The sequence below is a fragment of the Thermomonas flagellata genome (assembly GCF_022419185.1).
Lineage (GTDB): Bacteria > Pseudomonadota > Gammaproteobacteria > Xanthomonadales > Xanthomonadaceae > Thermomonas > Thermomonas flagellata.
In genome coordinates this window covers 110,391-165,839 of record NZ_JAJOZK010000006.1, presented here as the reverse complement: position 1 = coordinate 165,839, position 55,449 = coordinate 110,391, and the positions used below count along the sequence as shown (strand labels likewise).

Below are 55,449 nucleotides of genomic sequence, written 5' to 3'. Positions count from 1 at the left end.
CCGCAGGTTCGGCTACCGCCGCCTGCACGACCTGCTGCGCCGGGAGTATCCGACCGTGAACCACAAGAAGGTCTACCGCCTCTATCGCGAGGCGAACCTGGCCGTGCGCCGCCGCAAGAAGATCCGCAGGCCGCCGGTCGAGCGCCAGGCACTGTCTGCTGTCGCCGCGCCCAATGCAGTCTGGAGCATGGACTTCGTCAGCGACGCGCTGGCCAATGGTCGCCGCCTGAAGAGCCTGACGGTGGCCGATGACTTCACCCACGAGTGCATCGACATCACGGTCGACCATGGCATCAGCGGCGCCTACGTCGTGCGCGTACTGGATCAGGCTGCGCGGTTCCGCGGCTACCCGCGGGCGGTGCGCACGGATAACGGTCCGGAGTTCACCAGCCGGGCCTTCATCGCGTGGACGCAGCAGCACGGCATCGCGCACCTACTGATCGAGCCCGGCCGCCCCATGCAGAACGGCTATATCGAGAGCTTCAACGGCAAGTTCCGCGACGAGTGTCTGAACGAGCACTGGTTCACGTCGCTTGCCCAGGCCCGCGAGGTGATCAGCGAGTGGCGCCGCGACTACAACCAAGTGCGACCACACAGCAGTTGCGGCCGCATCCCACCCGCACAGTTCGCCGCCAACCACCGTACCCAAACCCCGCAACACCAAGTACCCTTCAACCCCGGACTCTCCCAGTAATCAGTGGTACGGCGATTGGGGGCAGGTCAACTGACCTGCCGGTTTTTTTCGGGCCACCGATTAGTTGAGGATGGCTCGGGTGGTTGATGCGGGTTGTTGCTGCTGGAACTCGTCCTTGAACTGCTTGGGTGTCCGGTAGCCGAGGCTCGAGTGCGGGCAGTCCTCGTTGTAGTGGCGGCGCCACGTCTCGATGATCGCCCGGGCCTCGATCCGGTTCCGGAACCATTCCATGCTGAGGCACTCGTCCCGGAACTTCCCGTTCAGGCTCTCGGCAGTGCCATTCTGCCAAGGCTTGCCTGGATCGATCAGCGCGGTCTTGATGCCCGCCTGCCGAAGCCATTTCAGGATGGCATGGCTGACGAACTCGGGGCCATTGTCCGACCTCAGGTAACGCGGTGCGCCGTGCAGGCTCACCAGCCGTGAGAGCACCTCGATGACCCGACTGGAACGGATGCTGCCCTGGACGTCGATGGCCAGGGCCTCATGCGTCCACTCGTCGGTGACGACCAGGCACTTCAGCGGCTGGCCGTTGGCGCAGGCGTCGAACACGAAGTCACAGGCCCAGACCTGGTTCGGACCCATCGCCGGCAGCGGACGCGGTCGCGCGGCCGACACCCGTCGGCGGCCACGCTTCTTCGGCACCTGCAACCCGGCCCGCTGCCAGAGCCGCAGCATGCGGTCCCAGCCGAGCTGAATCCCCTCCCGCTCCAGATAGACGTGGATTCGGCGGTAGCCAAAGCGCGGGTACAGCGCGGCATAGTGCCGCAGGCGTTCGATCACGGGGGCATCCTTCTGCGGCATTTTGGCCTCATAGCCCAGCGTCGAGCGCGGCACGCCCAGCAGGGTGCAGGCCCGCCGCAGGCTGATGCCGCGTTCGGCCACGATGGGAACCAGGGCGCGCCGGGCCGGCGCGCTCACCACTTTTTTGTGGTGATCTCCTTCATGACCTCGATCTCGAGGTCGCGCTCGGCCAGCAGCTTCTTCAGGCGGGCGTTCTCCTGCTGCAGGCTGCGCAGCTGCTTCACGTCCGCGGCCTCCAGCTGTCCGTAGCGCTTCCGCCACAGGTACAGGGTCTGCTCGCTGACGCCGTGCTTCCTGGCCACTTCCGCCACGGGGGACCGGTCGGCCTCCCGAAGGATCTTGACCATCTGCTCTTCGGTGAATCGGGACTTGCGCATGGGCTCCTCGTCTTCGTCGGGAGCCATCCTCTCAACTTTCAACTGGACCGAAAATCGCCAGGCAGGTCATGACGGCGCCTTCGCCAAAGCGATTGGCATCCGCTACCATCCACCCGGACTCTAAATCGCCCCGCTACTGAAGGCGGGGCGTCGGACTTTAGACCGAACTGCGACTGGAGGCGAGAGCGGCATGGAAAAAGTGGAAATGGAGTTCAAGCGCATCCAAACCTACCTGTTTGCTTCGCCCAGACTACGCGCCATGTTGGGGGCTAATTCCGCGCTAGGGCAAACCATCCGAACCCATTTGCCAGAAATTGCCAGGGAGTGCGGGGCCAAAGCTGATCCGCAGACGCTCGAAAAAATGCCTGCTGCGAATCGGGATGACCCCTTGCAACAAGCGCAAGCCTTGCTCGGACAGACCGCGCTGGGCGACGCACTGCTGATTGACGATCCGGTCGGCCTTTACCAAGGCTATGGTGTACTGGTGCGCGATGGCGGCCATTTCATCGCCACCTTCCCGGAGTCAGAACAAGCGCGCTGCTTCATCGATCGGGCCACCGCGCACATTACACAGGAACTGCCTGGCCTCCTGCTCGAAGCACGGCTCGATGGCGAAAAACTGGCGCAGCCCCAATGGGGCGAGAGCTTGTTCCAGCACCCGGCGTTTCAGGTCAGCCACCACCTCGGCGACCGGCCTGCACAAGATCGCAATGCCAAAGGCGCTTTCATTAGCGCCGAAGAAAAACAGCAGGAAGAGCGGGGCAAGGCCTTTCGCGAAAACCCGCGCGATCTCATCGCCCTGCTGGAAAAATCGGGCTTGATCCCCTGCCCGGATGAACCCCCGCAAACATTGGAAGACATCGCCAGCGACGACTACTTGGCGCTGATTCATGCCGATGGCAACGGCATTGGCAAACGTTACCAGGCCTGGCGAACACGCAGCCCCGACCCCGAACACAGCCTCAATGCGGAAGCGCACGGCGAGCACTTCTACCACAGCATGCGGGTAGCGGTTAGACGTGCGCTGACGAAAGCGCTCGAGCGGGTGTTTGCAGACGTTCCCCAGCGTTACCAGCTGTTGATGCTCGGCGGCGACGATCTGCTGATGGCCTGCGCCGCGTCGTACGCGCTGCCATTCGTCCGCGCCTATGCAGAAGAGCTGGAACGCATCCCGCTCTGCGATGCAAAGCCGCTGAGCATCGGCGCCGGCGTAGCGATCGCAAGACCAACCTTTCCTTTTTACCGTCTGCACGACACAGCCGGGGCGCTCGCCGACAGTGCCAAGCGGCACGTCCGGACCGACCCGGCTGCCGGCTCGGTAGTGGACTGGCATGTCACGTCCAGCGCCTGGCTGGGCGATCCAATTGCCCAACGTCAGGCTGATAGCCTGGCGGGCAACACTGTTCTCAGTGGCAAGCCTTACCCAGTTCTAGGTGAGCGCAGCCTCGACAAGCTACTCAGGCAAGCCGAAAGCATCAGCAATTCGTCCGAGGTTGCACGCTCGCAACTGCGCGAGATGGTCGAGATCATGCGTCGCAGTCCCAACCTTGCCGAGCTGGGCTGGCGGGAGCTGCCCGATTCGATGCGCAACCATTTGCGGGTCGTTCTGGAGCAATTTGGGCAAACCGGGCTGTACCGGCCGCTTGGCGACGACCTGCAGATCAGCGTCCTGCCCGACCTCGTCGAACTCTACGAAATCAACCGGCGACCGCGACCAGAAACGACGGTGCAAGCGGCATGAGACGATTGACCCTGAGTATCGAGCTTCTGGAAGACCTGCATGTTGGCACCGGCACCGGCTGGGCAGACATTGACGCGCTGCAGGTTCGTGACCGGCGCGGTTGGCCGGTGCTGCCTGCCAGCCACATCAAGGGTCTGTTGCGCGATGCGGCCAGCGAATGGTCGCGGTTGGAGCCATCAGCGCTTTCCCGTGAGGATATCGACCGCCTGTTTGGCCGCCCGGGGGACATGCAGGGACGGCTTCAATTGACCAGCGCCTACCTGCGTGACGATGCCCTATCGCCTCCGCTCGTATGGGGCAGCATCGCCATTGATGACAAAGGCAAGGCGGAAGAACAATCCCTGCGCTATGTCGAATACATTCCGGCAGGCAGCCGCTTTGTGATGCAGGCAGCGCTGCCGGCCGACGACGAACAGCACGAGGATCTGCTCAAGGCCGTCATCGCCCGTTGCCGACGGCTGGGTAGCGGACGCAACCGTGGTTACGGTCTGGTGCGCTGGCACCTGGAGGAAACGGCTGGCTACGATCCGGTTCTGGTGCGAGGCACGCCAGTTTTCCTCGGTCGTCTACGCCTGCTTTTGCGCAACCTGGAGCCGGTCTGCCTGGCGCAGACCGGCCATCCAGGCAATCTGATCGCCAGCGAATCCTTCATCCGCGGCCGCAGCCTGCGGGGTGCCTTTGTGGCGGCCTGTCTGGCGCTTGGGCAAACCGAGGCCGCGCAGGCTTTGCTCGCAGACAGCCTCTCATGGGGCGATGCCCTGCCGCTGCCGGATGCCGATCTGGCCGATGCCGATCTGGCAAGCATCGAGGTGCTACCGATTCCCCTGTCGATGGGCACGCCCAAAGCTGCGGCGCCGAGCGCAGATACGCCTTGGTGGGCGTATCGGCGTGAAGGGGATTGGCTCGGCGCTCAGGGGGAAATCGACCAGATCGCGCTCAAGGCTGGCGAGCGCCCCGCTGAAAAGCTCAAACGCCCGGCCAGCGGCGAGTTTCTGTATCGCCCCCGGCCAGGGTCGCCTTGGCAGCGCTACCGCCCGCAAATGATCGAGCGGCTGCACACAGCCGTACCCAGCGACGAAAACCAGCGCCAACAAGCCCTTTTCAGCACCGAACAGCTGGCCGAGCATACCCTGTTTGTGGCCGACCTGTTCTTGACCGCGTTCGAGCAAGCCGCCCTTCTGGAGCAGGCGCTACGCGACCTCAGCGGTCACTGGCTGCGCATCGGCCGCGGTGGTCGCCCGCTCGTCATCGAGGAAGCGGCCTGGTTGCCTCCGACAGAGCACGGCAATGCCGACGGCGCGGACTTCAGCCTGCTGCTCGAAAGCGACCTGATCGTCCGCGACGCCCTTGGCAACTACCGCGATCGGCTCGACGCCGCGACCCTTGCCGAACTGGCCGGGGTGGCGGCAGACGGCATCGACATCAAAGTCGACCCGGTCTTCAGCGAAGGCTGCGACCTGTTCGGCTTCAATGCCTCCACGGGTCTGCCGCGCCTGGCGCAACGCGCCATCAAGGCAGGCTCGGCGGCGCGTGTCTCGGGCCCCGACGCCCTGCGTCTGCGTGACGCGCTGGCCGAGCGACGGGTTCTCGGCGAGTGCCCGGAAGAAGGATTTGGGCGCTTTCGGCTCGACCGTCTGCCGCAGCCACAGCGCATGAAAGCTCCGGCGCATTCCGTGGTCACCTCCCCCTCCCGTCAGGACGTCTTGTGCGCCGAGGCCAAGCGGTATGTCGAGGTTTTTGGGTGTGCCCTGTCAGCGCCCAGCGGCAGTCAGTGGGGTGATTTCCGCAGCCGAATCCAGTCCGCGCGCAGCCGGCAGGAGCTGGACGACGTCTTTGGTCTCATCGAAGAGGCCAAGGAGAAGCATGGTGGCAAGGCGTGGAAGAACTTTATCGACGCACCTGCCTATGGCCAACTGCGCCAACGCCTTGCCCAATTGCCGCTGGCCGACGCGCAAGCCTTGCTCGAATATTTGCTTCGCTGGCAACGCGCCCTGAGGAATCAACCGGAGGCCCGCCCATGACCCCTTATCGCACGCTCGTCTTTGCCCGCATCGTGCAGGAAAGCGCGCTGGGCATCGGCGGCAACCGACCCCATGATCTGGTCGACATCCCGCTGGCGCGCGACGGGCAAGGCCGGCCCGTCATCCGCGGCAGCACCATCGCGGGCTGCTTTATCGCCACCGCTCGCGCACTGGCCGGCACGCTGCCGCGCGCCATCACCTTCGGCGGTGGCAAAGCCCGACAGGCGGAGCAAGACATGCTCTTACCCTCCGCCTGGCGATTTGCCCATGCGCACCTGCTCGGCGACGCGCCGCAAACCGGCTTTTTCCAGCACGTGAGCATCGATCCGCGCACCCAGGCGGCCAAGGACGATCACCTGTTCAACCTCGAAGCCATGCCGCCGGGCACCTGCTGGAACTTCGAGTTGGAGATCGCACCAGCAGCTGGTGCCGATTTCGCCGACCTCGAGGCCCTGGCCGCCGCGACGCTGGCGCGCTGGCGTCAACGCGGCGGCGCGCGGCTTGGGCGCGGCAGCCGGCACGGTTACGGCTGGTGTCACCTCGAAGACATCACCATCGTCCGGCTCGAAGCGCGTCACGCACGTTTGTGGCCCGACGCCTTCGCCCCGGCGCGCAGCGGCAGCGAATGGATCGAGCATTTCCGTGCCAACGATGCGGAGGTGCTCGAGCTGCAGGATTGGTTGGACGAGCATGCCGAGCGCCTGCCCAAGCCGAACCGTCATGTCGTCGAACTCTCCGGCACCTTGCAGGTGGGCGAGCGGCAAGACGGATTCGGCCAGGGGTATGGCCTGGACACCCTTTCCATCGGCGGGCATGCCCGTCTGCAACTGCAAGCACAGGATTTCTTCGACCGCGTCATTCAGCCGTCCGGATTCCGCCTTCGCGCGAAAGACTTCGACCCAGACTTCACCATCACCGCCCAGCCTGGTCCGGACGGCAGACTTCGCCCGTATGTGCCCGGCGCGAGCATACGCGGCGTCTGGCGCGCGCAGTTGGCCCGCCACGGGCGTGCGCAGCGTGCGGATCTGACCCTGCTCGACACCCTGTTTGGCAACACCGAGCAGGCGGGTTGCCTGAGCGTGGCCGACGCCACGTTGGCCGATGACGACTGGAAGCTGCTGTGGCAACAGCATGTCGCGATCGACGAACTTTCCGGCGGCGCCTACGGCTCGTCCAAATTCGACCGCCTGTGTCTCGCCAAAGCCCGCTTTTGCTGGCGCGCCACGATTGAGGCTGATTCCGGACAAACCGCGCAGGCGCTGGCCGAACCCCTGATTGCCATGCTCAAGGCGCTGGGCGATGGCCAGCTGCCGCTCGGCGGGGGCATCTGGCGCGGTCATGGTCACATCCGCTGGACGCTGGACGCCGCCACCGTTCGCCCGTTGAGCGCACCTATACAAAGATCACAGCCATGAACCCGCAAACCCTCTACGTTCTTCAGCAACCCTTGGCCGACCGGCTTACTCTCGGCCTGCTGCGCCAGCACATCCAAACCACGGATCCGCTGTGGATCTCCCTCGAACCGCGGCCCTGGCTGCCCCAGCGCGACGGCAAACGTCTCACCGGCCGCCTACCCGGCATCGAACCGCTCGCGCGCACCCTGCCCGAAGGGCTCGACGACCTGCCCCTGCTCGCGGCCAGTGTGTATACACCAGGCCACTGGCAGCATTTCCACGATGCCCACCCGTTGAGCGGGCTGCCCGGCCAGTGCATCACCTGGAGCCTTGAGTCGCAGGAAGGAAGCCGTTCGATTGAAGTGCTCTGCCGTCGACAGCCGGTGCTCACATGGCAAGACCGTCACCGCTTTGGTCTCGCCGGGCAAGGAGTTCTGCCGCCTTCACTCGAAACCGAGCACTACTACCAAAACGGCAAGCGCCTGGCCTGGCGGCTGCTTCCCACGGAGCCAAACCCATGATCCCGATTCCCTACGGTTTTTTGCCGATCGACCCGGCGCGCAGCATTCATGATGCTCCGCTGTGGCGCGACGGCAGCAGCGACGAATTGCGCTACAGCGGTGAGTTACTGATTACCCTGACCGCGCTCACCCCGCTGATCGTTGGCAACCACCAGCACGCCCTTGATGAAAAACACAGCCTGCTGTTGCCACAAATGCTCGACGATGGCCGCGTGCTCATCGGCGCGTCCAGTCTGAAGGGGATGCTGCGCGCGTCGCTGTCCAGCCTGCTGCACGCGCCGATGGAGCGGGTGGCCGAGCATCACTACACCTACCGGCCTAACCTTGGGTTTGGAGGAAACAAACCAAAAGCGGAGCCGCGCGCCGCCGTCGTGGAGCCCATCAAAAACAATGGTGAAGGCCCCACAGCCACCATCACCATCCGCCTGTTGCCGTCTGATTGTGCTGTGGTGTTCGTCCGCGAGGAGGCTGTGAAGAAACTTGGGCCGCCAGCGGCGGGGGGTCACATCCAGCGCACGATTCCCGACGTCGAACTGACGGGCAGGGCGCCCCGTATGCGGCTCGATGCCAAACGAGGCCAATCAGCCAGGCTGGATCACCATTTTTTCCTGTATCGCGGCGGGATCGACGGATCGGGGCACCTCGCCGAGGCGTTCAGATCGGATAGCCGCGTCTATCAGGCGGTTCTCGTGCCGGCATCGGATTATCAAAAAGCCCAGACCCTATCCATCCCCGAGAAGATCTTGCGGGCGTACTACCAAACTCAGCAGATCCTCGCCGACACCCTGGTCGGGCATCTGAGCCCCGGTTATCCGAACCTGAACAAACTTGAAAATCTGGACGCCACCCGGCGCGACATCCTCGCCCACGTCCGCTTGCAGGTCGGCCAGCTCATCTATGTCGAAATCGAACAAGCTGGCAAATCGTGCATGCACATCAACAGCATGGGCCATCACTTCTACTACCGCTGGGCCTACAGCAGCAGCGTGCGCTACAAAAACAGGCTGCTCGACGGCAAAGGCCAATTGCGGGCCGAACTGGCGCTCCACCCGGACGAACACGCGGATCCACAAGGCGTGCCCCACCGGCTGACTGGCGCGAGACTGCTTTTTGGCTATGCCGTGGACGGCCGCGATGATATGCAGGCCGGGTTGGCCGGCGGCAATTTCAAACGCCTCGCCGGCCGCATCGCCTTCAACACCGCTATCGAATACCCTGAGAACAAAACGCCCGATAGCCGATTTATCGGCGGCGGTCGGGAAATCCAGCTCCGCGTTCTCGGCATGCCCCGCCCCAGCGCGGTCGAGTTCTATCTGAAGCAGACCGGGCTGCCCGGCAAACTCACTACCTACGGCGACTTGCCGGGCGATCCCGGCGGTGACCTGGCCGGGCGCAAGTTCTACCGGCACCAGCCCGATGCGGCCAAAACCCGCCAGCCCTATTCACCCGGCTCCGCCAAAAGTCAGAACGACACCAATACGCAAGAGCGCGGCACCTGCGTGCGCTACCTCTCCGCCCCTGGCAGCCATTTCCGCTGCACCCTGCGCTTTGACAGCCTGCGCCCCTGGGAGCTGGGCGCGCTGCTGGCCGCGCTCGACCCCGGGTTGATCGAAAGCGCTTTTGGCTTGTCCCGCTACCAGCACGGCTATGCGCACAAACTCGGCTACGGCAAGCCTCTGGGCCTGGGCAGTGTGCGCCTGCGCATCGACAAAGCGCGCTGGCAGGAGAGCGACAGCTGGAAGTGGCGGCAAAGCTGCAGCGACGAGGCGCTCTGGCAAGGCCTTCAAGCCCAGGCGCTGGACGCGCTGAAAAAACGGCTGCAGGCTTCATGGACAGACGACAAAAAGCGACAGGATCATCTCGCTGCCTGGCTCAAAGCCCGGCGCTGGGCTTTGAAGGGATCAGCCGCCTATCCCACCGAGGCGGATAAAGATGGCAATGAAACCATTTACAACTATCACACCGCCCTGCGCCGCGCCCACGCCGCAGCGCGCCGCGGCGATGACCACAAACGCTTCGACGAACTCAAAAAGCTACTGGAGTCCGGCAGATGAACTCTCGCGCGCAACTCGTCCTCACCCACGGCACCTCAGACCTGCAAATCCTGCTTCGGGATGACCAGGGAAAGCTGTGGCGCGCGATGCCCGACAAAACCATCGTGCGCCGCTTCCATGAATGGCTGCTCGAACAGCAGCATGATGCCGAGATCATCGACACGCCGTCCGACCTGCTCGAACGTGAAGCCGAAGCGGTCTTTACCGACTGGAGCGGTCACACGTTCGGCCTGCGGCTGCCACAAGCCAGCCCCGACGCGCGTCCTGAACGCGGCCCGGACGGGTGCCTGCAACTGATGCTGCCCAAGATCGAGCCCGTGCTCAGGCATTGCCTGGGCCTGCAGGCCCAGCCCGGCAAACCCGCCGAGTCCGCACAAGCCGGGCTGGCCCGCGCCTTGCAGAACGCCGGCGTTCGGCCTGCGCCGCTGGGCAGCGCGCTGGTGCTCAGCACGGATCGAGGTTCAGAGGCGCAGGAACCCGTGGCCACCTGCACCTTCCTCAAACGCTGGCTGGTGAAAAAGGGCCTGCCCGAAACCGCCATCAGCGAATGCGTGTTTCTTCACCCCGGCGAACGGCTGGAAAGCAGAGACAGTCCGCTCGCCCCTGTGATTGCCGAGCGCATCGAGCGCGCACTGCGGGACTTTTATGATCGCCAAAGCACGCTGCTCATCGCCAGCATGGGCGGGCTGCCGCCGATCAAGCCGCTGCTGGCCGAACTGGCCGTGTTGCTGGCCGGCGACAAGGCGCAAAACCTGTTCAAAACCGAGCATGGCGCGCTCGGCCTTTTGACCCAGACCCCGATGGACGCGCTGCGCGTTCGCCGTCAATGCCTGGAGCAGGTGCGTCGTGGTGCGTTGCTCGATGCCTGGGCGATGGCCGCGCCTTTTCATGACGATCCGGACGCCCGCGGCTGGCTGCGGCCACTGGAGCAGGCCGCCAGGCTGCTCAATGGCAACCCAGTGGACAAGGATGCCGATTTGCCCGCGTTGCAGCACATTCTCGGCCATGCCCGGCAAGCCACCTGCCTGCTGGTGGCCATCCGCGTGGAAACCGCCTTGCAGACCGAGCGCTGGCTCGAAGCCATCAACGGCAGCCTGACCTTTCTCGAAGCCGCGTTTCACGACGCGATCCATCAATGGGCGAAGGAAGCGCTCGAGGAGTACCGCCCTCGACGCCGCTACATGCGCTTTCGCACCAAACCTGATTCCAGACTGCTCAACTCCCCTGCGCTGACACCTTGGAGTACAAAAAAGGGTGCGGAGCCGCTGGCCTACCAGGCCAACATGGTCGGCGAAGCCGCGCTCAGTGCCTGGGATGATGTGCTGGGCAATGTCCCCTTGCATAAGCTGCGGGAAGTCATTCACAACCCCACTCAGCTGGTCAACGGTCGGACGTTCAGGCTTGCCGACTACCGCAACTTCAACACCCACGGCGTTCTGACCCAGGACGAAATCGATGAGGCCGTCACCCGCTTCATGGGTGCCGACCTGTGGTCGCAAGGCGTGGCCAACCCCGCTGCGCGGCCCAAGCCGGGGCGGGCCTTTCTCGGTCGAAAGCTGGTCGGCGACGTGATCGGTTCGCTGATCCTTGCCAAGGATTCCGCGCAACAGCCTGATGCAACGCCTGCGCAACCCGCCGCAGGCCCCGAATCTCCGGCGCCGTCGGCGCAGGCGCTTTACCAGACGCTGCTGCAGCAGATCGAGGCCAAGCTGATCGACCCCGCCGTGGCCTGATGTGAGCCCGCCGCCGCTGCACGCCTCGGAGCTTGCCGGGCTTGCCTGGCTGGAAATCGACCTCGTCCTGCGCGCCCACGCCCCGCCGCGCCGGGCGCACCCCTTGGTCGTGCTCGAAGCTCTGTTCAAAGGCGTGTTCGAAGCCGCCGGGTTGGACGCGCGGCAGGTCAAGCAACTCTGGCACAGCCCGGGGCAAAGCGTGCACACCCTGCTCTGGCAGGCCGGATCGCGCATCGAGATCACCTTGCAACTCTTTGGTCTGCAATCCGCGCAGGCCGCGCAGTGGCAGCAACGGCTCCTCAGCCGCTTTGACCCCAGCGCGCAGCCGAACTTCAGCCTCGAGCACATTTCACCGTGGCGCACCGCGCAGCTCCCGTCGCCGCCGGCGGAAGCCGGCGATCTCACCCTTAACTTTCTGACCCCAGTGCCTCTGCCCCATGCCCCCGGGCAGCCCCGCACCGCGCTGGATGAACCCGGCTTTCTGCGCCTGTGCCAGACCCGGCTGCGCAAACTGTTCGGGCGCGAAGGCCAACTGCCGCCGCCGCCCGCGCTCGACACCTCGGTCTGGCGCTACTGGCGGACGAAACACCACTCCCGCTCGCAGAATGGCCACCCCATGTTCATCAATGGCTGCCTTGGCCCACTGATTCTCAGCGGCGAATCGCTTGCCGCCTGGAGGCCTTGGCTGGCGCTGTTTGCCGCCGTCGGGCTGGGCGAGCGCCTGAGCTTTGGTCAAGGGCGTTTCCAGTTCGCCTCCTCTGCGGCCGAGCGCACCGGCCCGGGTGCGGCCCCGCTACGACTGCGTCGCCCCCTCGTGATCGACAGCGACCTGGCGGGCGCACACGTTGGGCTCGCCGATGCCAATCTGGTCGTCAGTGTCGACGGCCAGCCGGTGCGCAAGCTGCCGCTGATGCGCATCGATCATCTCGCGCTTCATGGCCCCTGCCAGATCAGCACCCCCCTGCTGGATGCCTGCGCGCTGGAGGGCATCCCGGTGCTGATGGGCGCGCCGGGGCAGACGCCGCTGGTCATCGTCGGCCAGCAAGCCGAAGCCCAGCGCTACCGGCGGCTCGCCGCGCACCACGCCGCCCACCAGGCGCTCGACCGGGCCCAGCGGGCCCGCCTCGCGGCCCGCCTGGTGGAGCACAAGCTCGCGGCCTGTACCTGGCTGGTGCGCCAGCGTTACCAGCCGGGCGACCATCGACTGCTCGCGCAGTTGGAACGTGCACGCCAAGCCCTCGCGCGCAGCGAGCGCAGCAGCGTGGTGCGCGGCTGGGAAGGCTGGGCCGCGCGGCACTACCATCGCTGGCTGCAGCGACGGCTGCAGCCATTGGGCGACTTCCAGGTACGCCGGCACTACGGCCAAACCGGGGATCTCGTCAACAGCCTGCTCAATTACGGGTACGGATTGTTGCGCAACCATCTGGCCCGCGGGATCCGCCTGGCGGGCCTCGATCCCTGGCTGGGTGTCCTGCATGAGGCCAACGATCGCCATGAGGCGTTGGTCAGCGACCTGATGGAACCCTGGCGCCCGCATGTCGACCGGCTCGTCCTGCGCTGGGTGGGGTTGAAAGTCATACGGCCCGGGAGCTTTACCGAGATCGACGGCCAACTGCGCCTGCTGCCGCAGGCGCGCGAGCGCATGGTGCAGGATTTCACCCGCATGCTGGAACGTCCCCCGCGCAACGGCAGCCTACGGCTGGCCGCCCGCATCGGGCAGATGCTCGACAGCTATGCCGACGCCGCTGCCCGCGGCATGCTCGGCGACTGGAGCATGCCCATGCCCATCGCCGGCATCCCGGGGGCGGACGACGAGGCGTGAGCACCATGTCCATTCATCAGTACTGGATTGCCTACGACCTGAGCGATGACCGGGAACGGGCGCGGGTGGAGCGCTGCCTGTTGCGTTATGGCCAACGCCTGCAAAAAAGTGTGTTTCATTGCGTGCTGGACAGGCAGCGGCTTTCCCGCCTGGAAGGGGAACTGCGGGCGCTGGGCTGCGGCAGCGGCGCCATCGCCGTCGCCGTCCTGGCCGAACCGGCCCGCGTGCTAGGCACTGCCGGGCCGGACGTCATCCTGGCCGAAAACTGGGCGTTCACCTGTTTTCCCGGTATGCGCGAGGGGGCATCGCTTTCGGACTGCGTCACTTCCGTTCAGAGTCGGGCGCAAGATCTGCTATGATCCGCACCATGGTCCGCGAGGTTCCGAATGAACGCGCTTTTTTCCTGTTGATGCGCAAGTACTTGGAAGATCCGCGGTTCCACCCTTATCCCAGCCGGCTGGGCTTGAAACGCGCGACATTCCCTTCCCCGAGGATGGCGCTGGTTCCACCCTTATCCCAGCCGGCTGGGCTTGAAACGTTTACCAAGATACTCCACTTCCTTCCATCCGTTCCACCCTTATCCCAGCCGGCTGGGCTTGAAACATATCAAACGTCTGCACATGCAGATACTGAGTTCCACCCTTATCCCAGCCGGCTGGGCTTGAAACTCCACGCGACGCAGATCGGTCGGATCGTTCGGTTCCACCCTTATCCCAGCCGGCTGGGCTTGAAACTGCAACGCGGCCACGTCAGCGCCCGGCACCGTTCCACCCTTATCCCAGCCGGCTGGGCTTGAGGCCGCGCGCGCTGCCGCTTTGCTGCAGGATGCGGCGCGGCAATCCCCCGATCCCGGGCGGGTCGTTGGTGGGGGCATTCACCCCTTGAGCACGCGCCCGAGATGCTGCACCGAAATCCCCAGCATGCGGGCGGCTTGCGATTTGTTGCCACCGGCCTGATCCAGCGCTAGTCGTGCCAGTTCGCGCTGGCAGCGCTTGGTGTGGGCCCTGAAGTCCAGATCGGCGCTCGCGTGTGGCAGGGCAGTGCGGAGGGTTGATGGGGGCGGCGGGCTGGCAGGTGTCGGCGCGTCCTGTCCCAGTGCGATGTTGATATCGGAGGCGCTCACCTGCGGCCCTCGGGCCAAGAAGGCGGCCCGCACCAGCGTTGCCTTGAGTTCGCGCACATTGCCCGGCCAGGCATGTGCCAGCAGGCGTTGGTGCGCGGACTCGTCCAGTGCGCGTCCGGGCAGACCCGGGTTTTCGTGGGTGGTCTGCTGCCAAAAGGCATCGATCATGGCCCTCAGGTCCTCCGGTCGGCGGGCCAGGTCGTCGAGTGGGATGATCAGCCCGGCCAGCCGGTAGTAGAGATCGGCGCGGAAGCTCCCGGATTCGACGGCCTGCCACAGGTGGCGGTGGGTGGCGGCGACGATGCGGCAGTTCAGCACGCGCTCGACGCGCTCGCCCAGGCGGGTGACTTTCTTCTCCTGCAGAACGCGCAGAAAACGGGTCTGTGCTTTCAGGGGCAGTTCGCCCACTTCGTCGAGGAAGACGATGCCATGGCCGGCGGCTTCGAAGACGCCGGGCTGGTCGCTCACGGCGCCCGTGAAGGCGCCTTTCTTGTGGCCGAACAGTTCCGACTCGATCAGCTCGGCAGGGATGGCGCCGCAGTTGACGGGGATGAAGTTCTTGTCCGCGCCGCTACAGCGGTGCAGGTGCCTGGCCAGCTCTTCCTTGCCGGTCCCGGTGCTGCCCAGGATCAGGACCGGCCATTGGCTTTTCGCGGCGGTTTCGGCCAGCCGCCAGGCGCGCTGGGTGGAGGGCGAGAGCACGATCGGCGCGCCGGGCGCGTGCCCGGCCTTGCTGGGTTCGCCCGGTGCGCGGCTGGCGGCATGGCTGGCCGGATCGGGGGCGTCTTCGAGTTTGAGGTCGAACGGCAGTTCCAGCCGCCGGCAGCCCTGGGGGCTGCGAATGTCGGTCTGCCAGAGCACACCGGCGCAGGCGTCCAGCCGCGCGACGATGAGGGTAGATGCCGCCATCGTCGGGGTGCCGGGTCCGACCAGATAGTGCCGTTGTGCGATCGGTCGCCCGCGTTCATGGTCCTGCACGGTCCGGCGCATGGCGTCATAGGCCCAGTTGAAGGAGGTGGGGTCGCCTTTGACGACCGGCCTGAGCATCAGCAGCAAACGCTTGCCCGCCTGCTTCAACTGGGCATCCAGCCACTGGCAGTACGAGATGCCGGATGCCGCTGCGCTGGCTTCGTGTTCGAAGTAGTCGATGAGCAGCACCGCTTCATCCAGATCTTCCGCCAGATGCAGCAGGGCGTCGGCCACGGGCCCTCTGCCGCCCTGTCTGTGGGCGCCTGCCGACCTGCTCGGGGCGCGGCCGCGCCGTGGATCGTCCGGTTGGGCCTGGCTGGCGCGCAGATCGCTTGCGCCTACCCATGTGTATAGAACATTCATGTGCATTCGAACATTTATATTCGAACATTATATGCGAACGCCTGGGGAATCTGCATCTGCCTGCGGCGAGAAGATCGTCGGGTGCGTTGGCCAGCCCCTCTGTGTTTATTCTTTTAAATCAAGGGTTTATTCTGTTGCTGGCTGTCTTTGCGATGGGCGTGCCGCTGGCTTGCGTGAGGTTGGCACGGATATCGCATTAGTTGCGGATGAGAACGACATCCCTACCAAGGGGCATTCATGGACAGCCGCAGCAGCTCTTCGACTTCGCAACAGACCGTCATCATCGGCAAGAACGGCTACGAGCAGAGCGTCATCGCGCGCGCCCTCGGCCGCGCCGGCGCGAATCCGCATCTCAAGGGCCACATCCACGAAATCCTGGTGCAGGACATGAAGAATGTCCGCAACCTGATGTCAGCCAATGGTGCGACGACCCAGCTTACCCAGAGCGCCACGGCCAAGACGGTCGATCTGGTCACCATCAAGGGCGGCAAGGTCATCGAGCGCATCCAGGTCAAGGATGTCACCAGCCGGCCCGGTATAGACAAGCTGGTCAAGCGGTGCGCGGAAGGCAAGTACCGCAGTGTGCAGCTGATGGGCTCGGAAGAGACCACCCGGGCGTTCAACGCGGCCGCGGAAAAAGCCGGCATCTCCAAGCGCATGACCAGCACCGGCGTGTCGTCGAAGAGCACCGAATCGATGGCGCAGCGCGCGGGTGCCACCGGCAGCGGCAGCCTGGGCAGCGCGATCGGCCAGGCTGCCAAGGCGGGCGGCGTGGCTGGGGCCGTGGTCGGCGGCGGCGTGGAGCTGGTCCGCGGCTGCATCGACCTGATCGACGGCACCGCTGAGGTGGAGGAGGTCGCCGGCCGGGTGGTGAAAGCCAGCGCCAAGGGCGGAGCCAGCGGCGCTGCGGCCGGCGCTGCGGCAACGGCGGCCGGCGCCGGCGCAGCGGCTGCCGTTTCGGCGCTGGGCGTGACCGGTGCGGTCGCCACCGTCGCCACCGTGGGCGCGCCCCTGGTGGCCGTCGGCTACCTGGCCTGCGAGGCCTTCGACGCCGTTTGCGACTTCCTCGGCGACTGTCTCTGAGGCGCGCACCCGATCCGAACACACAGGGGGAAAATCCATGAGAACGATCGTTCAAACTCTTCACGGCGAGGCCGTCCGCCTGTCTGATTCGCCTCTGGCTCAGGGCGGCGAAGCGGCGGTGTATGAGGTGCCGCAGTACCCGAGCGTGGTGGTCAAGCTCTATCACCCGCAGGTGCTGGACAAGCGCCGCAACAGCCTGCGCGCCAAAATCGAGGCCATGTGCACCGACCCGGCGTTGGCTGGCTTCAAGCAGCACTCCAGAATGACCTGGCCGAGGTTTTCGGTGTTCGATGAGCGCAAGCAATGGCGCGGCTACGCGATGAAAAAGGCCGCAGGGGTGCGCATGACCGTGCTGGCCCACGCCATGGCTTACCACGAGCACTTCCCCGACCTGGACCGGCCGGCGCTGCTGGCCTACCTGCTGAACTTGCTGAGCACCATGCAGGAATTGCACGCGGCCGGTGTGCGGCTGGGCGACTACAATCCGGCCAATTTCCTTTGCCAGCCAGACGGCCGGGAAGTGACGCTGATCGACTGCGACAGCTGGCAGGTGCAGGCAGCGGGGCGGACCTTCCATTGCCCGGTGGCCGCGCCCGAAATGCTGCCGCCGGAGTTGCTAGGTAAAGACCTCGCCCGGACGCATCGCACGCTGGAGAGCGAGCAGTTCTCGCTGGCGATCCTGATTTTCAAGGTGCTGATGCTCGGACGCCATCCTTTCGACGTGGTTGGCGGTGAAAGCCCGGTGGCAAACATCCGCCAGGGTCATTTCCCCTACGGCATCGGCGGAGGCGGCATCCCCAAGGGGGCATGGTTCAACATCTGGAGCCATCTGCCGTTCAGGCTCAAGGAGCAGTTCGTTCGCACCTTCCGCGACGGCAGCCGCGACCCGACCGAGCGCACCACCGTTCCCGAGTGGATTCAGTTGCTCAGCCTCTACCAGCGGGAAATCACGCGCGGCTGGCACGCTGCGGAAATCAAGCCCCCCGCGCCCAAAAAATCCGATTACCGCGGCAGCCAGTCCGCCCCTCAGCCCCTTTCGGCTTGAGGAGATTCCCATGTTGCTCTCTTCGCTCGCCGATCTTTTCCGTTTCGACAAACCCAACCCGGAGAATGCCATGTCAGCCACCTCGAACGACCTCATCGACAACCCTTCTCCTCGCTGCCCCGTGGCGCTGGTGCTCGACACCTCCGGCTCGATGCGCGGCGAGCCCATCGGGCAGCTTCACGCCGGCGCGCAGCTTTTCATCGAAGATGTCAAGCGCGACGACCTGGCCCGCTGGTCGGTGGATCTGGCGGTTTTCACCGCTGGAGGCGTAGTCGACTGCCTGCTCGATTTCACCGGGGTCGAGCAGATTGCCGGCATTGCGCCGATGAGCGCTTCGGGCGACACCCCGCTGGGCGAAGCCACCCGCCAGGCGCTGAATCGTCTCGAAGCCCGCAAGGCGCAGTATCGCAACGCCGGCGTGCCCTACTACCAGCCGTGGCTGGTGATCATCAGCGACGGCGCACCGACCGACCACTGGCAGGATGCCGCCCAGCGCGCCCGCGAGCTGTCGGCCAACCGTAAGCTCGTCAGCCTGCCGGTCGGGGTCAGCGGCGCGGATCTGAACGTGCTGTCGGCGTTTTCCAGCAAACCCGCAATAGCGCTCGACGGGCTGAAGTTCCGCGAGCTGTTCCAGTGGCTATCAGCGTCCATGGCCCGGGTTTCGGCCAGTACGTCCTCCGACGCCTCCGTGCAGCTGCCGCCGATCGATTCCTGGGGGAGCGTCTGACATGGCACGACGCCGCTGTTCCGATCCGCGTGCGCAGAGACGCCATGACCCCAACCGGCATGACTCGGGGCGCGACGCGAGTCCGCGCTGTATTCCGCCTGCTGCCCCTGGTTCCGTCGCTGCGTCCCCGAGCCCAGGGCAGCCTCCTGCTCCTGTCTCCCTATCGTCGGATGCGGAACACCCACGCGACGCACTTACCTTGCCAGCATCTGCACCCGCAGGTGTGCCTGCGCCAGCGCCTGTGCACGCGTCCGCCGTGCCCGCCATGCCGCAATCGGTGGCGCTGTCGGCTTGGCGGGTTTGCGGTGCCGCGGTGACGGGGCTGGCGCATTACCGCGCTGGTTTGCCCTGCCAGGATGCAGTGGCCTGGCGCAATACGGTGCGCCCGATCCTGGCGCTGAGCGATGGTGCCGGCTCGGCCGCCGTCAGCGAGCGCGGAGCCACCGAACTGGTGCGCGGAATGAGCCGATTCCTCATGAGCCTGGAGGATGAACTCTGCGCCTGGCTCGATGATGCCTCGGGCGATGCGAAGGAGCAGGCTGGCCTATGGTCGTGCAGGCTCCTGGCCCACGCCAGGGGCCTGATCGAAGACCTCGCCGATGCAGACAAGCGTCGCATTGAGGATGTTCGCGCCACGCTGTCGCTCGCGGTGATGGGCACTATGCAGGTGTTCTGGTGGCAGGTAGGCGATGGCGCGATCGTCGCAGAGTCCGCCGGCGGCTTGCAGGTGCTTGCCAGCAGCGCCAAAGCCAAAGGAGAATTCGCCAACCAGACCAGCTTCGTCGATACGGCAGGCCCGAACGATGTGCAGTTCGGGCTGCTGCCCAGCGCAGAGATCCATGGCCTGGCGTTGATGAGCGATGGCGGCGCAGAAAGGCTCGTCGCGCATGACGGGAGCCGGGTTGCAGCGCGAATGGGTACATGGTTTGGTGAACTGGCCCGCCAGTCACTCGGTCCGGACCGGATCGCAGCGGCCTATCACGAGCCGGCCATGTGGGAACGCACGACGCTGGATGATCGTTCGATCGTGCTGGCTGCGCGCGGCCAAGAGTTCGATCAGCCGCCCTGATCATCTTGTCGGCAAGTCCGGCATGGCGAAGCCGTCGGTCCCTCGATAGCCCGCGGCCGCCGCGCCCACGCCTGCGCCATGCGCTCCGCCTTGCTTACCGGCTCCGCAATGCCGCCGGACCGCATCGGAGCGCAGCTTCCGGTCGCCGTGCCATGCAATGCGGCCCTGCCGGTTGCTGACGGCAACCGATGCGCACCGCGACGGGCGATGGTGGACAATGGCGCCTTCCCCACGAACCGTCCTGCCATGCCCATGCCGACGCGTCGCGAGCTCGCCAACGCCATCCGCTTCCTCGCCATCGATGCCGTGCAGGCCGCCAACTCCGGGCATCCGGGCATGCCGATGGGCATGGCCGACATCGCCGAGGTGCTGTGGAACGACGTGCTGCGCCACAACCCGGCCGATCCGCACTGGCCGGACCGGGACCGCTTCGTGCTGTCCAACGGGCACGGCTCGATGCTGCAGTACGCCCTGCTGCACCTGACCGGCTACGACCTGCCGATCGAAGAGCTCAAGCGCTTCCGCCAGCTCGGCAGCCGCACGCCCGGCCACCCGGAGAACCACCTGACCCCGGGCGTCGAGACGACGACCGGCCCGCTCGGCCAGGGTCTGGCCAACGCGGTCGGGATGGCGCTGGCGGAGAAGCTGCTGGCGCAGCGCTACAACCGCGACGGGCATACGATCGTGGACCACCGCACCTGGGTGTTCCTGGGCGACGGCTGCCTGATGGAAGGCATCAGCCACGAGGCCGCTTCGCTGGCCGGCACGTGGGGGCTGCACAAGCTGGTCGCGTTCTGGGACGACAACCGCATCTCGATCGACGGCGATGTGGCCGGCTGGTTCACCGACGATACGCCCGCGCGGTTCGAGGCCTACGGCTGGCAGGTGATCCGCGGGGTGGACGGGCACGACCCGCAGGAGATCCGCACCGCGATCGACACCGCCCTGCGCTCGGCCGACCGCCCGGTGCTGATCTGCTGCCGCACCACCATCGGCTACGGCTCGCCGCACAAGGCCGGCAAGGAATCGGTGCACGGCGCCCCGCTCGGGGCGGACGAGGTGCAGGCCACCCGTGCGGCGCTGGGCTGGCCGTATCCGCCGTTCGAGATCCCGGCGGAGATCTACGCCGGCTGGCGGCGGCGCGACCTGGCCGGGTTGCAGGCCGAGTGGGAGCAGCGCTTCGCGGCCTACCGCGCGGCGCATCCGGAGCTGGCGGCGGAGTTCGCGCGGCGCATCCGCGGCGAACTGCCCGACGGCTTCCTCGCCGCGGCCGAGGCCTTCATCGCCCGCACCCAACAGGAGGGGCCGGCGATCGCCAGCCGCAAGGCCTCGCAGAACGCGATCGCCGCCTATGCGCCGCTGCTGCCGGAGCTGATCGGTGGCTCGGCCGACCTCGCCCATTCCAACCTGACCCTGTGGAAGGGCAGCGTGAGCGTGGCCAGCGACGCGCCGGATGCCAACTACATCTATGCCGGCGTGCGCGAGTTCGGGATGAGCGCGATCAGCAACGGGCTGGCCCTGCATGGCGGCTTTTTGCCGTTCGACGCGACCTTCCTGGTGTTCTCCGACTATGCGCGCAACGCGGTGCGCATGAGCGCGCTGATGGGCCAGCGCGTGATCCACGTCTACACCCACGACTCGATCGGCCTCGGCGAGGACGGCCCCACCCACCAGCCGGTCGAGCACCTGGCCAGCCTGCGCTACATCCCGCACAACGACGTGTGGCGGCCGTGCGACGCGGTGGAATCGGCAGTGGCCTGGAAGTGCGCGATCGCGCGTGCCGACGGCCCGTCGTGCCTGGTGTTCAGCCGCCAGGCACTGCCGCACCAGCCGCGCGACGCGGCGCAAGTGGCGGCGATCGCGCGCGGCGGCTACGTGCTGCGCGACAGCGTCGGCGCGCCCGCGCTGATCCTGATCGCGACCGGCAGCGAGGTCGCGCTGGCGATGGCGGCGGCCGCCGAACTCGGCCCGGATGTGCGGGTGGTGTCGATGCCCTGCACCAGCGTGTTCGAGCGCCAGGACGCCGCCTATCGCGAGGCGGTGCTGCCGGCCGCCTGCCGCCGGCGGGTGGCGGTCGAGGCCGGTGTCACCGGCTTCTGGCGCCAATACGTCGGGCTTGACGGCGCGGTGGTCGGGATCGACAGCTTCGGCGCCAGCGCACCGGCCGAGCAGCTGTTCCCGCATTTCGGCCTGACCGTCGCCCATGTGGTCGCCGCCGCGCGCGCGCTGGCGGCCGGCTGAGTCCTTTCCTCCCACGGAGACATCCCATGCTGCCTGCGTTCAAGCCCTCTCTCCTGCGCACCGCCGCGGCGGCGGCGCTGCTCGGATGCGCGTTCACGGCCGTAGCCGCCGGCAAGGACCGGCTGCGGGTCGAGGACGCGTGGTCGCGTGCCACCCCGCCCGGCGCGCCGGTGGCCGGCGGCTTCTTGACCATCGTCAACCCGGGGCCGCGCGCGGACGTGCTGCTCGGGGCGAGCAGCCCGATCGCGGAGAAGGTGGAAGTGCACGAGATGAAGCAGGAGGGCGGCATGATGCGTATGCGCGAGCTGCGCGATGGCCTGCCGGTCCCGGCCGGTGGCAAGGTCGTGCTCGCGCCCGGTGGCTACCACCTGATGTTCATCCAGCCGCGCCAGCCGCTGAAGGAAGGTGAGCGCTTCGAGGCCACCCTGCGCTTCCGCGACGCCGGTGCGGTCAAGACCACCTTCCAGGTGCGCGCACTGGGGGCCGGCGCGCACTGATGCAGCTCAGGCGGTGCGGCGCAGGGCCAGCGCCAGCAGCCGTGCGTACAGCCGTTCGCCGATGCCACGCGGGGCCTGCAGCTGCATGCGCTCGAGCGCCTCGGTGTCGCCCGTGCGGCCCGCGGCGAGCGCGGCGAGCACGCTGCGCAGGGTCGCGCGGCGGTCCCCGGTGTGCGCCTGCAGCCAGCCCAGCGCCTTCACCAGGCGCTGCTCGACCGGGGTGAAGTCGCTGCCGAGCGGATAGTCCGGCAGGGTGCCGTCGCGGCGGAACGGCGCCAGCCGGCGCGCGAGGTCGTCCGGGGTGTTGCGCGCCCAGCGCGCCGGCGGCCGGAACTCGCCGCGCAGCTTGCCGTGCCTGCGCGCGGTGGCCAGCAACCCGGCTTGGGCGGGCGCCTCGGCGATCGCCGCCATCGCCACGATGCAGTCCTCGTCCGCCTGTCCGCGCAGGTCGGCGATCCCGTACTCGCTCACGTAGACATCGCGCAGGTGGCGCGGGATCGTGGTGTGCCCGTAGCTCCAGCGGATGTTGGAGCGGCGCCCGCCGCCGTGCCCGCGCGCGGCGCGCAGCAGCAGGACCGAGCGGGCGTCCGCCAGCGCATGCGCCATCGCCACGAAGTTGTACTGGCCGCCGACCCCGGACACCACGCGCCCGTCCTCGAGCGCGTCGGACACCGCCGCGCCGAGCGCGGTGGCCATCATGCAGGTGTTGAAGAAGCGCGCCTCGCGCCGCTGCGCGCGCTCGCGCAGCTCGTGGCCGCCGTACAGCTCGTTGACCGCGCTCACCCGGCGCATGTCGAGCGCGCGCCGGGTCGCAGGATCGAGCGTGCGCAGCCACTCGTAGAATTCCGGCGAGCCGAGATAGAACGCGCCGTGCAGGAACTGGCCCTCCTGCTCCAGCCGCGCCAGGTCCGCGGCATCCGCCGCGCCCGCGGCCAGGCGCGCGCTGAGGGCGTCGTCGTCCACCACCTTGCGCCGCAGCACCCCGGTCTGCACCAGCCGGCGGAAGCCCTCGTTGATCATCTCGCTGCAGCCGTACAACCCCTGTGCGAATGGCTCCAGCCCGCCGCTGGCGCGCACCGCCGGATGCGCGGGCAGGTCCGGGTCGAGCGCATGCAGCACCGCGCGGTAGCGGGCGTTGTCGGTATGCCGCAGCACCAGCGCATGGCAGAGCGCATCCGACAGCGCGCCGATGCCGATCTGCAGGGTGCCGCCGTCGCGCACCAGGGCGCTGGCGTACAGCCCGATGGCGTGCTCGGCATCGCCGACCGGCTCGCGCGGCAGCGCGAACAGCGGCGGGTAGGGCGGCGGCGGCTGCACCACGATGTCGAACCAGTCGGCCGGCACCGCGGCGCCGCCGTCCAGCCACGGCAGCTGCGGGTCGATCTCGGCGACCAGCAGCGGCCGCGGCGCGCCGCGCGCGGCGACGGCATCCACCAGGTCGAAGGTGAGGTCGGTGTTGGAGGACAGCGACAGCCGGCTGCCGTCGGGATTGGCCGCCACTTTCTGCACGATGCAGTTGACCCCGCGCTCGGCCACGATGCGGGCGACGTGGGTGTAGTTCAGGCTGGCATAGCGGCGCTGCGCCTGGGTCGAGCCGAGCAGGGCCCCCGACTGCAGGTAGAACTCCTCGACCTCGATGTGCGCGGGCAGGGCGTCGCGCTTCATCGCCTCGACGTAGGCCAGGCGCGGGAAGTCCGGGCCGTACAGGCGCGCGACCAGCGGCTCCAGGAAGCGCCGTTCGAGCAGGCTGCGCCCCTGCGGCGGATCGAGCGAGAGCGCGGTGTACAGGTGCAGCGGGCGGCTCGGGTCGGCGGCGACCCGCGCGTACAGCGCGTTGAGCAGGCGGTGCGGCTTGCCGAGGCCGAGCGGCGCGCCGACCTTCAGCGCGCCGTCGATGCGGTCGAGCATGGCCGCGACCGCGGCCTCGAGGGAATCGGTGCGGAGCGGGCGAACGGTCGGCGCGGGCATACCCGCATTGTGCGCGGCCGGCGCGGCGGCGTCACCCGCGCCGGCCGCGGGGCGTCAGCCGAGCGCGGCCGGGATCTCGCCCTGCAGCGGCGTGCTCAGGTAGCGGCGGCCGTTGGCCTGCGCCGGCGGCAGGTGGCCGCCGCGGATGTTGACCTGCAGCGAGGGGTACAGCAGCACCGGCGCTGCCAGCTGGGCGTCGCGCGCGCGGCGGCGGGCGATGAAGTCCTCGCGGCTGGTATTGCCGTCGAGCATCACGTTGGCGGCCTTGCTCTCGCCGACGGTCACGCTGGCGCGCGGCGGCCGGCCGTTCGGCGGGTAGTCGTGGCAGAGCCACAGCACGGTCGCGTCCGGCAGCGCGTAGAAGCGCTGGATGCTGTCGTACAGCATGCTGGCGTCGCCGCCGGGGAAGTCGCAGCGGGCGCAGCCCACGTCTGGTGCGAACAGGGTGTCGCCCACGAACACGTTGTCCTCGATCCGGTAGCTCAGGCTGTCGGAGGTGTGGCCCGGGGTGGCCATCACTTCGAAGTGCAGGTTGCCGGCCTCGATCCGGTCGCCGTCGCTGAAGGTGGCGTCGAACGCCTCCTGCAGGGCGGGGTCCTGCGGATCCAGCCCGAACACGCCGGCGAAATGCGCCTGCACCTTGCGGATGCCGGTGCCGATCCCGACCGGTGCGCCGGTGGCGGCATGCAGGATCTGGGCCGAGGTCAAATGGTCGGCGTGGGCATGCGTCTCCAGCACCCGGCGCAGGGTCACCCCGTTGTCCTGCAGATACTGCTGGACCGCACGCACGCTCTCGGTGCCGATGCGGCCGGACTTGGGGTCGTAGTCCAGCACCGGGTCGATCACCACCGCGTCGCCGCCGCGGTGCACGACGTAGGTCCAGGTGCCGGTGCCGGCGTGGAAGAACGGTTCGATGTGCAGCTTGCTCATGGGGAATGCTCCTTGCCGGGATCGCAGAGGGGGGTGCCGTTGCCGCAGTAGATCTGGTGGAGGGTGGCGATGATGCGCTCGGCCGGGCCGGGCGCCAGCGAGTAGTAGATGGTCTGCGCCTCGCGGCGGGTGGTGACCAGGCCGTCCTCGCGCAGCACCGCCAGGTGCTGCGACAGCGCCGACTGGCTGAGGTCGAGGCGGGCGTTGAGCTCGCCGACCGAACTTTCGCCCTCGACCAGCATGCACAGCAGCATCAGCCGCTTGTCGTTGGCCAGGGCCTTGAGCAGGCGGGTCGCGTCGGCGGCATGCGCGCGCATCGCCTCCGCATCCAGCTGCGCGAGCAGGCGCGAGCGGGCCATGGCCGTCAGCGCACCACAAGCGGCAGCCCGGCTTGGCCCCAGGCCTCGACCCCGCCGGCCAGCGAGCGCACGTCGGTGTAGCCCATCCGCTGCAGATTGCGCGCGGACAGCGCGGCGCGCCCGCCGGTGCGGCAGACCAGCAGCAGCGGGCGGTCCTTGTGCGACAGCGCCGGGTCGCTCACGTAGGCCACCGCCGGATGCGCGTCCACCTGGAACTCCAGCACCCCGCGCGGGATGTTGACCGCGCCCGGCAGGTGGCCGGTCGCGAACTCGGCCGGCTCACGCACGTCGATCACCACCGCATTACCCGGATTCGCGGCAAACTCGGCTGGGGCGACTTCGCGGATGGCCGCCCGGGCTTCGGCGACCAGGTCGGCGGCGCTGAGGGCTGGGGAGGTCATCGGGAGGGCTCCTTCATCAGTTGACACTAATATAAGCCATGTCTAATATGAAGTCCAGCGTCGGCCGACGCGCTGGCGGAGGGAGGAACGAACAATGGCAAAAATCGTGGTGATCGGTGCGGGCCTGGGTGGCATGAGTGCCGCCTATGAGCTTCGCGAAACGCTGGGCAAGTCGCACGAGATCGTGCTGATCGGCAAAGGCGATCTGTTCAGCTTCACCCCGTCCAACCCGTGGCTGGCCGTGGGCTGGCGCAAGCCAGAGGACATCACTCTGAAGATCGCCGACTACGTCGGCAAGCACGGCATCACCTACAAGCCGGACGGGGTCGAGAAGATCGACGCCGCGGGCGATGCGGTGATCACCGGCAGCGGCGAGCGGATCGGCTACGACTACCTGCTGATCAGCACCGGGCCCAAGCTCGCGTTCGAGGAAGTGCCCGGCAGCGGCCCGGACGGCGGCTACACCCAGTCGGTGTGCACCACCCCGCACGCCGACCACGCCTGGCGGGCCTACCAGGAGTTCCTGAAGAACCCCGGCCCGGTCGTGATCGGCGCGGTGCAGGGCGCCAGCTGCTTCGGACCCGCCTATGAGTTCGCGATGATCGTCGATGCCGACCTGCGCAAGCGCAAGCTGCGCGACAAGGTGCCGATGACGTTCGTGACCAGCGAGCCCTACATCGGCCACATGGGCCTGGGCGGGGTCGGCGACTCCAAGGGCCTGATGGAGTCGGAGATGCGCCAGCGCCACATCGGCTGGATCACCAACGCCAAGGTGACCGAGGTGCGCGACGGCGAGATGACCGTGCTGCCGCACGACGAGAAGGGCCAGCCGCTGGAGCCGAAGACGCTGCCGTTCAAGTTCTCCATGCTGCTGCCGGCGTTCAAGGGCGTGGAGGCGGTGGCCGCGGTCGAGGGGCTGTGCAACCCGCGCGGCTTCGTGATCGTGGACAAGCACCAGCGCAGCCCGAAGTACCCGAAGATCTTCTCGGCCGGCGTGTGCGTGGCGATCCCGCCGGTGGAGGCCACCCCGGTGCCGACCGGCGCGCCCAAGACCGGTTTCATGATCGAGTCGATGGTCACCACCATCGTGCGCAACATCAAGGCCGAACTGGAGGGCAAGACCCCCGACTACGAGGGCACCTGGAACGCGGTGTGCCTGGCCGACATGGGCGACACCGGCGCGGCGTTCGTGGCGCTGCCGCAGATCCCGCCGCGCAACGTCACCTGGACCAAGATCGGCAAGTGGGTGCACCTGGCCAAGATCGGCTTCGAGAAGTACTTCCTCTACAAGATGCGCAACGGCACCAGCGAGCCGATCTACGAGAAGCAGATCCTGAGCATGCTCGGGATCGAGCGCCTCAAGGACGTCAAGCGCGTGCCCCATGCCTGACCCGGCCCGCCCCGCCCGCCGGGATGGCGGGCGGGGCCGGCTTCCCACTGTTCCCCGAAGACCCTAGCGGAGTTCCCCCATGAACCTCGACCGTGCCGTGATGGCCTTTGCCGGCGTGATGATCCTGGTCAGCGTCCTGCTGGTCCATTTCGTCTCGCCGTGGTGGCTGCTGTTCACTGCGTTCATCGGCCTGAACATGCTCCAGGCCAGCTTCACCGGGTTCTGCCCGGCGGCGATGATCTTCAAGAAGCTCGGCGTGCGCGGAGGCGGCTGTGCGTTCCAGTAACTGGCTGCTGCCGTCTGCGCTGGCGCTGGCGCTGGCCGCCTGCGGCGGCGAGCCGGCGACCAAGCTGCCGCCGCTGCCGGCGCTGGCGACCTTCCAGGTCACGGCCGGCAACGGCCTGCCCGGGCGCGGCTGGGACGGCGTGGTGGAAGCGGTCCGGCGCGCCGATCTGAGCGCGCAGACCAGCGGCCGGGTGGCCGCGGTGTACGTGGACGTCAACGACCACGTGCAGGCCGGGCAGGTGCTGCTGCGGATCACCGCGACCGAGCAGGAGGCCGGGGCCAACAGCGCGCGCGCGCAGCTGCGCGCGGCCGAGGCCAACGCCGCCGAGGCCGAGCTGAACTACAAGCGGATCGCGGCGCTGGCCGACGGCCAGTTCGTGTCCAAGGCCCAGATCGACCAGGCGCGCGCCGCCCGCGACGCCGCCTTCGCCGCGCGCGACGCGGCCCGCGCGCAGCTGGCGCAGGCCAGCCAGCAGGCCGCCTACACCGTGGTCAAGGCGCCGTTCGCCGGGATCGTCTCCGCGCGCGACGTCGAGCCGGGCGAGACCGTCGCACCCGGGCAGCCCTTGCTCAGCCTGTACGCCCCGCGCGCGCTGCGGCTGGAGGTGATGGTGCCGCAGAGCCGCGCCGACGCCATCCGCCGCGACCCGCGCGCGCAGGTGGTGCTGGCCGACGGGCGCAGCGTGGAGGCCGCCGAGGTCACCGTGTTCCCGGCCGCGGACCCGGCCAGCCACAGCGTGAACGTGCGCGTGCGCCTGCCGGAGGCGCTGGAGCCGGCGCCGGCGCCGGGCACCACCGCCAAGGTGCTGTTCGACGCCGACCGCAACGAGCCGGTGATCGGCACCGCGCAGCCGATCCGCATCCCGCAGTCGGCGCTGGTGCAGCGCGGCGAGCTGAGCGCGGTGTACGTCAAGCAGGACGGCACCCTGCTGCTGCGCCAGGTGCGCATCGGCGGGCGCGTCGGCGATGCCATCGAGATCATCTCCGGCCTGCGCCCCGGCGAGCAGGTGGTGAAGGACCCGGTCGCGGCCATGCAGGCCCTGGCCGCGCAGCGCAAGGCAGCGGAAGGTGGCCATGGCTGAGTCGCGCCCGACCCCGCGGATGGGCATCTCCGGCCGCCTCGCCGCGGCCTTCCAGGCCAATCCGCTGACCCCGATCCTGGCCCTGATGGGCCTGCTGCTGGGCATCCTCGCGGTGCTGATCACCCCGCGCGAGGAAGAGCCGCAGATCGACGTCACCATGGCCAACGTGATCGTGCCGTTCGACGGCGCCAGCGCGCGCGACGTCGAGCAGCTGGTCGCGGTGCCGCTCGAGCAGAAGCTCTCGGAGATCGAGGGCGTCAAGCACGTCTACTCCACCAGCCGGCCGGGGGTGGCGATCGTCACCGTCGAGTACCAGGTCGGGGTGGACCGCCAGCCGGCGCTGGTGCGGCTGTACAACCAGGTCTATTCGAACCAGGACTGGCTGCCGCCGGGCTTCGGCGTCGGCCAGCCGATCATCAAGCCCAAGGGCATCGACGACGTGCCGGTGATGGCCGTCACCCTGTGGAGCGACGACCCGCAGACCGACGCCACCCGCCTGGCCGAGGTCGCGCACACGCTGGAAGCGGAGATCAAGCGCATCCCCGGCACCCGCGACGTGTATACCATCGGCGCGCCCGACCGCACCGTGCTGGTCACCCTCGACGCCGCCAAGCTGGCCGCCTACAACCTGTCGCCGGCCGACCTGATGCAGGCCCTGCGCGCCGCCAACGTGGTGCACCAGGCCGGCGAGCGGGTCACCGCCAACGGCGCGGTGCCGGTGACCGCCGGCAAGTTCCTGGCCTCGGCCGACGAGGTCGCGCACCTGGTGATCGGCAACCAGGGCGGCAAGCCGCTGCTGCTGTCGGACGTGGCCAGCATCGAGTCGCGCGGCGACCTCGCCAGCCGCTACGTCTGGTACGGCACCCCGCCCGGGCGCGCCGGCCCGGCGGCGGGCGTGGCCCCGGCGGTGACCATCGCGATCGCCAAGAAGCCGGGCACCAACGCCTCCGACATCACCACTGCGGTCGCCCGGCGCCTGGCCCAGCTCCAGGGCGAGGTGATCCCGCACGGGGTGCACTACGCGATCACCCGCGACTACGGCCAGACCGCCGCCGACAAGGCGCAGAAGCTGATCCAGAAGCTGGTGTTCGCCACCGGCAGCGTGGTGCTGCTGGTGCTGTTCGCGCTCGGCTGGCGCGAGGCGATCGTGGTCGGCACCGCGGTGGTGCTGACCCTCGCGGTCACCCTGTTCGCCTCGCACGTGATGGGCTTCACCCTCAACCGGGTGTCGCTGTTCGCGCTGATCTTCTCGATCGGCATCCTGGTGGACGACGCCATCGTGGTGGTCGAGAACATCCACCGCCACCTGGCCATCCCCGGCCCGGACGGGCGCAAGCGCAGCCTGCGCGAGGTGATCCCGCCGGCGGTGGACGAGGTCGGCGGGCCGACCATCCTCGCCACCTTCACCGTGATCGCGGCGCTGATGCCGATGGCGTTCGTGTCCGGGCTGATGGGCCCGTACATGCGCCCGATCCCGATCAACGCCTCGGTCGGCATGCTGCTGTCGCTGCTGATCGCGCTGGTGGTGACCCCGTGGCTGTCGCTCAAGCTGCTGGCCCGCCACGGCCACGCCGCGGAAGCCGACCATGAGCACGAGGAACGCCAGCAGGGCTGGCTGCACCGGCTGTTCGGGCGGGTGATGACCCCGTTCCTGGCCGGCGCCGCCGGCGCGCGCAAGCGCGGCCTGCTGTATGCCTCCATGGTCGGGCTGGTGCTGCTGGCGGGCTCGCTGGTGGTGTTCAAGCTGGTGGTGCTGAAGATGCTGCCGTTCGACAACAAGTCGGAGGTGCAGGTCGTGGTCGACATGCCCGAGGGCAGCACCCTCGAGCAGACCAACGCGCTGCTGGCGGAGCTCGCGGCCGAGGTCAGCAAGATCCCCGAGGTGCAGGACTTCCAGGGCTACGCCGGCACCGCCGCGCCGATCAACTTCAACGGCCTGGTGCGCCAGTACTTCCTGCGCAGCGGCAGCAACGTCGGCGACCTCCAGGTGAACCTGGTGGACAAGCACCACCGCAAGCGCCAGAGCCACGAGATCGCGCTGGCCATGCGCCCGGCGCTGGCCGCGATCGGCAAGCGCTACGGCGCCTCGGTCAAGGTGGTCGAGGTCCCGCCGGGGCCGCCGGTGATGTCGCCGCTGGTGGCCGAGGTGTACGGCCCGGACTACGCCGGCCAGCGCAAGGTCGCGCGCGCGCTGGCGGCCGGCCCGTTCGCCGGCACCGAGGGCATCGTCGACCTCGACACCAGCGTGGAGGCCGACGCCCCGCGCGAGGTCCTGGTGCTCGACCGCGAGCGCGCGGCGCGCCTGGGCGTGCCGCAGGCGACCGTGGCCGATGCGATCGCGATGGCGGTCTCCGGCAGCGATGCCACCTTCGTGCAGGACGGCCGCTCCAAGTACCCGCGCCCGGTGCGCCTGCGCCTGCCGGCGCAGGACCAGGCCGCGCTGCAGGGCCTGCTGGCGGTCAAGGTGCGTAGCAGCCAGGGCCAGCTGGTGCCGCTGTCGGAGCTGGTGCGGGTCGAGCGCGCCGACTGGGACGGCGCGATCTACCACAAGGACGGCCTGCCGGTGGCCTACGTCATGGCCGACGAGGCCGGCAAGCTGGACAGCCCGCTGTACGGCATGTTCGCGATCGTGAGCAAGCTGCGTGACCTGCCGGTGGCCGGCCAGCACCTGGCCCAGACCTTCATCGCGCAGCCGACCGACACCAGCGGCTATGCGATCAAGTGGGACGGCGAGTGGCAGATCACCTACGAGACCTTCCGCGACATGGGCATCGCCTACGCGGCGGGGATGGTGCTGATCTACCTCCTGGTGGTCGCGCAGTTCCGCAGCTACCTGGTGCCGCTGGTGATCATGGCGCCGATCCCGCTGACCATCATCGGGGTGATGCCGGGGCATGCGCTGCTGGGCAAGCAGTTCACCGCGACCAGCATGATCGGCATGATCGCGCTGGCGGGGATCATCGTGCGCAACTCGATCCTGCTGGTGGACTTCATCAACCAGGAGACCGCGCGCGGGGTGCCGCTGGCGCAGGCGGTGGTGGATGCCTGCGCGGTGCGCGCCAAGCCGATCGCCCTGACCGGGCTGGCGGCGATGCTGGGCGCGTTCTTCATCCTCGACGACCCGATCTTCAACGGCCTGGCGATCTCGCTGATCTTCGGCATCTTCGTCAGCACGCTGCTGACCCTGGTGGTCATCCCGCTGCTGTACTACGGGCTGAAACTGCGCGAGGCGCGGCGGCCGACGCCCCCGCAGGAGGAGCTGGCATGACCGGTGGCATCACCACGAAGACCCTCGCCGGGGGCGCGCTGCTGGCGGTCCTGCTCGCCGCGTGCAGCGCCCCGGCGCCGAAGCCGGCGCCGCCGCCCGCGGCCGCCGCGCCTGCGGGCACGGCCGCCCCCGCCGCCGCGCGCGAGCGCGCGCAGGCCGCGGCGCGCGACTTCAGCACCCAGCTCAAGTCGGCCCTGATGGCCAAGCTCGGCCAGGGCGGCACCGAGGGCGCGATCGCGTTCTGCCACGACGAGGCGCCGAAGATCGCCGCCCGCGTCGGCGCGGCCCACGGCGTGCGCCTCGGCCGGGTGCCGGTGCCGGGGCGCATCCGCAACCCGGCCAACGCGGCGCAGGACTGGCAGGCGGCAGTGCTCGCCGACTTCCAGGCACGCGCCGCCGCCGGCACCGCCCCGGGCGAGCTGGTCGCGGTGCAAGACCACGGCCTGCCGCCGGGGGTGGCGCTGCGGATGATGCGCGGGATCGCGGTGGAGCCGGCCTGCCTGGCCTGCCACGGCAAGACCTTGAGCCCGCAGACCGCCGCCGCGCTGCGCCGGCTGTATCCGGGCGACACCGCGACCGGCTTCGAGGTCGGCGACCTGCGCGGGGCGCTGTGGGTGGAAGTGCCGGCCGGCGAGGGCTGAGCCGGGGCGCGGGGGCGCGGGGCCGCCCGGCCGCGCGCGGACAGGACGACAGCGACCAGGAGGCGTGCAATGAGCGAGGCGCAGGACGAAATTCGGTTGGTGCTGGAGCAGGAGGGCCCCTACGCCTTCCACGTGCGGATCGCCGGCACCGGGCTGGAACTGCACACCGACGAGCCGCCGCCGCTCGGCGCCGGCGCCGGGCCCAATCCGTCCGCGCTGCTGCTGGCCGGGGTCGCCAACTGCCTGGCCGCTAGCCTGCTGTTCGCGCTGCGCAAGTTCAAGAACGCGCCCGGCCCGATCCGCGCCGAGATCACCGCCCGCCGCGAGCGCAACGCCGCCGGGCGCTGGCGCATCCCGCGCGCGGAGGTCACCCTGACCCTGGCCGATCCGGCTGCCAGTCTCGAGCATTTCGAGCGCGCGCTGGCACAGTTCGAGCAGTTCTGCATCGTGACCCAGAGCGTGCGCGAGGGCATGGCGGTCGAGGTGGCGGTGGTCGACGCCGCCGGGGTGCGCTACACGCCGGGCGCGCCGGCCTGACCTGAACCGCGCGCCGGCCGCGGGGGCGGTCGCCGCGCGAACCGACACGGGGGAGATCAGACGATGGGCAACAACGACCGATCCAGCCTGCCGCGGCCGGTGCATACCGTCGGCTGGGGCATCCGCATGCTCGAGCGCGCGGGGCTGATGGTGATCCTGGCCGCGACCCTGGTGGCGATGGTCGCCGAGATCCTGCACATGCTGAACAAGGGCAAGGTCGACATCCCCGACCTGCTCCTGTTGTTCATGTACCTGGAGATGGTGGCCCTGGTCGGCATGTACTGGCGCAAGGGCAAGATGTCGGTGCGCATGCCGCTGTACATCGCGATGGTCGGCGTGGCCCGGCACATGATGACCGACACCTCGCTGTCGGCGCCGTGGGCGCTGTTGGCCGGGGCCGGCGCGATCCTGGTGCTGGCGATCGCGGTGCTGGTGGTGCGCTACGGCCACACCCGGTATCCCTACGGGCCGGACGAGGAGCTGTAGGGCGCCTGTGCCCGCGGGGCGTGATCTTCGCCCGCGCATAACGCCACCCGGCGCAGGCTGCGGCCACATCACAGGGAGCCAGTGCCATGTCCAGCAATACCAGCGCCAGTCCGCACGTCCTCGTCCTCGGCGGCAATTTCGCCGGCCTGTCCAGCGCCCAGCGCGTGCGCCAGTTCGCCGGGCCGTCGGTGCGGATCACCGTGATCGACCGCAAGGACTACCTGCTGTTCGTCCCCAACATCCCGGCCGACGTGTTTGAGGACAAGGACCCGGCCCTGCGCCAGCGCATGGACCTGCGCCACGTGCTGGCGGAGGACGACATCGCCTTCGTGCAGGGCGAGGTCAAGGCGATCGACGTCGAGCGCAAGCAGGTCGAGTTCGTGCCGAACGAGCGCCCGGGCGGCGAGACCCAGACGATCGGCTACGACTACCTGGTGATCGCGGTCGGCAACCGGCTGGCGTTCGACGCGATCGAGGGCTTCGCCGAGCACGGCCACACCGTGGCCGACCTGTTCCACGGCAACCGCCTGCGCGAGTACCTGCACCGCGGCGGCTACCGCGGCGGGCCGATCGCGATCGGTTCGGCGCGCTTCCACCAGGGCAACGGCGCCAAGGGCCTGGCGCCCTATCCGGGCGGCAAGATCCCGGACGCGCTGGCCGCCTGCGAGGGCCCGCCGGTGGAGGTGATGCTGTCGATGGCGACCTGGCTCGGCAAGCACGGCCAAGGCGGGCCGGACAAGGTCACGGTGTTCACCCCGGCCGAGCTGATCGCGGAGGACGCCGGCGAGACGGTGGTCAAGCAGCTGCTGGAGATCGCCTCCGGCATGGGCTTCCACTACGTCAACAAGACCCAGGACATCCGCCGCATCACCGCGGAGGGCATCGAGTTCGCCGACGGCCGCAGCGTCGAGGCCGAGGTCAAGATCGTGTTCCCCGACTGGGTCGCGCACGACTTCCTCAAGGGCCTGCCGATCTGCGACGACATGGGCTTCGTCAAGACCGACCTGCTGATGCGCAACCCGGACTACCCGACCGTGTTCGCCGCCGGCGACGCCGCCGCGGTCACGGTGCCCAAGCTCGGCGCGATCGGCCACCAGCAGACCGAGATCGTCGGCCGCCAGATCGCCAAGGACCTGGGGGCGCTCACCGCCGAGGAGGCCGACAAGCCGCTGCAGCCGATCGTGTACTGCATCGGCGACATGGGCGGCGGCAAGGCGTTCTACATCCGCTCCAACACCTGGTACGGCGGCGACACCGCGGTGCTGAAGATGGGGCGGATGCCGTACTTCCTGAAGATGCGCTACCGCGACCTGTTCTTCCAGACCCACGGCAAGACCCCGGACTGGGGCCTGGATCTCGCCGAACTGCTGGCCGAGGGCCACACCGGCTGATCCGGATCAAACCGGCACCGCGCCGGCGCGGCGACAATGCGCGCCGCGCTGGCTGTGGGTGTCGGCGTCAGTCATTGGAGCATCACCTTTGAACGACAACGCGCTGATCATCGCCTGTCCGCACTGCAATGCCCGCAACCGGGTGCCGACCGCGCGCCTGCACGATGGCCCCACCTGCGGCCAGTGCCACCGCCCGCTGTTCACCGCGCATCCGGTTGCGCTGGATGCCGCCGGCTTTCATGCCCACGTCGAGCGTGCCGACCTGCCGGTGCTGGTGGATTTCTGGGCGCCGTGGTGCGGCCCGTGCCGGATGATGGCGCCGCAGTTCGAGGCCGCAGCCGCGCAGCTGGAGCCGCAGGTGCGGCTGGCCAAGGTCGATACCGAGGCCGAGCCGGCGCTGGGCGCGCGCTTCGGCATCCGCAGCATCCCCACCCTCGCACTGTTCCGCGGCGGTCGCGAACTGGCGCGCCAAGCCGGCGCGATGGGCGCGGCCGACATCGTGCGCTGGACCCGCCAGTACCTTTGATCCGAATCCCCGACCCGACGCCTGCCCGGATCCGCCCGCCCGTGAGCCAGCCCTATCCCGACCTGATCGACGACCTCAACGCCGCCATCGTGCGCCTGCGCAGTGGCGCCGCCGAGCCGATGCGTGCGTTCTCCGCGCTGGCGCGCGAGGCCCTGCGCCCCGGTGCGCTGGACGTCAAGGCCAAGGAACTGATCGCGATGGGCATCGCGGTGGCAGTGCGTTGCGACGGCTGCATCGGCTTCCATGCCAAGGCCGCGATCCGCGCCGGCGCCAGCCGCGAGGAACTCCTGGAGACGCTGGCAATGGCGATCTACATGGGCGCCGGCCCGGCGATGATCTATGCCGCCGAGGCCCTGCGCGCCTACGACGAACTGGCGCCCACGGCGCCCGCCGCGGCATGAGCGCGGCGCCGCGGATTACCGTAGTCGGCGCCGGCTTCGCCGGGCTGACCGCGCTGCGCACCCTGCGCCGGCATGCGCCGCAGGCGGAACTCACCCTGGTCGCGCCGCGCGCGGAGCTGCACTATCTGCCCGGCAGCATCTGGATCCCGGCCGGCCTGCGCCGGCGCGAGGACCTGGTGGTGCCGCTGCAGCGCTTCCTCGCGCGGGCGCGCGTGCGCTTCGTGCAGGCGCATGCCACCGGCCTGTCGGCGGATGCGCGCATGTTGCAGACCGAGGCCGGCGAGATCGCTAACGACGGCCTGATCATCGCCAGCGGCGCGCGTTTCCTGCGCAAGCTGCCGGGGATCGAGCATGCGGTCATCCCCTGCGACGGGATCGCCGCGGGCGAGGCCATCCGCGACCGCCTGGCGGCGCTTACGGGCGGCACCCTGTGCTTCGGCTTCGGCGCCAATCCGGCCGAGCCGAACGCCATGCGCGGTGGGCCGGTGTTCGAGTTCCTGTTCGGGATCGACACCCTGCTGCGTCGCCAGCGCCGGCGCGAGCGCTTCGAGCTGGTGTTCTTCAGCGCCACCGACCAACCCGGCAAGCGCCTCGGCGAGCGCGCGGTGGCGATGCTGGTGGCGCAGATGCAGCAGCGCGGGATCCGCACCGTGTTCGGCCAGAAGCCGGTGCGCTTCGAGGCGGACGCGGTGCAGCTCGAGCAGGAGCGCATCCCGAGCGCGCTGACCCTGTTCATGCCCGGCCTCACCGGCGCCGCTTGGCTGGAGGCGACCGCGCTGCCGCGTTCGCCCGGCGGCCTGCTGGCCGGCGATGCGCACGCCCGGGTCGCCGGCGTCGCCCGGGTCTATGCGGCCGGCGACGGCGCCAGCCTGCCCGGCCCGGACTGGATGGCCAAGCAGGCGCACCAGGCCGATCTGCAGGCGGAGGTCGCGGCGCGCAACCTGCTGCGCGAGCTGCGCGGGGAGCCGGCGCAGGAGGCGTTCCGCGCCGAGCTGGTGTGCATCGTGGACGGGCTCGACCGCGGCATGCTGATCCGCCGCGCCGGCGACCGCGCGCAGGCATGGCCGCCGCTGAAGGCGATGCACTGGGCCAAGGCCCTGTTCGAGAAGCAGTACCTGCGCCGCTACCGTTGAGCCCCGCGCGGCTCAGCCCGCAGCGGCGCGCCAGAACAGGCCCGTGGCCAGCGCTGCCGCGGGCCACAGCAGCCATGGCGAGAACACCGCCTGCAGCCAGCGCGCGCGGAAGCGAAAGCCGCTGCCGTGCACGAACAGCGCGCACACCGCGATCAGCACCAGCGTCATCCAGCCGTGCTCGCTGGCGGTCAGCTCCCGCCCGCGCGCGGCGGGCAGGAGCAGCAGCCCGAGGGCGAGCGCGGCGCCGAGCAGCAGCGAGAGCAGCCGGGCCATCGCAGGGCGCGGGGTCAGGGCTGTTCGAACGCCGCCTTGACGCCGCGCGCGCGGTCGCTGTGCACCTCGTACCACATCGCGTTGAGGATGGCGAATGCGGCCGCGAAGGCGATGCCGAGGATCCAGGAGAAGTACCACATCAGTAACCACCTCCGTTGCGGGCCTGTTCTTCCACGTGGGCGCGGGTCACCTGGCCGCGCATGATCCGGAACGCCCACGTGCTGTAGGCGAGGATCAGCGGCAGGAACACGGCCGCCGCGAACAGCATGATGCCGAGGGTGCGGGCGCTGGACGAGGCGTCCCAGATGGTCAGGCCCTGGTTGGGATCGGTCGAGGAGGGCAGCAGGAACGGGAACAGCGCGATCCCGGCGGTCAGGATCACCGCCGCCACCGCCAGGCAGCTGGCGACGAAGGCCGCCACCCGCTGCCGCAGCAGCGCCACCGCCAGCATCCCCGCGGCCGCCAGCGCGGGCACCAGCCACAGCAGCGGATGCGCCTTCTGGTTGCCGAGCCAGGCGCCGGCGACCACCGCCACCTGCTTGCCGAGCGGATTGGCCGGCCCGTTGGGATCGGCGCCGCCGGTGATGACGTGGCCGGGCAGCACGCTCAGCCACAGCCCGGCGGCGACGAACGCGGCCAGCGTCACCAGCGCCGCCGCCCGCGCCACCGCGTGCGCGCGGTCGCCGACCACGCCCTCGATCTTCATCGCCGCGAAGCTCGCCCCGTGCATCACCAGCATCGCCAGGCTGACCACCCCGGCCAGCAACGCGAACGGGTGGAACAGGGCGAAGAAGCTGCCGTCGTAGACCGGGCGCAGGGTGTCGCTGAAATGGAACGGCACGCCCAGGAACAGGTTGCCGAACGCGACCCCGAACACCAGCGAGGGCACCACCCCGGAGACCGTCAGCGCCCAGTCCCAGGCATTGCGCCAGGCCGGGTTCTGCACCTTGTTGCGGAAGTTGAAGCCGACCGGGCGCAGGATCAGCGCCAGCAGCACCAGCAGCATGGCGAAGTAGAAGCCGGAGAACGAGGTCGCATACAGCGTCGGCCACGCAGCGAACACCGCGCCGCCGCCGAGGATGAACCACACCTGGTGGCCCTCCCAGTGCGGCTCGATCGCCTCCAGCGCCATCCGCCGCTCGATGTCGTCGCGGGTGATGAAGCGGTAGATCGCGCCGAGGCCGAGGTCGTAGCCATCGGTCAGAGCGAAGCCGATCAGCAGCACGCCCAGCAGCAGCCACCAGATTTCGCGCAGGGTGCCGTAGTCAAGCATGGCGGGTCTCCTCAGACGGGGCGGCGGTCGCCGCGGCGGCGTACTCGGTATGGTGGGCCAGCTGCGCCTGCGGCAGCGGCCACAGGCCCAGGCCCTCCGGGCCCTTGCGCGCCATCTTCAGCATCAGGTAGACGTCGAACACGGCCAGGGTGGTGTAGAGCACCACGAAGCCGACCAGGCTGCCGGTGACCTGCGCCGCGCTGGTCGAGGACACCCCGAGGAAGGTCGGCAGCACCCCGTCGATCGCCCACGGCTGGCGGCCGTACTCGGCCACGATCCAGCCCAGCTCCGCCGCGATCCACGGCAGCGGCAGGCTCCAGAACGCGACCCGCAGGAACAGGCGGTTGTCCAGCCGGCGCTTGCTGGCCAGGTAGAACGCCCAGGCGAACAGGCCGATGAAGAAGAAGCCCAGCGCGACCATGATCCGGAACGAGAAGAACAGCACCGGCACGTTCGGCACGGTCGACCAGGCGGCCTTCTCGATCACCGCCTCGTCGGCCTTGGCTGGGTCGTCCACGTAGCGCAGGGTGAGCAGGCCGAAGCCGAGGTCCTCGCGCTTGTCGAGGAAGGCCTGGCGCTTGACCGGGTCGTTGGGGTCGGCGCGCACCGCGTTGAGCGCGGCGTGCGCGGCGATGCCGTTGCGGATGCGCTGCTTGTTCTCCTCCACCAGGTCGTGGATGCCGGGCACCTGCTCGTCCAGCGAGCGGGTGGCGATCAGGCCCAGCGCCCACGGGATCCGGATCGCGGCCTTGGTCTCGCGCTCCTGCATGTCCGGGATGCCGAACAGAGTGAACGACGCCGGCGCCGGCGCGGTGTGCCACTCGGCCTCGATCGCCGCCAGCTTCATCTTCTGGTTCTCGGACACGGTGTAGCCGCTCTCGTCGCCCAGCACCACCACGCTCAGCGCGGAGGCCAGGCCGAAGCTCGCGGCCACCGTCAGCGAGCGCCGCGCGAACTGGATGTTGCGGCCCTTGAGCAGGTACCAGGCGCTGATCGCCAGCACGAAGATCGCGCCGGTCACGTAGCCTGCGCTCACGGTGTGCACGAACTTGGACTGCGCCACCGGGTTGAACAGCACCGCGGCGAAGTCGGTGACCTCCATGCGCATGGTCTGGAAGTTGAACTCGGCGCCGACCGGGTACTGCATCCAGCCGTTGGCGATCAGGATCCACAGCGCCGAGAAGTTGGCGCCGAGGGCCATCAGCCAGGTCACCACCATGTGCTGCAGCTTGCCCATGCGGTCCCAGCCGAAGAAGAACAGGCCGACGAAGGTGCTCTCCAGGAAGAACGCCATCAGCCCCTCGATCGCCAGCGGCGCGCCGAAGATGTCGCCGACGTAGTGCGAGTAGTAGGCCCAGTTGGTGCCGAACTGGAATTCCATGGTGATGCCGGTGGCCACCCCCATGGCGAAGTTGATGCCGAACAGCACGCCCCAGAACTTCACCATCTGCTTCCAGATGACGCGCCCGGTCATCACGTACACGCTCTCCATGATGGCCAGCAGCAGCGCCAGCCCCAGCGTGAGCGGGACGAACAGGAAGTGGTAGAGCGCGGTGATCGCGAACTGCAATCGCGACAGGTCGACGACGTGGAAATCGGGCATGGCATGTCACCTCTCGGGCGAGGAAACGGGGGAGGATTGCAGCTGGCGCCCCACCGCCTCGGCATCGATCGCCGGGCGCCGGGCAGGATTGAAGAACAGAGCGTAAAGCAGCGTGATCAGCGCGAGCTTGACCGCGATCAAGACCGCCAGGTGCCGGCGTAGCAGCCCCCAGGCGCCCTGCGGGCGCGGCGGCGGGGACGCAGGCGGGTCGCGGCGGAACATCGGGCCATCACCTTAGCCGGGATGGCCTCCATATTATTTAGCAAGTTCTAATATTCAAGGCGCCCGAGGCGGGGTGGGACAATCTGTCCACCTACCCGTGGCGATGGCGACGCGCGTCTGACCGCCGTGCCTGGCGCAGGCCGCCGCCGGCCCTGGCGCGGCGCAGCGGCGCGTCCTCGCGCACGGGTCGGGCCTCAGCCGATCGTCTGGTTCAGCAGCAGGGCCAGCCGGTGCGCGGCCTCGCGGATACGCTGTTCGGCCAGCGGGCGCTGCGCCTCAAGATAGCGCTGGTCGAGCTTGTGCCCGCTGGGATAGAGCTGGCGGGATTGGATCAGGCCGCAGGATTCCTTCGCCCACGCCAACGGATCGGCATCGTCCGCCTGCGCCGGCACCGGCACCTCCTGCAGGCGATCGGCGTAGTCGCGGAACTCCAGCCCGCGGCTGGCCAGCACGTAGTAGTCCCAGATCGCATGCAAGTTGGTGCCCATCACCCCGTCCACGTAGTTCTGGCGGGCGTAGGCCTCCGGCTGGATCGGGGTGCGCAGGCTGATCTGGTACTTGTTGCCGCCGGCGTCGTCGCGGTCGCCGGCATGCATCGGCTGGTGCACGTCGCCGACGAAATGGACCAGGAACTTGAGCGCGTCGCGGCGCGCCGCCAGCGGCTGGCTGGGGTCGCCGAGGATGCGCCGCTGCTGCTCGATCGCGGCGACCACGCAGTTGCCGTCCGGGCAGTCGCGGGCGACGTCGAACGCGCAGCCGCCGCCCTGGGCGTTGATGTAGTGCCAGCGCGAGGTCTGGCGGAAGCGGTCGGGATCGCTGCCGCGCAGCTCGTCCGCCCAGTTCGCCACGCCGGCCAGGGTCGGGTCCGGCTCGCCGGCGAGCAGCACCGCGACCTCGGCCTTCGCCTTGGGATCGAGCTGGCGCTCGGCCAGCTCGCCGACCATGCGGTGGCCAAGGGCACCCCAGGCCCAGGCGGACGGGCTGGCGGCGGCGAGGAGCAGGCTCAGGAGCAGGGCGCGGCGCATGCGGGGGCGAAAAAAGAGGGCCATGCGGGCAGGATAGCCCGGCATGGCCCGCGGAGGGAACGGGACCTCGCCGCTGGTTCAGAACTGCATCACGTAGGCGATGCCGTACACCGAGGGGTCCAGGGTGACCTTGTTGCGGGTGCCGAGCGGCGCGCCGTTGAGCTTGACCTTGGTGTCGATCTGGATCCAGCGGTAGTCGACCCGGATCGCGCTGCGCTCGCTCACCTTGAAGTCCACGCCGACGTGCGCGGCGGCGCCCCAGGAGTCGGACAGGCTCAGGCGGTTGCCGGCGATCGGGCCTTCGGCGCGGGTCTCGAAGAACTTGGTGTAGTTCAGGCCCAGGCCGACGAACGGGCGCATGGCGCCGGCGTCGAAGTGGTACTGCAGGGAGACGGTCGGCGGCAGGTGCTTGGTGGTGCCGACCCGGCCGACCCCGACCACGTTGATGTCGTGCTTGAACGGCAGCGCGCCCAGCACCTCGATCCCGAGGTTGTCGCGCACGAAGTACTCGGCGGAAATGGTCGGGCGGGTGTTGTTGCCGACGTCGATCCGCAGGTTGCCGAGCGGGGTGTTGGTCAGGGTGCCGTTGTCGGACTTCGGGGCGACCGTGTGGACGCCGACGCCGACGGTCCAGTGGCCGGCGGACTGGGCGAACGCCGGGGCGGCGAGCAGGGCCAGGGACAGGGCAAGGGCAGTGCGTGCGAGTTTCATGGGCGGCTCCATCGGCCTTCGTTTGAACTGCGCGCATGCTGCGCCGGCCGCGGCCAGCGGGCCTTGACCCCGATCAAAGTTGCGCCTGCAAGCGCCGTGCACGCCGGTGGTGGCTGGTTAGAATGGCGAACATCCGCTTTCCCAATCCCTGCCGGAGTCCGTCGCAATGGCCATCAAGGTCGGCATCAATGGTTTCGGGCGCATCGGGCGCTGCGTGTTCCGCGCCGCGGTGCAGAACTTCGACGACATCGAGATCGTCGCCATCAACGACTTGCTGGAGCCGGACTACCTGGCCTACATGCTGCGCTACGACTCGGTGCACGGCCGCTTCCGCGGCGAGGTCGAGGTGCGTGGCGACCGCCTGGTGGTGAACGGGCGCAGCATCCGCCTGACCGCCGAGAAGGACCCGGCCGCGCTGCGCTGGGGCGAGGTCGGCGCGGAGGTGGTGATCGAGTCCACCGGCATCTTCCTGACCAAGGACGGCGCGCAGAAGCACCTCGACGCCGGCGCGCGCAAGGTGATCATGAGCGCGCCGAGCAAGGACGACACCCCGATGTTCGTGTACGGGGTGAACCATGCCAGCTACGCCGGCGAGGCGATCATCAGCAACGCCAGCTGCACCACCAACTGCCTGGCGCCGCTGGCCAAGGTGGTGCACGACAAGTGGGGCATCAAGCGCGGGCTGATGACCACCGTGCATGCGGCCACCGCCACCCAGAAGACCGTGGACGGCCCGTCCAACAAGGACTGGCGCGGCGGCCGCGGGATCCTCGAGAACATCATCCCGTCCAGCACCGGCGCGGCCAAGGCGGTCGGGGTGGTGATCCCGGCGCTGAACAAGAAGCTGACCGGCATGAGCTTCCGCGTGCCGACCTCGGACGTGTCGGTGGTCGACCTGACCTGCGAGCTGGACGCGCCCGCCAGCTACGCCGAGATCTGCGCGGAGATGAAGGCGCAGAGCGAGGGCGCGCTGCGCGGCATCCTCGGCTACACCGAGGACAAGGTGGTCGCCACCGACTTCCGTGGCGATGCGCGCACCAGCATCTTCGACGCCGAGGCCGGGATCCAGCTCGATCCCACCTTCGTCAAGCTGGTGGCCTGGTACGACAACGAGTGGGGCTACTCCAACAAGTGCCTGGAGATGGCGCGGGTGGTCGCCGCGCGCTGACGCCCGCCGCGCGTGCCCCGTCGCGCCGGGCACGCCACCTTCCGGCCGCCATGCGCGGCCGCCCGCCTGCACCGCCACCGTTCTCGACCGCCAGGGGAAGCCATCGCATGTCCGCCATCCTCCGCATGACCGACCTCGACCTCGCCGGCAAGCGCGTGCTGATCCGGCAGGACCTCAACGTGCCGATCGCCGATGGCAGGGTCGCCTCCGACCAGCGCATCCTGGCCTCGCTGCCGACCCTGCGCCTGGCGCTGGAGAAGGGCGCGGCGGTGATGGTGACCTCGCACCTCGGGCGCCCGAAGGAGGGCCAGTGGAGCGCGGCCGACTCGCTGGCGCCGGTGGCCGCGCGCCTGGCCGAGCTGCTCGGGCGGCCGGTGCCGCTGCGGCGCGACTGGGTGGACGGCGTGCAGGTCGCGCCGGGCGAGCTGGTGCTGCTGGAGAACTGCCGCATGAACGTCGGCGAGGGCGCCGACGACGAGGCGCTCGCGCGCAAGTACGCCGCCCTGTGCGACGTGTTCGTGATGGATGCGTTCGGCACCGCGCACCGCGCCCAGGCCTCCACCCATGGCGTGATCCGCTTCGCGCCGGTCGCCTGCGGCGGCCCGCTGCTGATGGCCGAGCTGGACGCGCTGGACCAGGCGCTGGCCGACCCCGCGCGGCCGCTGCTGGCGATCGTGGCCGGCAGCAAGGTCAGCACCAAGCTGGAGTTGCTGGCCAACCTGGTCGGCAAGGTCGACCAGCTGATCGTGGGCGGCGGCATCGCCAACACCTTCCTCGCCGCGCAGGGCCATGCGGTCGGCAAGTCGCTGGTCGAGCCGGACCTGATCGACACCGCGAAGCAGATCATGGCCGACGCGCAGGCGCGCGGCGCCGAGATCCCGCTCCCGCTCGACGTGGTGGTGGCGCCGGCGTTCGCCGCCGACGCGCCGGCGACGGTGAAGCGAGTGGACGCGGTGGGCGAGGGCGACATGATCCTCGACATCGGCCCGGCCACTGCCGCCCGCTATGCCGGGAGCATCGGCAAGGCCGGCACCGTGGTCTGGAACGGCCCGGTCGGCGTGTTCGAGTTCGATGCCTTCGCCGCCGGCACCGCGGCGGTGGCGCGCGCGATCGCGGACTCCAGCGCCTTCTCCATCGCCGGCGGCGGCGACACCCTGGCGGCGGTGGACAAGTTCGGCATCGCCGACCGCCTCTCCTACATCTCCACCGGCGGCGGGGCCTTCCTCGAGTTCCTCGAGGGCAAGACCTTGCCGGCGGTCGCCGCGCTGCAGGCGCGCGCCGCCGGCTGAGCCGGCGCGCCGCTGGCGACGATTGCAGCGCGCGCCGACCCGGCGCGGTCATGCGCGCGTGCTACCGTTGCCGCAGGTGTCGGCGCGCTGCGTGCCGATGCCGCCCCCGCCCCTCCCCGCCCCGCCGCCATGAGCGAACACCGCCGCCGTACCCGCATCGTCGCCACCCTCGGTCCCGCGACCGATCCGCCGGAAGTCCTGGAGGCGGTGCTGCGCGCGGGGGTGGACGTGGTGCGCCTGAACTTCTCGCACGGCGACCCCTCCGCGCAGGTCCAGCGCGCGGAGGCGGTGCGCGCGGTGGCGGCGCGCCTCGGGCGCGAGATCGGCATCCTCGCCGACCTGCCCGGGCCGAAGATCCGGGTCGAGCGCTTCGCCGCCGGCAAGGTCGCGCTGCGCGCCGGCCAGCGCTTCGACCTGTTGGCCAGCGCCGATGCCCCGCCCGGCGACGCGCGCCAGGTCGGCGTGAGCTATCTCGAACTCACTGCCGACGTCGCCCCCGGCGACGTGCTCCTGCTCGACGACGGCCTGGTGCAGCTGCGGGTGGAACGGGTGGAGGGCGAGCGCATCGTCACCCACGTGCTCAACGACTGCGTGCTGGCCGACCGCAAGGGCCTGAACAAGCAGGGCGGCGGACTGTCGCTGGGCGCGATCACCGAGCGCGATCGCGAACTGATCGCGGTCGCCGCGCGGATGGACGCGGACTTCATCGCGGTCTCGTTCTGCCGCGACGCCGCCGACATGCACGAGGCGCGCCGGGTCGCGCGCGCGCACGGCAGCCACGCCGCGCTGGTGGCCAAGATCGAACGCGCCGAGGCAGTCGCCAACCTCGGCGAGATCGTGGATGCCAGCGATGTGGTGATGGTGGCGCGCGGCGACCTCGGCGTGGAGATCGGCGACGCCGCGCTGCCGGGCCTGCAGAAGAAGATCATCCGCGAGGCGGTGGCGCGCGACAAAGTGGTGATCACCGCGACCCAGATGCTGCAGTCGATGGTGGACAGCCCGATCCCGACCCGCGCCGAAGTACTGGACGTGGCCAACGCGGTGATCGACGGCACCGACGCGGTGATGCTGTCACAGGAGACCGCGGCCGGGCGCTGGCCGGTGAAGGCGGTGGAGGCGATGGCGCGCATCTGCGCCGGCGCCGAGACCCAGTTCGTGCACGACACCGATTTCGAGCAGGCCAAGCGCGGGCTCGAGCGCGCCGACCAGGCGATCGCGATGGCCACCATGTTCCTGTCCGAGCACATCGGCGTGCGCGCGGTGGTGGCGATGACCGAATCCGGCGGCACCGCGCGCTACCTGTCGCGCTACCGCGCCTCGGTGCCGATCTACGCGTTCTCGCGGCACGCGCCCGCGCGGCGGCGGATGGCGTTGATGCGCGACGTGTTCGCGATGGACTACGACAGCCGCGGCCAGACCCCCGGCGAGGCCGGGCGCGGCAGCATCCGCATGCTGGTCGGCGCCGGCCTGCTGCAGCCCGGCGACCGCGTGGTGTTCACCAGCGGCGAGCGGATGGAGACCCGCGGCGCGACCAACACCCTGCGCCTGCTCGAAGTCGTCCCCGACGGCCGCATCCAGGGGTTGGGCGAGTTGTAGCGGCGGGCGGGTGCTGAGGCAGGTAGCGGCGATGTACGTCCCGCACCCCAGTACCGCCACGGGTATGCGGCGGTGCCGGCAGGCGCGGCTACAATCCGCCTCTCCCACTGCACGCCGAGCCGCCGCATGAGCATCGACCAGCTTGCCGAAACCGCCCGCGCGATGGTCGCCCCGGGCAAGGGCATCATCGCCATCGACGAATCCTCCGGCACGATTGCCAAACGCTTCGCCGCGGTCGGGGTCGAGAACAGCGAGGCCAACCGCCGCGCCTACCGCGAGCTGCTGCTCACCACCCCGAACCTGGCGCAGCACATCTCCGGCGCGATCCTGTACGACGAGACCCTGCGCCAGTCCACCCGCGACGGGGTGCCGTTCGCCAAGTACATGGCCGAGCGCGGCATGATCCCGGGGATCAAGGTGGACAAGGGCACGCACGCGCTGGCCGGCTTCCCCGGCGAGCTGGTGACCGAGGGCCTGGACGGGCTGCGCGAGCGCCTGGCGGAATACGCCCGCCTCGGCGCGCGCTTCGCCAAGTGGCGCGCGGTGATCACGATCGGCGAGGACATGCCCTCGGGCACCTGCATCGAGGCCAATGCGCACGCGCTGGCGCGCTACGCCGCGCTGTGCCAGGAGCAGGGCCTGGTGCCGATGGTGGAGCCGGAGGTGCTGATGGACGGCGACCACGACATCGAGACCTGCTACGAGGTCACCGAGGTCACCCTGCGCGCGCTGTTCGATGCGCTGTACAACCAGAACGTGATGCTGGAAGGCACCATCCTGAAGGCGTCGATGGTGGTGCCTGGCAAGGACTGCCCGGAGCAGGCCGAGGTCGAGGAGGTGGCCGAGTCCACCCTGATGTGCCTGAAGACGGCAGTGCCGGCGATCCTGCCGGGCATCGTGTTCCTGTCCGGCGGGCAGAGCGACGAGGACGCCACCGCGCACCTGGACGCGATGAATCGGATGGGCCCGCACCCGTGGCCGCTCAGCTTCAGCTACGGCCGCGCCATGCAGCAGGCCGCGCTCAAGCTGTGGGCGCAGGACATGCAGGGCAACTGGCAGCGCGCCCAGCAGGTGGTGTTCGCGCGCGCGCGCGCCAATGGGCTGGCTGCGCTCGGGCAGTGGGACGGCAACGCCTGAGCCGCGCGCCGCGCTAAGCTGTCCATCCATCGTCCACGGGGCCGGGGATGGCCGCGATCGACACCCGCGGGCGGCCGCTGCCGCCGCAACTGGTCGCCGCGCTGCGGCGCGGCGACCGCCTGACCGCACTGCGCCTGATCCGCGAGACCTACGGCAACGACCTCGACCTGGCGCAGGCGATGCAGATCCTCGAGGGGCATCTGCGCGCGCTGGCCGGGCAGGCCGGCGGCAAGGCGGCCAAGGCCGCGCAGCGCGCAGCCCACGCGGCCAGTCAGGCCGGAGCGGAGGCCGCGCCGGCGGAGCAGGCCGCGCGCGCCGCGCTGGCGACCGCCAAGGCGCGCACGCAGCACGGGCTCACGGCCGGGCGTCCGCCGACGGTGATGCCGGGTGACCGCCCGGGCGGGATGCGCTGGCTGCTGCTGGCACTGGCCGCGCTCGCCGCCGCGGCCTGGTGGTGGCTGCGGTGAGCGAGCGTCCTGCACGCCCGGCACGCCCGCGTGCGCCTGCGCGCGGCGCCGGCGAGGAACTGCGGGTGTACGGCCTGCACGCGGTCGAGGCGGTGTTCGCGCACCGGCCGCAGGCGATCCGCAAGCTCTACCTCGCGCCCGCGCGTATCCCGCGCCTGCAGCCGCTGTTGAAATGGTGCGTGGCGCAGCGGATCGGCTACCGGGTGGTGGAGGACGCCGACCTGCAGCGGCTGGCCGGCAGCGCGCACCACGAGGGCGTGGTCGCGGACGTGCGGCGCGCGCCGCCGCGGGCGCTGGCCGACTGGCTGGCCGCGCGCGCGCCTGGCCCGCAGTGCGCACTGTGGCTGGACGGAGTCGGCAACCCGCACAACCTCGGCGCGATCCTGCGCAGCGCGGCGCATTTCGGAGTCGGCGCGCTGCTGCTGCCGCCGGCGTCCACGCTGGCGCTGTCCGGCGCGGCGGCGCGGGTCGCCGAGGGCGGCGCGGAGGCGGTGCCGCTGGTGCGGCTGCCGCCGGCGGAAACTGCGATCGCGCAGTTGCGCGCGGCCGGCTTCCGGCTCGCGGCGACCGTGGTGCGCGGCGGCGCGGATCTGTTCCGCACGCCGTTGCCAGCGCGGCTGGTATACGTGCTCGGCGCGGAAGGGCCGGGGTTGGCCCCGGCGCTGGCCGCGGCCTGCGACCTGCGGCTGTCGATCCCCGGCAGCGGCGCGGTGGAGAGCCTGAACGTGGCCGCCGCGACCGCGGTGCTGCTGGCGCAGTGGGCGGCGCGCGCGGCCTGAACCGCCGTCACTTCGATGCGGCGGGGGGCGCGGGCTTCGGCGCACTGCCGAAGCCGCCGTCGGCGTCCGCTGCCAGATAGGCGAAGGTGGCATACGCAGCGACATTCTGCGCCAGCGCCGCCGGATCCACTTTGTCGAGCGTGTCGTCCGGGGTGTGGTGGAGGTCGAAGTAGTCGGTGCCGTCCTGCGCCAGCGCGGCGCAGGCCATGCCGACCGCCTGCAGCGGGCCGAGGTCGGGTCCGCAGGATTCGCCCTCGCTGCGCAGCGCGATCCCGAGCGGCGCCAGCGCCTGCGCGATCTGCGCCACCGCGGCCTGGGCCTGGGCCGGTACCTTGGCCGAGAAGGCATAGATGCGGCCGGCGCCGAAGTCGCTCTCGGCCCCGAGCTGGATGCGCCCGACTTCGCCGCGGTGCGCCTCGGCGTAGGCGCGGCCGCCCCACAGGCCCTGCTCCTCGTTGGCGAAGGCCACTACCCGGATGCTGCGCGCCGGCCGCTGCGCCGGCGGCAGGCGTGCGATCAGGTGCGCGGCCGCGGCGGTGATCGCGACCCCCGCGCCGTCATCGATCGCGCCGGTGCCGAGATCCCAGGAATCCAGGTGGCCGCCGATCAGCACCATTTCCTGCGGCAGGCGGCGCCCGCGCACCTCCCCGATCACGTTGTAGGAGGTCGCCGTGCCATCCCAGCCGCAGTCCAGGCGCATGCGCACCCGCACCGGCCCGCGCGCGAGCAGGCGCGCGAGCTGGTCGGCATCGGGCGCGGACAGCGCGGCCGCCGGCACCGGCACCAGCCCGGGCTCGAAGCGGGTCATGCCGGTGTGCGGCAGCCGGTGCGAGTCGGTGCCCGCCGAGCGCATCAGGTAGCCGATCGCGCCGGCGCGGATCGCCGCCGAGGGCCCGGCCGCGCGCACCCGCGCGCCCATCGCATAGCCCTTGCCGTCGCGCGCGCGTTCCATCCGGTAATCGACGAACGCGATCTTGCCGGCCAGGCTGCCGGGCGCGGCCTGCTGCAGCGCCTCCAGGGTCGGGAAGCCGACCACCTCGGCCTCGACCGTGCCGCCCGGGCTGCCGCCAAGCGCAGTGACGTGCAGCGGCTGCGGCGACGGGGCCAGCACCTGCGCCGACTCGCCGCGGCGCTCCCACTTCGGGAAGGTCACCGGCTCGGTCCACACCCGGTCGAAGCCGAGCGCGCGGAAGCGGGCGACCGTCCAGGCCACCGCGCGCGCATCCGCCTCGCTGCCGGCCAGGCGCGGGCCAATCTCGGTGGTCAGCCCTTCCAGCAGGTCCCAGGCGGTGCGGTCCTGCAGCGCCGTCTGCTGCAAGGCCGCCGCGCGCGCCAGCGCCGCTTCGGGGATGCGGGTCGGCGTCGGCGTGCCGGCGAGGACGAGCGTGGCGGCGGACAGCAGCAGGCCGGCGAGGACGGCGGGCGGGCGCAGGCGCATGCACTCAGGCTCCACGGAAGGGAGCCGCGAGTGTGTGCGCGCGCCGGCAGCGCCGGATGTGCCGGAAGTCGGGCGGCTTACTTCTTCAGCGCGTCGCGGATCTCGCGCAGCAGCAGCACCTCTTCCGGCGGCGCCGGCGGGGCGGCCGGCGGTTGCCGGTGCAGGCGGTTGATCGCCTTGACCAGCAGGAAGATGGCAAACGCGATGAGCACGAACTGGACCACGGCATTGAGGAACTCGCCGTAGCCGAGCACGACCGCCGGGATCTCCTTGCCCTCCGGCCCCATGTGCGCGGCCTGCAGGGTGATCGCCAGCTTGGAGAAATCCACCCCGCCGACCAGCAGCCCGATCGGGGGCATGATCACCTTGTCGACCAGCGCCGAGACGATCTTGCCGAACGCGCCGCCGATCACCACGCCGACGGCGAGGTCGATCACGTTGCCGCGCATCGCAAATTCCTTGAACTCGGTCAGCATGCCCATGTGCCGTGCTCCGCAAGGGGGAGTGGGCAGCCTACTACAGCGGCGGCAGCACGGTCCCGTCGCAGGCCAACAGGTCGCCCAGGCGTGCGTGCCAGGTGTCGCCCGGCAGCAGCGGGCCGACCCCGGCCGGAGTGCCCATGAACACTAGGTCGCCGGCGCGCAGGGCATACAGCCCGGCCAGCGCCTGCACAATCTCCGGTACCGACCACAGCATGTCCTGCAGCCGGCCGTGCTGGCGCAGCTGTCCGTTGACGTGCAGGGACAGCGCGAGCGCGGCCGGGTCGCCCACGTCCTGCGCGCGCAGCAGCGGGCTGACCGGGGCGGAGTAGTCGAAGCCCTTGGCGGTGTCCCACGGCAGCCCTGCAGCCTTGGCCGCGGCCTGCAGGTCGCGCCGGGTGAGGTCCAGGCCGATGCCGTAGCCGAACACCAGCGCGGCGGCGGCCTCGGTGGCGAGTGGCCCGGGGCCGGCGTCCGCGCCGAGCGCGACCACCAACTCGACCTCGTGGTGCAGGGCCTGGGTCGCCGGCGGGTAGGGCACCTGCCCGTCCAGCACCAGCGCATCGGCCGGCTTCTGGAAGAACACCGGCGCGCCGCGCTCGGCGGGCGACGCCGGTACCGCCGCGCCCATCTCGCGCGCATGCTCGGCGAAGTTGCGGCCGACGCAATGGATGCGGCGCACCGGGAAGCGGCCGAGCCGCTGCCCGCGGCGGTCGATGACCGGCAGGAACGGGCGCGGCGCGGCGGGGACGAGGTCGGCGTCGGCGCTCATCCGCGCGCCAGCTGCGGCTTGCCCACCACCCGGTAGGCGGCCTGCAGCGGGGCCCGCGCCGGCGCGCGCCCGCGCCAGGCCCGCCAGAGCATGCCGGCGGCGAGCATGGCCAGCCCGAGCACCGCGCTGACCAGCAGCAGCACCGCCAGCAGCGCCAGCCCGACCACGCCCAGCGCGATCCGCAGCGCGCGCTGGCGCGGGCGGCGTGGGCTGGCCCACCCGCCGAGGCGGTACTGGAAGCGACGCAGCAGGGTTTGCAGGGTCAGTCGGGACATCGCGGTCTCACCCATCCGGAAAGGCCTGTCACGGCCGTGACACAATGGCGGCAAGTATCGGCAGATCGCGCGGGGCAGGTGTGAGCAGTTCGTTAAGTGCGCCGGGGGGCGAGGGTGACGGCGGGCACGCTTCCGCGCCGTCCTTGCTGGCCCTCGCGGATTTGCCGCCGGACGCCCTGCGCGAAGTCGAGGCGGTGCTAGACGGCGATGCCGAGTCGCTGATCGTGCACCGCGCCGCCGACGGCGGCGTGCGCGCGTGGCTGAACGTCTGCCCGCACGCCGGGCGTCGGCTGGACTGGGCGCCCGGGCAGTTCCTGCGCGACCGCGCGGGCCATTTGGTGTGCGCCGCGCACGGGGCCAGCTTCGCCCTCGACGACGGACGCTGCGTCGCCGGCCCCTGCCGCGGCGAGGGGCTGCGCCCGGTGCCGGTGCATTGCGCGCAGGGCCGGGTCTGGCTGGGGCCGGAGCCGGTCTAGTAGAGCAGGTTCACCACCGCCACGCTGACCAGCAGGTACAGCAGCGACAGCGGCCCGCCGACCCGCCACAGGTCGCGCGCGGTGTAGTTGGCCGGCCCGCTGACCATCGCGATCACCGGGTTGGAGGCGGTCATCAGGTTGTTGGAGGCCGCCAGCGCCACCACCAGCGCGAACCCGGTCGGGTTGCCGCCCGCCGCGAGGGCGACGTTGATCGCGATCGGCACCATCAGGATGGTCGCGCCGACGTGGCTGATCGCCAGCGAGAACAGGGTGGTCAGCAGCCCGATCAGCAGCTGCAGCAGCCACAGCGGGAAGCCGGCCGGCAGCCGGTCCAGGGTGTGCCCGGCCACCCACGCCGCGGCGCCGCTGGAGTCCATCGCCCAGCCCAGCGGGATCAGGCAGGCCATCAGGAACACCGTCTTCCAGCTGATCGCGGCGTAGGCCTCGTCGATGTGGATCACCCCGGCCACCAGCATCGCCACCACCCCGGCCATCAGCGCGATCGGCACCGGGATGCGGGTGCTCAGCGCCAGCAGCATGGCGCCGGCGAAGATCGCCATCGCGATCTTGAACTTGTGCGGGCGCTGCTCGTCCTTCGGGTAGTCGGTGACCACCACGAAGTCCTTGTCCCGCGCCGCCTGCGCCAGGTCGGTCCACACGCTGTGCAGCACCAGCATGTCGCCGGCGCGGATCGGGATCCGGCGCACGTCGTCGCGCAGCACCTGCTGGTCGCGGTTGATCGCCAGCAGGCTCAGGCCGTACTGCTTGCGCAGGCGCAGCTCGGAGGAGGTCTTGCCGATGAAGCGCGAGGTCGGCGGCACCACCGCCTCGGAGATGCCGGCGCGGCTGGGGTTGAACAGGTCGGCGAACACCCGCAGCCGCGAGGACAGCCGCAGGAACTTGTTCTGCGCGAAGTCGGCCACCGCCGCGCGCGGGCCCATCACCCCGAGCACGCTGCCGACCCACACCCGCGCGTCCGCCGGCGGCGACAGCCGCGACTCCTCGCCGGTGCGCAGCGCCAGCAGCAGCGGCGCATCGTGCAGCGCCTCGATGTCGCCCACGGTCATGCCGACCAGCGGGCTGTCCGCGGTCACCGTCAGCTCGTGGACGTCGCCCTCGATGCCGTACACCCGCGCGAAGTAGCTCTGGGTGCGCGCCGGGGTCACCGCCTCGTCGCCGTCGTCGCGCAGGCGCGCGCTGCCGAAGAACCGGAAGTACGCCAGCGACAGCGCCAGCAGCGCCAGCCCGACCGGCAGCGGCGCGAACATCCCCAGCGGCGCGAGGGTGGCCGCGCCGGAGGGCAGGTTGGCATTGGCCGCCACCAGCAGGTCGTTGAGCAGGATCAGCGGCGAGTTGCCGACCATGGTCAGCCCGCCACCCATCACGATCGCCGCCGCCAGCGGCAGCAGCAGGCGCGACAGGGTCAGCCCGGTGCGCGCGGACAGCCGCGAGGCCACCGGCAGGAACAGCGACATCACCGCCGGGTTCTGCATCAGCGAGCTGGTCAGGCCGGCGGCGCCGCTGGCCAGCAGCAGCAGGCGCGACTCGATCCCGTGCGCGCGCCGCAGCAGCCAGCCGGCCAGGCGGTTGAGCGCGCCGGTGCGGTCGAGCCCGGCGCCGAGCACCATGGTCGCGATCAGGCTCATCACCGCGTTGCCGGCGAAGCCGCCGAAGATGTCCTCGCGCGGGACCAGCCCGGTCAGGCCGAGCACCACCAGCACCGCCAGCGCGACCACGTCCGGGCGCACCCGCTCGAACAGGAACATCACCATGGTGAACGCCACCAGCCCGAGCACCAGCTCCATGTCGGTGGTGAGCGTCAGCGTGGTGTCCATCCCCCTCGTCCGGTCGCGTTAGTCCTGGCCGATCCCCGCGGCGGCGCCCATGCCCGCCTCAGGCGCGGTCGTACAGCAGGTCCCACACCCCGTGCCCGAGGCGCCGGCCGCGCGCCTCGAAATGGGTCTGCGGGCGCCAGTCCGGGCGCGCCACGTGCCCGCGCGGGCCGGCGCGGTTGCGCAGGCCGGCGGTGGCGTCGAGCACGTCCCACATCTGCTCGGCATAGTCGGCCCAGTCGGTGGCCAGGTGCAAGCGGCCGCCCGGCGCGAGCTTGCGCACCACCAGCGCGGCGAACGCGGGGTTGACCAGCCGCCGCTTGTGATGGCGCTTCTTGTGCCACGGGTCGGGGAAGTAGATCCGCACCTCGTCCAGCGCGCCGTCCGCGATCTCGTGCTGCAGCACCTCCACCGCGTCGTGGTGGTAGACCCGCACGTGCCCGAGGTCCTCGCGCGCCAACGCGTTGAGCAGGCGCCCGACCCCGGGCGCATGCACCTCGATCCCGAGGTGGTCGCGGGCGCGGTCCTGGCGTGCCGAGTGCAGCAGCGCCTCGCCGTTGCCGAAGCCGATCTCCAGCACCCGCGGCGCCTGCCGCCCGAACGCGGCGTCGAGGTCGCGCGGGCGGCCGGCGTAGTCCAGCCCGTAGCGCGGCCACAGCTGCGCGAACGCGCGCTGCTGGGCCTCGGTGAAGCGGCCCTGGCGCAGCACGAAGCTGCGCACCCGGCGCTCGCCGTCGGCCACGGTGTAGGGCTTGGGCGGGGCCTTGCGCCCGTCGCTGCGCGCAGGGTCGGTCATCGTCAGCCGATCACTCCGTCCAGCGGCGAGGACGCGCTGGCGAAGCGCTTGCGCGGGATGCGCCCGGCGAGGAAGGCGTGGCGGCCGGCCTCCACCGCCAGCCGCATAGCGTGCGCCATCCGCACCGGGTCGCCGGCGCCGGCGATCGCGGTATTCATCAGCACCCCGTCGCAGCCCAGCTCCATCGCGATGCTGGCATCCGACGCGGTGCCGACCCCGGCGTCCACCAGGATCGGCACCCGGGCGTTCTCCACGATCTCCAGCAGGTTGTAGCGGTTCTGGATGCCGAGCCCGGAGCCGATCGGCGCGGCCAGCGGCATCACCGCCACGCAGCCGATCTCCTCCAGGCGCTTGCACAGCACCGGGTCGTCGCTGGTGTAGGCCATCACCTGGAAGCCCTCGGCCACCAGGGTCTCGGCCGCGCGCAGGGTCTGCACCACGTCCGGGTAGAGCGTGCGCGGATCGCCGATCACCTCCAGCTTGACCAGCGGGTGGCCGTCGAGCAGCTCGCGCGCGAGCCGGCAGGTGCGCACCGCGTCCTCCGCGCTGTAGCAGCCGGCGGTGTTCGGCAGCAGGGTGTAGCGGTCCGGCGGCAGCACGTCGAGCAGGTTGGGCTCGCCCGGGGTCTGCCCGATGTTGGTGCGGCGGATCGCGACGGTGACGATCTCGGCGCCGGCGGCCTCGGTGGCGCGCCGGGTCTCGTCGAGGTCCTTGAACTTGCCGGTGCCGGTCAGCAGGCGCGAGGCATAGGCCTTGCCCGCGATC

Annotated in this window: 53 protein-coding genes and 1 CRISPR repeat array (2 of these 54 running past the window's edge); of the genes, 33 read left to right on the top strand and 20 right to left on the bottom strand. The window is 69.8% G+C overall.

Features of this window, described 5'->3' with window-relative positions; translation table 11 throughout:
• Positions 1-694, top strand: a protein-coding gene (locus ML340_RS07685; RefSeq protein WP_240098354.1) for an IS3 family transposase; it begins 439 nt to the left of the window's first position. Within the gene, positions 1-694 belong to an annotated coding region that runs on past the window's edge; the region does not span the whole gene.
• A 60-nt stretch (positions 695-754) separates the two neighbouring features.
• On the opposite strand, the gene ML340_RS07680 is transcribed toward ML340_RS07685, so the two are convergent.
• Positions 755-1,872 (bottom strand): IS3 family transposase gene (locus tag ML340_RS07680; protein WP_425608294.1). Its coding sequence is split into 2 segments (ribosomal slippage): positions 755-1,623 and positions 1,623-1,872, totalling 1,119 coding nucleotides; the frame shifts between segments, so codons are not numbered across the junction.
• Between the two features lie 190 nt (positions 1,873-2,062).
• Between ML340_RS07680 and ML340_RS07675 the strand changes: the two genes are divergently transcribed.
• From ML340_RS07675 to cas2, 8 genes are read left to right on the top strand one after another with little or no spacing between them, the layout of a single operon-like run.
• A complete protein-coding gene (locus ML340_RS07675) occupies positions 2,063-3,613 on the top strand; it encodes a Cas10/Cmr2 second palm domain-containing protein (RefSeq protein ID WP_240098350.1) in 1,551 nt (516 codons plus the stop codon).
• Complete coding sequence (locus ML340_RS07670) at positions 3,610-5,634, top strand: RAMP superfamily CRISPR-associated protein (RefSeq protein WP_240098348.1); 2,025 nt, start codon at positions 3,610-3,612, stop codon at positions 5,632-5,634. Before ML340_RS07675 ends, ML340_RS07670 begins: the two co-directional genes overlap by 4 nt.
• Entirely contained in the window at positions 5,631-7,049 is a 1,419-nt protein-coding gene (locus tag ML340_RS07665) for an RAMP superfamily CRISPR-associated protein (protein WP_240098346.1), read from the top strand. Before ML340_RS07670 ends, ML340_RS07665 begins: the two co-directional genes overlap by 4 nt.
• Positions 7,046-7,549 carry a hypothetical protein gene (locus ML340_RS07660; protein ID WP_240098344.1) on the top strand — a complete coding sequence of 168 codons (504 nt, stop codon included), beginning with the start codon at positions 7,046-7,048 and terminating at the stop codon, positions 7,547-7,549. Before ML340_RS07665 ends, ML340_RS07660 begins: the two co-directional genes overlap by 4 nt.
• A complete protein-coding gene (locus ML340_RS07655) occupies positions 7,546-9,603 on the top strand; it encodes a TIGR03986 family type III CRISPR-associated RAMP protein (RefSeq protein WP_240098342.1) in 2,058 nt (685 codons plus the stop codon). Before ML340_RS07660 ends, ML340_RS07655 begins: the two co-directional genes overlap by 4 nt.
• Positions 9,600-11,336 (top strand): hypothetical protein, encoded by a 1,737-nt coding sequence (locus tag ML340_RS07650; RefSeq protein ID WP_240098340.1) that lies wholly within the window; start codon positions 9,600-9,602, stop codon positions 11,334-11,336. The genes ML340_RS07655 and ML340_RS07650 overlap by 4 nt, the downstream gene beginning before the upstream one ends.
• 1 nt (position 11,337) lies before the next feature.
• Positions 11,338-13,158 carry a CRISPR-associated endonuclease Cas1 gene (cas1, locus tag ML340_RS07645; RefSeq protein WP_240098338.1) on the top strand — a complete coding sequence of 607 codons (1,821 nt, stop codon included), beginning with the start codon at positions 11,338-11,340 and terminating at the stop codon, positions 13,156-13,158.
• A gap of 5 nt (positions 13,159-13,163) precedes the next feature.
• Entirely contained in the window at positions 13,164-13,517 is a 354-nt protein-coding gene (gene cas2, locus ML340_RS07640) for a CRISPR-associated endonuclease Cas2 (protein WP_240098376.1), read from the top strand.
• Positions 13,518-13,593: 76 nt separating this feature from the next.
• Positions 13,594-13,957: direct repeats of the CRISPR family, unit length 35 nt; unit sequence GTTCCACCCTTATCCCAGCCGGCTGGGCTTGAAAC.
• A gap of 75 nt (positions 13,958-14,032) precedes the next feature.
• On the opposite strand, the gene ML340_RS07635 is transcribed toward cas2, so the two are convergent.
• Complete coding sequence (locus tag ML340_RS07635) at positions 14,033-15,484, bottom strand: sigma 54-interacting transcriptional regulator (RefSeq protein ID WP_240098336.1); 1,452 nt, start codon at positions 15,482-15,484, stop codon at positions 14,033-14,035.
• A gap of 366 nt (positions 15,485-15,850) precedes the next feature.
• Between ML340_RS07635 and ML340_RS07630 the strand changes: the two genes are divergently transcribed.
• From ML340_RS07630 to ML340_RS07605, 6 genes are all read left to right on the top strand, one after another.
• Complete coding sequence (locus ML340_RS07630; RefSeq protein WP_240098334.1) at positions 15,851-16,696, top strand: hypothetical protein; 846 nt, start codon at positions 15,851-15,853, stop codon at positions 16,694-16,696.
• Between the two features lie 37 nt (positions 16,697-16,733).
• The gene (locus tag ML340_RS07625) at positions 16,734-17,741 is read left to right on the top strand and encodes a hypothetical protein (protein ID WP_240098332.1); all 1,008 of its coding nucleotides are present in this window, start codon (positions 16,734-16,736) and stop codon (positions 17,739-17,741) included.
• Positions 17,742-17,751: 10 nt separating this feature from the next.
• A complete protein-coding gene (locus ML340_RS07620) occupies positions 17,752-18,468 on the top strand; it encodes a vWA domain-containing protein (RefSeq protein WP_240098330.1) in 717 nt (238 codons plus the stop codon).
• Positions 18,469-18,733: 265 nt separating this feature from the next.
• Positions 18,734-19,537, top strand: a complete 804-nt coding sequence (locus tag ML340_RS07615) for a PP2C family serine/threonine-protein phosphatase (protein ID WP_240098328.1) — start codon at positions 18,734-18,736, stop codon at positions 19,535-19,537.
• Positions 19,538-19,783: 246 nt separating this feature from the next.
• On the top strand, positions 19,784-21,778 hold the full coding sequence (tkt, locus tag ML340_RS07610; RefSeq protein ID WP_240098326.1) for a transketolase: 1,995 nt from the start codon (positions 19,784-19,786) through the stop codon (positions 21,776-21,778).
• Positions 21,779-21,804: 26 nt separating this feature from the next.
• Entirely contained in the window at positions 21,805-22,275 is a 471-nt protein-coding gene (locus tag ML340_RS07605; RefSeq protein ID WP_240098324.1) for a copper chaperone PCu(A)C, read from the top strand.
• A 6-nt stretch (positions 22,276-22,281) separates the two neighbouring features.
• On the opposite strand, the gene ML340_RS07600 is transcribed toward ML340_RS07605, so the two are convergent.
• From ML340_RS07600 to ML340_RS07585, 4 genes are read right to left on the bottom strand one after another with little or no spacing between them, the layout of a single operon-like run.
• Positions 22,282-24,243 (bottom strand): acetyl-CoA hydrolase/transferase C-terminal domain-containing protein, encoded by a 1,962-nt coding sequence (locus ML340_RS07600; RefSeq protein ID WP_240098322.1) that lies wholly within the window; start codon positions 24,241-24,243, stop codon positions 22,282-22,284.
• 54 nt (positions 24,244-24,297) lie between these two features.
• Positions 24,298-25,173, bottom strand: coding sequence for an MBL fold metallo-hydrolase (locus ML340_RS07595; RefSeq protein WP_240098320.1), 876 nt, complete (start codon positions 25,171-25,173; stop codon positions 24,298-24,300).
• Positions 25,170-25,532: an ArsR/SmtB family transcription factor gene (locus ML340_RS07590; RefSeq protein ID WP_240098318.1), complete on the bottom strand. Its 363-nt coding sequence runs from the start codon at positions 25,530-25,532 to the stop codon at positions 25,170-25,172. The genes ML340_RS07595 and ML340_RS07590 overlap by 4 nt, the downstream gene beginning before the upstream one ends.
• A 5-nt stretch (positions 25,533-25,537) precedes the next feature.
• On the bottom strand, positions 25,538-25,933 hold the full coding sequence (locus tag ML340_RS07585) for a rhodanese-like domain-containing protein (RefSeq protein WP_240098316.1): 396 nt from the start codon (positions 25,931-25,933) through the stop codon (positions 25,538-25,540).
• A gap of 133 nt (positions 25,934-26,066) precedes the next feature.
• Here ML340_RS07585 and ML340_RS07580 point away from each other — a divergent pair, with 133 nt between their 5' ends.
• The 11 genes from ML340_RS07580 to ML340_RS07530 all read left to right on the top strand — a co-directional run bounded on the left by ML340_RS07580 (position 26,067) and on the right by ML340_RS07530 (position 37,073).
• Positions 26,067-27,323, top strand: a complete 1,257-nt coding sequence (locus ML340_RS07580; RefSeq protein ID WP_240098314.1) for an NAD(P)/FAD-dependent oxidoreductase — start codon at positions 26,067-26,069, stop codon at positions 27,321-27,323.
• A 79-nt stretch (positions 27,324-27,402) separates the two neighbouring features.
• Complete coding sequence (locus tag ML340_RS07575; RefSeq protein WP_240098311.1) at positions 27,403-27,609, top strand: YgaP family membrane protein; 207 nt, start codon at positions 27,403-27,405, stop codon at positions 27,607-27,609.
• Positions 27,596-28,690 carry an efflux RND transporter periplasmic adaptor subunit gene (locus ML340_RS07570; protein WP_240098309.1) on the top strand — a complete coding sequence of 365 codons (1,095 nt, stop codon included), beginning with the start codon at positions 27,596-27,598 and terminating at the stop codon, positions 28,688-28,690. Before ML340_RS07575 ends, ML340_RS07570 begins: the two co-directional genes overlap by 14 nt.
• Positions 28,683-31,958, top strand: coding sequence for an efflux RND transporter permease subunit (locus tag ML340_RS07565; RefSeq protein WP_240098307.1), 3,276 nt, complete (start codon positions 28,683-28,685; stop codon positions 31,956-31,958). Before ML340_RS07570 ends, ML340_RS07565 begins: the two co-directional genes overlap by 8 nt.
• The gene (locus tag ML340_RS07560; RefSeq protein ID WP_240098305.1) at positions 31,955-32,599 is read left to right on the top strand and encodes a Tll0287-like domain-containing protein; all 645 of its coding nucleotides are present in this window, start codon (positions 31,955-31,957) and stop codon (positions 32,597-32,599) included. The genes ML340_RS07565 and ML340_RS07560 overlap by 4 nt, the downstream gene beginning before the upstream one ends.
• 69 nt (positions 32,600-32,668) lie before the next feature.
• Complete coding sequence (locus ML340_RS07555; protein ID WP_240098303.1) at positions 32,669-33,136, top strand: OsmC family protein; 468 nt, start codon at positions 32,669-32,671, stop codon at positions 33,134-33,136.
• Positions 33,137-33,199: 63 nt separating this feature from the next.
• Complete coding sequence (locus tag ML340_RS07550; protein ID WP_240098301.1) at positions 33,200-33,622, top strand: phosphate-starvation-inducible PsiE family protein; 423 nt, start codon at positions 33,200-33,202, stop codon at positions 33,620-33,622.
• Between the two features lie 86 nt (positions 33,623-33,708).
• The gene (locus ML340_RS07545) at positions 33,709-35,013 is read left to right on the top strand and encodes an NAD(P)/FAD-dependent oxidoreductase (protein WP_240098299.1); all 1,305 of its coding nucleotides are present in this window, start codon (positions 33,709-33,711) and stop codon (positions 35,011-35,013) included.
• A gap of 88 nt (positions 35,014-35,101) precedes the next feature.
• Entirely contained in the window at positions 35,102-35,539 is a 438-nt protein-coding gene (trxC, locus tag ML340_RS07540) for a thioredoxin TrxC (RefSeq protein WP_240098297.1), read from the top strand.
• 41 nt (positions 35,540-35,580) lie between these two features.
• Positions 35,581-35,940, top strand: a complete 360-nt coding sequence (locus ML340_RS07535; protein WP_240098294.1) for a carboxymuconolactone decarboxylase family protein — start codon at positions 35,581-35,583, stop codon at positions 35,938-35,940.
• Entirely contained in the window at positions 35,937-37,073 is a 1,137-nt protein-coding gene (locus ML340_RS07530; protein WP_240098292.1) for an NAD(P)/FAD-dependent oxidoreductase, read from the top strand. Before ML340_RS07535 ends, ML340_RS07530 begins: the two co-directional genes overlap by 4 nt.
• A 12-nt stretch (positions 37,074-37,085) precedes the next feature.
• Here the strand turns inward: ML340_RS07530 and ML340_RS07525 are convergent, their stop codons facing one another.
• From ML340_RS07525 to ML340_RS07495, 7 genes are all read right to left on the bottom strand, one after another.
• Positions 37,086-37,346, bottom strand: coding sequence for a cyd operon YbgE family protein (locus ML340_RS07525; RefSeq protein WP_240098290.1), 261 nt, complete (start codon positions 37,344-37,346; stop codon positions 37,086-37,088).
• Between the two features lie 14 nt (positions 37,347-37,360).
• Positions 37,361-37,486 (bottom strand): cytochrome bd-I oxidase subunit CydX, encoded by a 126-nt coding sequence (gene cydX / locus ML340_RS07520; RefSeq protein WP_240098288.1) that lies wholly within the window; start codon positions 37,484-37,486, stop codon positions 37,361-37,363.
• Positions 37,486-38,619, bottom strand: coding sequence for a cytochrome d ubiquinol oxidase subunit II (gene cydB / locus ML340_RS07515; protein ID WP_240098286.1), 1,134 nt, complete (start codon positions 38,617-38,619; stop codon positions 37,486-37,488). The genes cydX and cydB overlap by 1 nt, the downstream gene beginning before the upstream one ends.
• Positions 38,612-40,222, bottom strand: coding sequence for a cytochrome ubiquinol oxidase subunit I (locus tag ML340_RS07510; protein WP_240098284.1), 1,611 nt, complete (start codon positions 40,220-40,222; stop codon positions 38,612-38,614). Before ML340_RS07510 ends, cydB begins: the two co-directional genes overlap by 8 nt.
• A 6-nt stretch (positions 40,223-40,228) precedes the next feature.
• The gene (gene cydP, locus ML340_RS07505; RefSeq protein ID WP_240098282.1) at positions 40,229-40,444 is read right to left on the bottom strand and encodes a cytochrome oxidase putative small subunit CydP; all 216 of its coding nucleotides are present in this window, start codon (positions 40,442-40,444) and stop codon (positions 40,229-40,231) included.
• 194 nt (positions 40,445-40,638) lie between these two features.
• Positions 40,639-41,469, bottom strand: coding sequence for a S1/P1 nuclease (locus ML340_RS07500; protein ID WP_240098280.1), 831 nt, complete (start codon positions 41,467-41,469; stop codon positions 40,639-40,641).
• A 78-nt stretch (positions 41,470-41,547) separates the two neighbouring features.
• Positions 41,548-42,180 (bottom strand): OmpW/AlkL family protein, encoded by a 633-nt coding sequence (locus ML340_RS07495; RefSeq protein WP_240098278.1) that lies wholly within the window; start codon positions 42,178-42,180, stop codon positions 41,548-41,550.
• A gap of 166 nt (positions 42,181-42,346) precedes the next feature.
• Between ML340_RS07495 and gap the strand changes: the two genes are divergently transcribed.
• The 6 genes from gap (at position 42,347) to ML340_RS07465 (ending at position 48,616) form a co-directional block, all read left to right on the top strand.
• Positions 42,347-43,348, top strand: coding sequence for a type I glyceraldehyde-3-phosphate dehydrogenase (gene gap, locus ML340_RS07490; protein WP_240098275.1), 1,002 nt, complete (start codon positions 42,347-42,349; stop codon positions 43,346-43,348).
• Positions 43,349-43,455: 107 nt separating this feature from the next.
• Positions 43,456-44,637 (top strand): phosphoglycerate kinase, encoded by a 1,182-nt coding sequence (locus ML340_RS07485; RefSeq protein WP_240098273.1) that lies wholly within the window; start codon positions 43,456-43,458, stop codon positions 44,635-44,637.
• Between the two features lie 129 nt (positions 44,638-44,766).
• Positions 44,767-46,233, top strand: coding sequence for a pyruvate kinase (gene pyk, locus ML340_RS07480; RefSeq protein WP_240098272.1), 1,467 nt, complete (start codon positions 44,767-44,769; stop codon positions 46,231-46,233).
• A gap of 126 nt (positions 46,234-46,359) precedes the next feature.
• Positions 46,360-47,370, top strand: a complete 1,011-nt coding sequence (locus ML340_RS07475; RefSeq protein ID WP_240098270.1) for a class I fructose-bisphosphate aldolase — start codon at positions 46,360-46,362, stop codon at positions 47,368-47,370.
• A gap of 47 nt (positions 47,371-47,417) precedes the next feature.
• A complete protein-coding gene (locus ML340_RS07470; RefSeq protein ID WP_240098268.1) occupies positions 47,418-47,837 on the top strand; it encodes a hypothetical protein in 420 nt (139 codons plus the stop codon).
• Positions 47,819-48,616, top strand: a complete 798-nt coding sequence (locus ML340_RS07465) for a TrmH family RNA methyltransferase (protein WP_275672673.1) — start codon at positions 47,819-47,821, stop codon at positions 48,614-48,616. The genes ML340_RS07470 and ML340_RS07465 overlap by 19 nt, the downstream gene beginning before the upstream one ends.
• A 7-nt stretch (positions 48,617-48,623) precedes the next feature.
• Here ML340_RS07465 and ML340_RS07460 read toward each other — a convergent pair whose 3' ends face one another.
• From ML340_RS07460 to ML340_RS07445, 4 genes are all read right to left on the bottom strand, one after another.
• Positions 48,624-50,054 (bottom strand): M28 family peptidase, encoded by a 1,431-nt coding sequence (locus tag ML340_RS07460; RefSeq protein ID WP_240098264.1) that lies wholly within the window; start codon positions 50,052-50,054, stop codon positions 48,624-48,626.
• A gap of 77 nt (positions 50,055-50,131) precedes the next feature.
• Entirely contained in the window at positions 50,132-50,536 is a 405-nt protein-coding gene (gene mscL, locus ML340_RS07455) for a large-conductance mechanosensitive channel protein MscL (protein WP_240098262.1), read from the bottom strand.
• A gap of 34 nt (positions 50,537-50,570) precedes the next feature.
• Positions 50,571-51,305: a fumarylacetoacetate hydrolase family protein gene (locus ML340_RS07450; protein WP_240098260.1), complete on the bottom strand. Its 735-nt coding sequence runs from the start codon at positions 51,303-51,305 to the stop codon at positions 50,571-50,573.
• The gene (locus ML340_RS07445) at positions 51,302-51,580 is read right to left on the bottom strand and encodes a hypothetical protein (protein WP_240098258.1); all 279 of its coding nucleotides are present in this window, start codon (positions 51,578-51,580) and stop codon (positions 51,302-51,304) included. Before ML340_RS07445 ends, ML340_RS07450 begins: the two co-directional genes overlap by 4 nt.
• Before the next feature lie 143 nt (positions 51,581-51,723).
• On the opposite strand from ML340_RS07445, the gene ML340_RS07440 reads away from it, so the two are divergent.
• On the top strand, positions 51,724-52,056 hold the full coding sequence (locus ML340_RS07440) for a Rieske (2Fe-2S) protein (RefSeq protein ID WP_240098256.1): 333 nt from the start codon (positions 51,724-51,726) through the stop codon (positions 52,054-52,056).
• Here ML340_RS07440 and ML340_RS07435 read toward each other — a convergent pair.
• The 3 genes in view from ML340_RS07435 to ML340_RS07425 are tightly spaced (at most 58 nt apart) and all read right to left on the bottom strand, a layout consistent with a single transcriptional unit that may run on beyond the window.
• A complete protein-coding gene (locus ML340_RS07435; RefSeq protein ID WP_240098254.1) occupies positions 52,053-53,891 on the bottom strand; it encodes an SLC13 family permease in 1,839 nt (612 codons plus the stop codon). The genes ML340_RS07440 and ML340_RS07435 overlap by 4 nt on opposite strands.
• A gap of 58 nt (positions 53,892-53,949) precedes the next feature.
• Entirely contained in the window at positions 53,950-54,684 is a 735-nt protein-coding gene (gene trmB, locus ML340_RS07430; RefSeq protein ID WP_240098252.1) for a tRNA (guanosine(46)-N7)-methyltransferase TrmB, read from the bottom strand.
• 2 nt (positions 54,685-54,686) lie between these two features.
• Positions 54,687-55,449: the 3' portion of a thiazole synthase gene (locus ML340_RS07425; RefSeq protein WP_240098250.1), read on the bottom strand. Its footprint extends 32 nt past the window's final position; 763 of the gene's 795 nt are visible here — the last part of the coding sequence; its start codon lies beyond the right edge, outside the window; it ends in the stop codon at positions 54,687-54,689.

What these genes read in the sequence shown, in the direction of transcription:
- ML340_RS07675 (WP_240098350.1), top strand. Translation starts at nt 2,063, where the DNA reads ATGGAAAAAGTGGAAATGGAGTTCAAGCGCATCCAAACCTACCTGTTT.
- ML340_RS07670 (WP_240098348.1), top strand. Translation starts at nt 3,610, where the DNA reads ATGAGACGATTGACCCTGAGTATCGAGCTTCTGGAAGACCTGCATGTT.
- ML340_RS07665 (WP_240098346.1), top strand. Translation starts at nt 5,631, where the DNA reads ATGACCCCTTATCGCACGCTCGTCTTTGCCCGCATCGTGCAGGAAAGC.
- ML340_RS07660 (WP_240098344.1), top strand. Translation starts at nt 7,046, where the DNA reads ATGAACCCGCAAACCCTCTACGTTCTTCAGCAACCCTTGGCCGACCGG.
- ML340_RS07655 (WP_240098342.1), top strand. Translation starts at nt 7,546, where the DNA reads ATGATCCCGATTCCCTACGGTTTTTTGCCGATCGACCCGGCGCGCAGC.
- ML340_RS07650 (WP_240098340.1), top strand. Translation starts at nt 9,600, where the DNA reads ATGAACTCTCGCGCGCAACTCGTCCTCACCCACGGCACCTCAGACCTG.
- cas2 (WP_240098376.1), top strand. Translation starts at nt 13,164, where the DNA reads ATGTCCATTCATCAGTACTGGATTGCCTACGACCTGAGCGATGACCGG.
- ML340_RS07630 (WP_240098334.1), top strand. Translation starts at nt 15,851, where the DNA reads ATGGACAGCCGCAGCAGCTCTTCGACTTCGCAACAGACCGTCATCATC.
- ML340_RS07625 (WP_240098332.1), top strand. Translation starts at nt 16,734, where the DNA reads ATGAGAACGATCGTTCAAACTCTTCACGGCGAGGCCGTCCGCCTGTCT.
- ML340_RS07620 (WP_240098330.1), top strand. Translation starts at nt 17,752, where the DNA reads ATGTTGCTCTCTTCGCTCGCCGATCTTTTCCGTTTCGACAAACCCAAC.
- ML340_RS07615 (WP_240098328.1), top strand. Translation starts at nt 18,734, where the DNA reads ATGCCGCAATCGGTGGCGCTGTCGGCTTGGCGGGTTTGCGGTGCCGCG.
- tkt (WP_240098326.1), top strand. Translation starts at nt 19,784, where the DNA reads ATGCCCATGCCGACGCGTCGCGAGCTCGCCAACGCCATCCGCTTCCTC.
- ML340_RS07605 (WP_240098324.1), top strand. Translation starts at nt 21,805, where the DNA reads ATGCTGCCTGCGTTCAAGCCCTCTCTCCTGCGCACCGCCGCGGCGGCG.
- ML340_RS07600 (WP_240098322.1), bottom strand. Translation starts at nt 24,243, where the DNA reads ATGCCCGCGCCGACCGTTCGCCCGCTCCGCACCGATTCCCTCGAGGCC.
- ML340_RS07595 (WP_240098320.1), bottom strand. Translation starts at nt 25,173, where the DNA reads ATGAGCAAGCTGCACATCGAACCGTTCTTCCACGCCGGCACCGGCACC.
- ML340_RS07590 (WP_240098318.1), bottom strand. Translation starts at nt 25,532, where the DNA reads ATGGCCCGCTCGCGCCTGCTCGCGCAGCTGGATGCGGAGGCGATGCGC.
- ML340_RS07585 (WP_240098316.1), bottom strand. Translation starts at nt 25,933, where the DNA reads ATGACCTCCCCAGCCCTCAGCGCCGCCGACCTGGTCGCCGAAGCCCGG.
- ML340_RS07580 (WP_240098314.1), top strand. Translation starts at nt 26,067, where the DNA reads ATGAGTGCCGCCTATGAGCTTCGCGAAACGCTGGGCAAGTCGCACGAG.
- ML340_RS07575 (WP_240098311.1), top strand. Translation starts at nt 27,403, where the DNA reads ATGAACCTCGACCGTGCCGTGATGGCCTTTGCCGGCGTGATGATCCTG.
- ML340_RS07565 (WP_240098307.1), top strand. Translation starts at nt 28,683, where the DNA reads ATGGCTGAGTCGCGCCCGACCCCGCGGATGGGCATCTCCGGCCGCCTC.
- ML340_RS07560 (WP_240098305.1), top strand. Translation starts at nt 31,955, where the DNA reads ATGACCGGTGGCATCACCACGAAGACCCTCGCCGGGGGCGCGCTGCTG.
- ML340_RS07555 (WP_240098303.1), top strand. Translation starts at nt 32,669, where the DNA reads ATGAGCGAGGCGCAGGACGAAATTCGGTTGGTGCTGGAGCAGGAGGGC.
- ML340_RS07550 (WP_240098301.1), top strand. Translation starts at nt 33,200, where the DNA reads ATGGGCAACAACGACCGATCCAGCCTGCCGCGGCCGGTGCATACCGTC.
- ML340_RS07545 (WP_240098299.1), top strand. Translation starts at nt 33,709, where the DNA reads ATGTCCAGCAATACCAGCGCCAGTCCGCACGTCCTCGTCCTCGGCGGC.
- ML340_RS07530 (WP_240098292.1), top strand. Translation starts at nt 35,937, where the DNA reads ATGAGCGCGGCGCCGCGGATTACCGTAGTCGGCGCCGGCTTCGCCGGG.
- ML340_RS07525 (WP_240098290.1), bottom strand. Translation starts at nt 37,346, where the DNA reads ATGGCCCGGCTGCTCTCGCTGCTGCTCGGCGCCGCGCTCGCCCTCGGG.
- cydX (WP_240098288.1), bottom strand. Translation starts at nt 37,486, where the DNA reads ATGTGGTACTTCTCCTGGATCCTCGGCATCGCCTTCGCGGCCGCATTC.
- cydB (WP_240098286.1), bottom strand. Translation starts at nt 38,619, where the DNA reads ATGCTTGACTACGGCACCCTGCGCGAAATCTGGTGGCTGCTGCTGGGC.
- ML340_RS07510 (WP_240098284.1), bottom strand. Translation starts at nt 40,222, where the DNA reads ATGCCCGATTTCCACGTCGTCGACCTGTCGCGATTGCAGTTCGCGATC.
- cydP (WP_240098282.1), bottom strand. Translation starts at nt 40,444, where the DNA reads ATGTTCCGCCGCGACCCGCCTGCGTCCCCGCCGCCGCGCCCGCAGGGC.
- ML340_RS07500 (WP_240098280.1), bottom strand. Translation starts at nt 41,469, where the DNA reads ATGCGCCGCGCCCTGCTCCTGAGCCTGCTCCTCGCCGCCGCCAGCCCG.
- ML340_RS07495 (WP_240098278.1), bottom strand. Translation starts at nt 42,180, where the DNA reads ATGAAACTCGCACGCACTGCCCTTGCCCTGTCCCTGGCCCTGCTCGCC.
- gap (WP_240098275.1), top strand. Translation starts at nt 42,347, where the DNA reads ATGGCCATCAAGGTCGGCATCAATGGTTTCGGGCGCATCGGGCGCTGC.
- ML340_RS07485 (WP_240098273.1), top strand. Translation starts at nt 43,456, where the DNA reads ATGTCCGCCATCCTCCGCATGACCGACCTCGACCTCGCCGGCAAGCGC.
- pyk (WP_240098272.1), top strand. Translation starts at nt 44,767, where the DNA reads ATGAGCGAACACCGCCGCCGTACCCGCATCGTCGCCACCCTCGGTCCC.
- ML340_RS07475 (WP_240098270.1), top strand. Translation starts at nt 46,360, where the DNA reads ATGAGCATCGACCAGCTTGCCGAAACCGCCCGCGCGATGGTCGCCCCG.
- ML340_RS07470 (WP_240098268.1), top strand. Translation starts at nt 47,418, where the DNA reads ATGGCCGCGATCGACACCCGCGGGCGGCCGCTGCCGCCGCAACTGGTC.
- ML340_RS07460 (WP_240098264.1), bottom strand. Translation starts at nt 50,054, where the DNA reads ATGCGCCTGCGCCCGCCCGCCGTCCTCGCCGGCCTGCTGCTGTCCGCC.
- mscL (WP_240098262.1), bottom strand. Translation starts at nt 50,536, where the DNA reads ATGGGCATGCTGACCGAGTTCAAGGAATTTGCGATGCGCGGCAACGTG.
- ML340_RS07450 (WP_240098260.1), bottom strand. Translation starts at nt 51,305, where the DNA reads ATGAGCGCCGACGCCGACCTCGTCCCCGCCGCGCCGCGCCCGTTCCTG.
- ML340_RS07445 (WP_240098258.1), bottom strand. Translation starts at nt 51,580, where the DNA reads ATGTCCCGACTGACCCTGCAAACCCTGCTGCGTCGCTTCCAGTACCGC.
- ML340_RS07435 (WP_240098254.1), bottom strand. Translation starts at nt 53,891, where the DNA reads ATGGACACCACGCTGACGCTCACCACCGACATGGAGCTGGTGCTCGGG.
- trmB (WP_240098252.1), bottom strand. Translation starts at nt 54,684, where the DNA reads ATGACCGACCCTGCGCGCAGCGACGGGCGCAAGGCCCCGCCCAAGCCC.